53 protein-coding genes, 2 tRNA genes, 1 other RNA gene and 2 pseudogenes (1 of these 58 cut by a window edge) are annotated in these 56,116 nt (G+C 60.7%); 26 read left to right on the forward strand and 32 right to left on the reverse strand.

The window, feature by feature from the left end:
- From GRI58_RS13905 to GRI58_RS15955, 3 genes and pseudogenes are all read left to right on the forward strand, one after another.
- Positions 1-96 (forward strand): annotated as a pseudogene (locus tag GRI58_RS13905) (transposase); the annotation flags it as partial.
- A 473-nt stretch (positions 97-569) separates the two neighbouring features.
- The gene (locus tag GRI58_RS13910; RefSeq protein ID WP_160754215.1) at positions 570-818 is read left to right on the forward strand and encodes an antitoxin Xre/MbcA/ParS toxin-binding domain-containing protein; all 249 of its coding nucleotides are present in this window, start codon (positions 570-572) and stop codon (positions 816-818) included.
- 444 nt (positions 819-1,262) lie between these two features.
- Entirely contained in the window at positions 1,263-1,493 is a 231-nt protein-coding gene (locus GRI58_RS15955) for a transposase (RefSeq protein WP_419957053.1), read from the forward strand.
- 467 nt (positions 1,494-1,960) lie between these two features.
- Here the strand turns inward: GRI58_RS15955 and GRI58_RS13920 are convergent, their stop codons facing one another.
- On the reverse strand, positions 1,961-3,079 hold the full coding sequence (locus tag GRI58_RS13920; RefSeq protein ID WP_160754216.1) for a LysR family transcriptional regulator: 1,119 nt from the start codon (positions 3,077-3,079) through the stop codon (positions 1,961-1,963).
- A 371-nt stretch (positions 3,080-3,450) separates the two neighbouring features.
- On the opposite strand from GRI58_RS13920, the gene GRI58_RS13925 reads away from it, so the two are divergent.
- The gene (locus GRI58_RS13925) at positions 3,451-3,876 is read left to right on the forward strand and encodes a winged helix DNA-binding protein (protein WP_160754217.1); all 426 of its coding nucleotides are present in this window, start codon (positions 3,451-3,453) and stop codon (positions 3,874-3,876) included.
- Positions 3,877-3,937: 61 nt separating this feature from the next.
- On the opposite strand, the pseudogene GRI58_RS15720 reads toward GRI58_RS13925, so the two are convergent.
- Positions 3,938-4,342, reverse strand: a pseudogene (locus tag GRI58_RS15720) (site-specific integrase); the annotation flags it as partial.
- Between the two features lie 226 nt (positions 4,343-4,568).
- Here GRI58_RS15720 and GRI58_RS13930 point away from each other — a divergent pair.
- Complete coding sequence (locus GRI58_RS13930; protein ID WP_160754218.1) at positions 4,569-5,669, forward strand: NAD(P)H-dependent flavin oxidoreductase; 1,101 nt, start codon at positions 4,569-4,571, stop codon at positions 5,667-5,669.
- A 240-nt stretch (positions 5,670-5,909) separates the two neighbouring features.
- Here GRI58_RS13930 and GRI58_RS13935 read toward each other — a convergent pair whose 3' ends face one another.
- The 4 genes from GRI58_RS13935 to GRI58_RS13950 form a co-directional block, all read right to left on the reverse strand.
- On the reverse strand, positions 5,910-7,226 hold the full coding sequence (locus GRI58_RS13935; protein WP_160754219.1) for a DUF4139 domain-containing protein: 1,317 nt from the start codon (positions 7,224-7,226) through the stop codon (positions 5,910-5,912).
- Positions 7,227-7,525: 299 nt separating this feature from the next.
- Entirely contained in the window at positions 7,526-8,917 is a 1,392-nt protein-coding gene (locus GRI58_RS13940) for a DUF4139 domain-containing protein (protein ID WP_160754220.1), read from the reverse strand.
- 419 nt (positions 8,918-9,336) lie between these two features.
- Positions 9,337-9,564 carry a hypothetical protein gene (locus tag GRI58_RS13945; RefSeq protein ID WP_160754221.1) on the reverse strand — a complete coding sequence of 76 codons (228 nt, stop codon included), beginning with the start codon at positions 9,562-9,564 and terminating at the stop codon, positions 9,337-9,339.
- A gap of 383 nt (positions 9,565-9,947) precedes the next feature.
- Positions 9,948-10,024 (reverse strand) — tRNA-Arg (locus GRI58_RS13950).
- A gap of 58 nt (positions 10,025-10,082) precedes the next feature.
- Between GRI58_RS13950 and GRI58_RS13955 the strand changes: the two genes are divergently transcribed.
- Positions 10,083-10,841, forward strand: a complete 759-nt coding sequence (locus GRI58_RS13955) for a queuosine precursor transporter (RefSeq protein ID WP_337190990.1) — start codon at positions 10,083-10,085, stop codon at positions 10,839-10,841.
- Between the two features lie 64 nt (positions 10,842-10,905).
- On the opposite strand, the gene GRI58_RS13960 is transcribed toward GRI58_RS13955, so the two are convergent.
- The 10 genes from GRI58_RS13960 to GRI58_RS14005 all read right to left on the reverse strand — a co-directional run bounded on the left by GRI58_RS13960 (position 10,906) and on the right by GRI58_RS14005 (position 22,372).
- Positions 10,906-13,950 carry a TonB-dependent receptor gene (locus GRI58_RS13960; protein ID WP_237452328.1) on the reverse strand — a complete coding sequence of 1,015 codons (3,045 nt, stop codon included), beginning with the start codon at positions 13,948-13,950 and terminating at the stop codon, positions 10,906-10,908.
- A gap of 109 nt (positions 13,951-14,059) precedes the next feature.
- The gene (virB11, locus tag GRI58_RS13965) at positions 14,060-15,073 is read right to left on the reverse strand and encodes a P-type DNA transfer ATPase VirB11 (protein ID WP_237452333.1); all 1,014 of its coding nucleotides are present in this window, start codon (positions 15,071-15,073) and stop codon (positions 14,060-14,062) included.
- A 43-nt stretch (positions 15,074-15,116) separates the two neighbouring features.
- Positions 15,117-16,223 carry a TrbI/VirB10 family protein gene (locus GRI58_RS13970; protein ID WP_160754223.1) on the reverse strand — a complete coding sequence of 369 codons (1,107 nt, stop codon included), beginning with the start codon at positions 16,221-16,223 and terminating at the stop codon, positions 15,117-15,119.
- A gap of 11 nt (positions 16,224-16,234) precedes the next feature.
- Positions 16,235-17,035: a TrbG/VirB9 family P-type conjugative transfer protein gene (locus GRI58_RS13975; RefSeq protein WP_160754224.1), complete on the reverse strand. Its 801-nt coding sequence runs from the start codon at positions 17,033-17,035 to the stop codon at positions 16,235-16,237.
- Positions 17,032-18,207 carry a TrbL/VirB6 family protein gene (locus GRI58_RS13980; RefSeq protein WP_160754225.1) on the reverse strand — a complete coding sequence of 392 codons (1,176 nt, stop codon included), beginning with the start codon at positions 18,205-18,207 and terminating at the stop codon, positions 17,032-17,034. Before GRI58_RS13980 ends, GRI58_RS13975 begins: the two co-directional genes overlap by 4 nt.
- Positions 18,204-20,627 (reverse strand): VirB4 family type IV secretion/conjugal transfer ATPase, encoded by a 2,424-nt coding sequence (locus GRI58_RS13985; RefSeq protein WP_160754226.1) that lies wholly within the window; start codon positions 20,625-20,627, stop codon positions 18,204-18,206. The genes GRI58_RS13980 and GRI58_RS13985 overlap by 4 nt, the downstream gene beginning before the upstream one ends.
- A 25-nt stretch (positions 20,628-20,652) precedes the next feature.
- Positions 20,653-20,937: a VirB3 family type IV secretion system protein gene (locus GRI58_RS13990; RefSeq protein WP_160754227.1), complete on the reverse strand. Its 285-nt coding sequence runs from the start codon at positions 20,935-20,937 to the stop codon at positions 20,653-20,655.
- Between the two features lie 9 nt (positions 20,938-20,946).
- The gene (locus GRI58_RS13995) at positions 20,947-21,249 is read right to left on the reverse strand and encodes a TrbC/VirB2 family protein (RefSeq protein WP_160754228.1); all 303 of its coding nucleotides are present in this window, start codon (positions 21,247-21,249) and stop codon (positions 20,947-20,949) included.
- Between the two features lie 7 nt (positions 21,250-21,256).
- Complete coding sequence (locus GRI58_RS14000) at positions 21,257-21,874, reverse strand: lytic transglycosylase domain-containing protein (protein ID WP_237452329.1); 618 nt, start codon at positions 21,872-21,874, stop codon at positions 21,257-21,259.
- A 156-nt stretch (positions 21,875-22,030) separates the two neighbouring features.
- Entirely contained in the window at positions 22,031-22,372 is a 342-nt protein-coding gene (locus GRI58_RS14005) for a hypothetical protein (RefSeq protein WP_160754229.1), read from the reverse strand.
- 243 nt (positions 22,373-22,615) lie between these two features.
- Between GRI58_RS14005 and GRI58_RS14010 the strand changes: the two genes are divergently transcribed.
- Together GRI58_RS14010 and GRI58_RS14015 are read left to right on the forward strand one after the other, a co-directional pair.
- Positions 22,616-24,181: a hypothetical protein gene (locus GRI58_RS14010; RefSeq protein WP_160754230.1), complete on the forward strand. Its 1,566-nt coding sequence runs from the start codon at positions 22,616-22,618 to the stop codon at positions 24,179-24,181.
- A gap of 115 nt (positions 24,182-24,296) precedes the next feature.
- A complete protein-coding gene (locus GRI58_RS14015; RefSeq protein WP_160754231.1) occupies positions 24,297-27,008 on the forward strand; it encodes a TonB-dependent receptor domain-containing protein in 2,712 nt (903 codons plus the stop codon).
- A 58-nt stretch (positions 27,009-27,066) separates the two neighbouring features.
- On the opposite strand, the gene GRI58_RS14020 is transcribed toward GRI58_RS14015, so the two are convergent.
- Positions 27,067-27,738, reverse strand: a complete 672-nt coding sequence (locus tag GRI58_RS14020) for a response regulator transcription factor (RefSeq protein WP_160754232.1) — start codon at positions 27,736-27,738, stop codon at positions 27,067-27,069.
- Positions 27,739-27,813: 75 nt separating this feature from the next.
- Positions 27,814-28,842 (reverse strand): NAD(P)H-dependent flavin oxidoreductase, encoded by a 1,029-nt coding sequence (locus GRI58_RS14025; RefSeq protein ID WP_337190992.1) that lies wholly within the window; start codon positions 28,840-28,842, stop codon positions 27,814-27,816.
- A 38-nt stretch (positions 28,843-28,880) separates the two neighbouring features.
- Between GRI58_RS14025 and GRI58_RS14030 the strand changes: the two genes are divergently transcribed.
- On the forward strand, positions 28,881-30,401 hold the full coding sequence (locus GRI58_RS14030) for an acetyl-CoA acetyltransferase (protein WP_160754234.1): 1,521 nt from the start codon (positions 28,881-28,883) through the stop codon (positions 30,399-30,401).
- 57 nt (positions 30,402-30,458) lie between these two features.
- On the opposite strand, the gene rnpB is transcribed toward GRI58_RS14030, so the two are convergent.
- An RNA gene (rnpB, locus tag GRI58_RS14035) (RNase P RNA component class A) lies at positions 30,459-30,879 on the reverse strand.
- Between the two features lie 305 nt (positions 30,880-31,184).
- On the opposite strand from rnpB, the gene GRI58_RS14040 reads away from it, so the two are divergent.
- Positions 31,185-32,051: a helix-turn-helix transcriptional regulator gene (locus tag GRI58_RS14040; RefSeq protein WP_160754235.1), complete on the forward strand. Its 867-nt coding sequence runs from the start codon at positions 31,185-31,187 to the stop codon at positions 32,049-32,051.
- Positions 32,052-32,060: 9 nt separating this feature from the next.
- Here GRI58_RS14040 and GRI58_RS14045 read toward each other — a convergent pair whose 3' ends face one another.
- The 3 genes from GRI58_RS14045 to GRI58_RS14055 are packed head-to-tail and all read right to left on the reverse strand — an operon-like array spanning position 32,061 to position 33,921.
- A complete protein-coding gene (locus GRI58_RS14045) occupies positions 32,061-32,780 on the reverse strand; it encodes an N-acetylmuramoyl-L-alanine amidase (protein ID WP_160754236.1) in 720 nt (239 codons plus the stop codon).
- Positions 32,781-32,817: 37 nt separating this feature from the next.
- A complete protein-coding gene (locus GRI58_RS14050) occupies positions 32,818-33,474 on the reverse strand; it encodes a histidine phosphotransferase family protein (RefSeq protein ID WP_160754237.1) in 657 nt (218 codons plus the stop codon).
- Between the two features lie 51 nt (positions 33,475-33,525).
- A complete protein-coding gene (locus GRI58_RS14055) occupies positions 33,526-33,921 on the reverse strand; it encodes a M67 family metallopeptidase (RefSeq protein ID WP_160754238.1) in 396 nt (131 codons plus the stop codon).
- Positions 33,922-33,937: 16 nt separating this feature from the next.
- Between GRI58_RS14055 and GRI58_RS14060 the strand changes: the two genes are divergently transcribed.
- The 7 genes from GRI58_RS14060 to GRI58_RS14090 all read left to right on the forward strand — a co-directional run bounded on the left by GRI58_RS14060 (position 33,938) and on the right by GRI58_RS14090 (position 39,572).
- Entirely contained in the window at positions 33,938-34,894 is a 957-nt protein-coding gene (locus GRI58_RS14060; protein ID WP_160754239.1) for an RluA family pseudouridine synthase, read from the forward strand.
- A 123-nt stretch (positions 34,895-35,017) separates the two neighbouring features.
- On the forward strand, positions 35,018-35,923 hold the full coding sequence (rpoH, locus tag GRI58_RS14065; RefSeq protein ID WP_337190991.1) for an RNA polymerase sigma factor RpoH: 906 nt from the start codon (positions 35,018-35,020) through the stop codon (positions 35,921-35,923).
- A gap of 74 nt (positions 35,924-35,997) precedes the next feature.
- Positions 35,998-36,687, forward strand: coding sequence for a monofunctional biosynthetic peptidoglycan transglycosylase (gene mtgA / locus GRI58_RS14070; protein ID WP_160754241.1), 690 nt, complete (start codon positions 35,998-36,000; stop codon positions 36,685-36,687).
- The gene (locus GRI58_RS14075; protein ID WP_160754242.1) at positions 36,687-37,625 is read left to right on the forward strand and encodes a cation diffusion facilitator family transporter; all 939 of its coding nucleotides are present in this window, start codon (positions 36,687-36,689) and stop codon (positions 37,623-37,625) included. The genes mtgA and GRI58_RS14075 overlap by 1 nt, the downstream gene beginning before the upstream one ends.
- Positions 37,619-38,200, forward strand: coding sequence for a sigma-70 family RNA polymerase sigma factor (locus GRI58_RS14080; protein ID WP_160754243.1), 582 nt, complete (start codon positions 37,619-37,621; stop codon positions 38,198-38,200). The genes GRI58_RS14075 and GRI58_RS14080 overlap by 7 nt, the downstream gene beginning before the upstream one ends.
- Entirely contained in the window at positions 38,197-38,892 is a 696-nt protein-coding gene (locus GRI58_RS14085) for an anti-sigma factor (protein ID WP_160754244.1), read from the forward strand. Before GRI58_RS14080 ends, GRI58_RS14085 begins: the two co-directional genes overlap by 4 nt.
- Positions 38,893-38,984: 92 nt before the next feature.
- On the forward strand, positions 38,985-39,572 hold the full coding sequence (locus tag GRI58_RS14090; protein WP_160754245.1) for a fasciclin domain-containing protein: 588 nt from the start codon (positions 38,985-38,987) through the stop codon (positions 39,570-39,572).
- A gap of 166 nt (positions 39,573-39,738) precedes the next feature.
- Here GRI58_RS14090 and clpX read toward each other — a convergent pair whose 3' ends face one another.
- Both clpX and GRI58_RS14100 read right to left on the reverse strand, forming a co-directional pair.
- Complete coding sequence (clpX, locus tag GRI58_RS14095; RefSeq protein ID WP_160754246.1) at positions 39,739-41,007, reverse strand: ATP-dependent Clp protease ATP-binding subunit ClpX; 1,269 nt, start codon at positions 41,005-41,007, stop codon at positions 39,739-39,741.
- Between the two features lie 190 nt (positions 41,008-41,197).
- Positions 41,198-41,896 carry an ATP-dependent Clp protease proteolytic subunit gene (locus GRI58_RS14100; protein ID WP_160754247.1) on the reverse strand — a complete coding sequence of 233 codons (699 nt, stop codon included), beginning with the start codon at positions 41,894-41,896 and terminating at the stop codon, positions 41,198-41,200.
- Between the two features lie 186 nt (positions 41,897-42,082).
- On the opposite strand from GRI58_RS14100, the gene GRI58_RS14105 reads away from it, so the two are divergent.
- Together GRI58_RS14105 and GRI58_RS14110 are read left to right on the forward strand one after the other, a co-directional pair.
- Positions 42,083-44,179 carry a TonB-dependent receptor plug domain-containing protein gene (locus tag GRI58_RS14105; RefSeq protein WP_160754248.1) on the forward strand — a complete coding sequence of 699 codons (2,097 nt, stop codon included), beginning with the start codon at positions 42,083-42,085 and terminating at the stop codon, positions 44,177-44,179.
- A gap of 42 nt (positions 44,180-44,221) precedes the next feature.
- On the forward strand, positions 44,222-45,712 hold the full coding sequence (locus GRI58_RS14110) for an amidase (RefSeq protein WP_160754249.1): 1,491 nt from the start codon (positions 44,222-44,224) through the stop codon (positions 45,710-45,712).
- Here GRI58_RS14110 and GRI58_RS14115 read toward each other — a convergent pair.
- From GRI58_RS14115 to GRI58_RS14135, 5 genes are all read right to left on the reverse strand, one after another.
- Positions 45,640-45,915 (reverse strand): DUF1622 domain-containing protein, encoded by a 276-nt coding sequence (locus GRI58_RS14115; protein WP_160754275.1) that lies wholly within the window; start codon positions 45,913-45,915, stop codon positions 45,640-45,642. The two genes, GRI58_RS14110 and GRI58_RS14115, sit on opposite strands and share 73 nt — an antisense overlap.
- On the reverse strand, positions 45,916-46,083 hold the full coding sequence (locus GRI58_RS14120) for a hypothetical protein (protein ID WP_160754250.1): 168 nt from the start codon (positions 46,081-46,083) through the stop codon (positions 45,916-45,918). It abuts the gene before it with no gap.
- Positions 46,080-46,565 carry a DUF421 domain-containing protein gene (locus GRI58_RS14125; RefSeq protein ID WP_160754251.1) on the reverse strand — a complete coding sequence of 162 codons (486 nt, stop codon included), beginning with the start codon at positions 46,563-46,565 and terminating at the stop codon, positions 46,080-46,082. Before GRI58_RS14125 ends, GRI58_RS14120 begins: the two co-directional genes overlap by 4 nt.
- Before the next feature lie 78 nt (positions 46,566-46,643).
- On the reverse strand, positions 46,644-48,278 hold the full coding sequence (gene tig / locus GRI58_RS14130; RefSeq protein ID WP_160754252.1) for a trigger factor: 1,635 nt from the start codon (positions 48,276-48,278) through the stop codon (positions 46,644-46,646).
- 64 nt (positions 48,279-48,342) lie between these two features.
- A tRNA-Leu gene (locus GRI58_RS14135) sits at positions 48,343-48,427 on the reverse strand.
- 154 nt (positions 48,428-48,581) lie between these two features.
- On the opposite strand from GRI58_RS14135, the gene GRI58_RS15470 reads away from it, so the two are divergent.
- The 4 genes from GRI58_RS15470 to GRI58_RS14150 all read left to right on the forward strand — a co-directional run bounded on the left by GRI58_RS15470 (position 48,582) and on the right by GRI58_RS14150 (position 51,363).
- Positions 48,582-48,752, forward strand: coding sequence for a hypothetical protein (locus GRI58_RS15470; RefSeq protein ID WP_202386994.1), 171 nt, complete (start codon positions 48,582-48,584; stop codon positions 48,750-48,752).
- Positions 48,753-48,784: 32 nt separating this feature from the next.
- A complete protein-coding gene (locus GRI58_RS14140) occupies positions 48,785-49,099 on the forward strand; it encodes a DUF3297 family protein (protein WP_160754253.1) in 315 nt (104 codons plus the stop codon).
- A gap of 103 nt (positions 49,100-49,202) precedes the next feature.
- Positions 49,203-50,594, forward strand: coding sequence for a ribosome biogenesis GTPase Der (gene der / locus GRI58_RS14145; protein WP_160754254.1), 1,392 nt, complete (start codon positions 49,203-49,205; stop codon positions 50,592-50,594).
- Positions 50,595-50,850: 256 nt separating this feature from the next.
- Complete coding sequence (locus tag GRI58_RS14150) at positions 50,851-51,363, forward strand: SUKH-3 domain-containing protein (RefSeq protein WP_160754255.1); 513 nt, start codon at positions 50,851-50,853, stop codon at positions 51,361-51,363.
- A gap of 26 nt (positions 51,364-51,389) precedes the next feature.
- On the opposite strand, the gene bfr is transcribed toward GRI58_RS14150, so the two are convergent.
- The 3 genes from bfr to GRI58_RS14165 form a co-directional block, all read right to left on the reverse strand.
- Complete coding sequence (bfr, locus tag GRI58_RS14155; protein WP_160754256.1) at positions 51,390-51,881, reverse strand: bacterioferritin; 492 nt, start codon at positions 51,879-51,881, stop codon at positions 51,390-51,392.
- 83 nt (positions 51,882-51,964) lie between these two features.
- Entirely contained in the window at positions 51,965-52,156 is a 192-nt protein-coding gene (locus GRI58_RS14160; RefSeq protein WP_160754257.1) for a (2Fe-2S)-binding protein, read from the reverse strand.
- Positions 52,157-52,229: 73 nt separating this feature from the next.
- Positions 52,230-53,513, reverse strand: a complete 1,284-nt coding sequence (locus tag GRI58_RS14165) for a DUF418 domain-containing protein (RefSeq protein ID WP_160754258.1) — start codon at positions 53,511-53,513, stop codon at positions 52,230-52,232.
- Positions 53,514-53,722: 209 nt separating this feature from the next.
- On the opposite strand from GRI58_RS14165, the gene GRI58_RS14170 reads away from it, so the two are divergent.
- The 3 genes in view from GRI58_RS14170 to GRI58_RS14180 are tightly spaced (at most 42 nt apart) and all read left to right on the forward strand, a layout consistent with a single transcriptional unit that may run on beyond the window.
- Positions 53,723-54,439, forward strand: a complete 717-nt coding sequence (locus tag GRI58_RS14170; protein WP_160754259.1) for an AAA family ATPase — start codon at positions 53,723-53,725, stop codon at positions 54,437-54,439.
- A gap of 24 nt (positions 54,440-54,463) precedes the next feature.
- The gene (locus GRI58_RS14175) at positions 54,464-54,961 is read left to right on the forward strand and encodes a hypothetical protein (protein ID WP_160754260.1); all 498 of its coding nucleotides are present in this window, start codon (positions 54,464-54,466) and stop codon (positions 54,959-54,961) included.
- 42 nt (positions 54,962-55,003) lie between these two features.
- Positions 55,004-56,116, forward strand: the 5' portion of a protein-coding gene (locus tag GRI58_RS14180) for an SPOR domain-containing protein (RefSeq protein ID WP_160754261.1). Its footprint extends 273 nt past the window's final position; only the first 1,113 of its 1,386 coding nucleotides appear in the window; its start codon is at positions 55,004-55,006; the stop codon falls past the right edge of the window.

A 56,116-nucleotide genomic window follows, 5' to 3' on the forward strand; every position in this document is an offset into this window, starting at 1 on the left:
GTGCGCTTCGGCTGCGTGTTGGCCGATGCCGGCTATGGGCTGTCCGCTCCGTTCCGGCAGGCGCTGAGCGCACGCGGCCTTTGCTGGGCAGTGGGTACACGACCATGAAGGCGCCGCGGCCCGCGATCGAATACGACTTCGCCATCAATGCCTTTCGAAAAATCCCATCTCGCCAGTTCGGTCCACCGGTTGTTCCTCCATTCGGCAATCCACGGGTCTTCGAGCTTGCTGTTGAAGTGGCCTCGGCTCTCTTCCGAGGAAGCCAGGAAGACCCGATCGATCGCGAGTGGTTCCGGCAAGCTTGGCCCGGGTCGTCCGGCCACCACATCGTTCTCGAAGTCCGCGGCGCCCGTGACCAAGTCGAGTGTGACACGGATTCCGGCCCATTGCCGGCGATCGCCCCCCCTACGCAGCGTCGCGCGAGAAGTGTTGCCGTCCCGCTCGAGTTAAATCACCAACCCGTCAACCGTGACGCTCAGCGCGATTAACCGCGAGTGCAAGGTGAATGGACGCGTCTCCTATGAACGCGTCCTCGGAATTAGCGACACTCCTTCAAGCAGGACGGGGGCATGAAGCCAACGAATTGCTGCGAGGGTGTGCATCTTGTAGGCACCACTGGAGAGCCATCCAGGCGCGCTGCCTTGGATGCAGCAACGCGCATTTGCGCTGGCGACCATTTGACCACCATCTTCTTCATGAACAAGATCCATCCCTGGCTGGATGGCCACACGCCTCTCGAAAGTGCCGAGCAGTCAGAGCAAGGTCTTGAGTTCGTCATCGATATGATCGGTGCAATCGAAACCGGGGTTCACATCTGATGAGCAAGCCCACAGTTGAATCAGAAAGTACGAACAGAGATAGCGCTTGCCTTCGTGCTTTCGGCAATATTGCAGCGCATTGGGACATGACCGTTTCAGAGCAATGCCCACTCCTCGGAGTCGACGGCAAAGAGGTCCTGCAGGATTGGATGAAGCGTGCTCGAGCAGGCGATGACATTTCGCTCCCTGAGGACGTTTTGGAAGGCATCGGCTGTGTCCTCTCGATTTATGCCTCGTTGGTAATCCTGCTCAGTCATGAGCGATCGAAAGGTTGGGTGCGGGCGCCCAATCGAGCTCCGCTATTTCAAGTCAGGTGCGCAATGTCCCTGATGACGAGCGGAAATCGAAAGGACATGGAAGATGTCGCTCGGTACTTGCTGAGCGAACGCTGCAGATGAGTATACCGATGAACACCCCGTATTTAACGGTCTGAATGACGATTACATTCACCTTCGCGTCAACCACATCGCTGGCGAGTATGTCCGTCACTTCCTTATCCATACCAATGGCGTCGAAGGTGTATGGGCTCTGTTCAAGCGTCAGATCGTGGGAACGCACCACTACCTTTCGCCTAAGCATATCGGGCGCTATCTCTCCGAAATGACATGGCGCTTCAACGCTCGCGCGATGGAAGAAGGCGAACGGGTAGCCCATTGTCGTTCTCCTCGGCCTTGATTGGCCTTGAGGAGAACGGTCGCAACTTGGCGGCTAGTGGGCCTAAATCTGACCATCCGTTTTATGGCATCGGAACTGACGAAGCTGACATTGGTCGAACCAATTGCGGCCGGCCGGACCTTGCCCAGACGGGAGCGATGCACACTCCGCCCATCCCGCGGTCCTCACCAGCAACTCCGATGTATGGTGATTTTATTGTGTGATTCCAAAGCAACGAAATGCCCCATTTCACAAGCAATCACACCGGCGCGCCATCCGCGGTAAGCTGGTACATCTAGCCAGCCAGCCCGAGCGACCAGAGAGGTGCCAAATACCGATAAAGCGCATCTAGACTGGAGGCGTATGCCGCAAATGACGAGATCGGCCGGCTTGACGGGGCATGTTGTCCGGCATGCCGATCTTCATTGTCGAAGAAAGCCGTCATCAGGGTGTGCGTGGAGTCCAAAACTTGCGCGTGACAACCACGATCAAGGCTTGGCCAGCACATCTCCCAGGAGCGGCTCGAACAGCCGCACGACCTTGCCTTCGCGGCGTGCCGACGGACCGGCGAATTCTCGCGGGTGGACGAATTCGGAGCGGAAGAACGGGTATTGGCCGGGATCGAAGATTTCCTTGAGCCAGTCGATCGTCGTTCTGACGGGCAGGGAATCGGCCGCTTCGGGACGAAAATAATAGAACAGGTCGAACTTGAGCTGGAACGGCAGGTCGATCGGTACCAGCGAGCGGGTCACGGCAAGCGAATAGGTCGGCATCCAGGCGATCCCCGCGCCGGTCGCCACCGCCCAGAACAGCGCCAGGCTGGAATTGGTGCGTAAGGGCAGGAACCCTGGCGGCCGCTCGGTCCCGACCATCTGGTCGAGTAGCGATGATTTCACTCCCGGTGCAACCTGTTCGATATAGCGGTGCGCCAGCAAATCATCCATCGTCTCGGGCGCGCCATTTGCGGCGATATAGTCGCGCGAAGCGAACGCCATGAAGTGGACCGTGGCGAGGCGCGCGACGATAAGATCGGGATTGGTCGGCCGGTGCCACAAGATGCCGACATCGACCTGGTCGCTGCGCTCGCTCTGAACATCGTAGTCGCACAGTAGCGTCACGGTGAGATCAGGCATCTGCTCTTGTAATTCGAGCAGACGCGGTGTCAGCCAACCCGATCCGAGCGCTTCGCTGGCACCGATGCGGATCTCCCCGGGAGAAATCAGCCGGTGTCCGCGCACTTGGCCCAGGCCCTCCGAAGCCCGGCTATGCATCTTGAGCACCACCGGATGCAGGCCGGCTCCAGCTGGGGTCAGGATAATGCCATTAACCGAGCGCTCGAACAGGCTGGTCTCCAGCGCATTTTCGAGCCGTTCGATCCGGTTGCGCACCGTATTGACCGACAGTTTCTCGCTCTTCGCGGCGGCGCGGAAGCTCCCGGCCCGCGCCACCTCGACGAACAGCTTCAGGTCGTCCCAGCGCGCCCGATCGAGCGATCTCCCGAATTCCTCGGTGGGTGAATGCCGAACAGGTTGAACACCGTGTTCAGATTTACGGATCGCCGGTTCCTGCATGATCTTGCCTACACTCGCCAAATTAGGAAACGCCATCCCAAGGGGGGTCGCCCATGAAGTTAAATCACGACCTGCATTTCTCCGGCAAGGCCGATGCAATGGCCTTTGCGCCTGATTTCTATCGGCTGCTCGGCCCACGATGCTGTGCGCGCGAAACCATTGCGATCGCCCGCCGGGAAGGCGGTCGAACAAGCTGTAGGGCTTGTCAATCGTCTGTCTCTCGGAATTAAAGTTTCGCGAGGTGGTGCTCGATCTCGATTGCATGTCTCCGATGGCCTTAGGCGATGGTCCGTTCTGCCTGAATCGCCCCGAGCGATACTGGTTTGAGAACGGACCGCTCTACGATTCGGTGCTTCATGCTGAAGTGCTCCGCTCAATGACAAATGTACCTTCAGGAACTGTCTGACATGGCTTCGCAGGAGCACATAGCAGAGCGCCCGACCGCACCGTCCTATCACGACGACGCACATTCGGCATATCGCACGCACTTGCCGAGAGCGGGAGAACGTAGCCTGCGGGTCAAGAAAGCCCGCAGGCTTTATCGCCAACGCCGTAACCGCGAGGCGACTATGGGGTACGACCTGTTCGGCGAACCGGCCTGGGATATATTGCTTACGCTGTTTGTTGCCCATCATACAAACCAAGAGATGACTGCGAGCAGGGTCTGCATCAGCGCAGCGACATCGACGTCCACCGCTTTGAGGCACCTGAATATGCTCGAAGACCGCGGCCTCGTGAGCAGCACCCGGGATGCCAATGACGGTCGCAAACGATATGTGACCCTCACTGCTGTGGCCCTGGCGAATGTCGAAAACTTTCTCGACAGTATTTAGGCCCACCGCGACAGGCCTGCTTTATCGCTGTGACCCACTCATCTACCAGACGTGCGTACTAGCGCGTGCTCATGTGACCGGCATGATCGATCCTGCTTGGAAATAGATAGTCGGTGATCGACCCGCACCGACGCTCCAGCCACGAAAGCAGCGTTGCACGAACATCTGCGGTCAATTCAAACTGGACCGGGCGACTTGTCTTCTGCTGGATCACGATCGCTCGGGTGCGGACGTCTGCCCCGGCTACGACGTCGCCGATCTTGATCTTGACCAGGTCGCAGCCGCGCAGCTTGCTGTCGATTGCGAGATCGAAAAGCGCCTAGTCTCGCAGCCGTCCCTCTCGATCGAGATGAAAGCGTATTGCCCAGATCTGCTTCTGCGTCAGTGGTCGCTTTGTGCCAACGGTCTTGCCGGCATTCCATGCCGCGCGCGCCTGCATGGCGGGGTCAAATCTCGAATAGCCCATTGTCGTTCTCCGAGGCCTTGATTGGCCATGAGGAGAACGGTCGCAGCTTGGCGGCTTGTGGGCCGTGTCCTGCCTGTCCAGTTTCAGGCAAAACGAGTAGTGAAGCTGCCGTTCGCATGAACCAGTGCATGAGTCGGCTGGCGCCGACGAGGCTGCCATTCACACGGCACCCATTCCAGTGCATAAGCGGACTATCATTCAGATCAAATCTGTTCGCTGCATGCCTATGTCCTTTATCGATCAGCTCAACCTCACAGTGCCATTGGTTCAGGCCCCAATGGCGGGTGTCTCGACGCCCTCGCTGGCAGCTGCAGTGTCTGAAGCGGGTGGACTTGGCTCGATTGGCGTAGGCGCTACTGACGCCGCCGGCGCGCGGGCAATGATTCAAGAATTACGCGGTCGCACGAAGCGGGCCTTTAATGTGAACCTGTTCGTCCACGGTAATGCTAAGGCGGATTCCGATCGGGAGGCCTCGTGGCTCGAATGGCTTGCGCCACGATTTGCGGAATTCGGAGCGGAGCCTCCACCATCACTCCGCACTATCTACAAAAGCTTTGCCGAGGATCCCGAGATGCTGTCGGCAGTCTTGGAACTGGCGCCACCGGTCGTCAGCTTTCACTTCGGATTGCCCTCGGCTGACACGTTGTCTCTATTGCGTAGGCACGGCGTCTACTTGATGGCGACCGCGACCAGCCTTGAGGAGGCTCGTGCGATCAAGGCCGCCGGTATCGACGCGATCGTCGCGCAGGGCATCGAGGCGGGCGGTCATCGAGGCGTATTCGATCCCACCGCGCCAGATGATGCGTTGAGCACCCTTGCACTGACCCGATTGCTAGTTCGAGAGCTTGACTTGCCGGTCGTCGCCGCCGGTGGAATTATGGATGGTGCCGGCATCGCTGCAGCGCTTGATCTCGGCGCAGTTGCGGCGCAACTCGGCACTGCGTTCATAGCGTGCCCGGAGTCAGCTGCGGATCATGCCTATCGGGCGGCGCTGCGTGGTCCGGGCGCATATCACACTATGCTCACATCGCTCATTTCAGGTCGTCCAGCGCGAGCGCTCGCCAACCGCTTCACGGCCCTGGCCGATGAATTGGGAGGACGCGTGCCGCCGGATTATCCGATTGCTTACGATGCCGGCAAAGCTCTCCACGCTGCAGCAAAGGCAAAAGGCGAGCATGGCTTTGGTGCGCAATGGGCCGGACAAGGCGCACCGCTCACCCGCGCCATGCCGGCCGCCAGATTGGTCCAGGCATTGCGCGACGAACTCCAGTACTGCGGATCCGATTTTGCGGCAGGAGAAGTGACGCGAACTGGTTCCGGCAAGTGATGCTCACGCCGAGGGTTGTCTTCAGCCGCTGACAAAGCCGCCATTCGCGACGCCGTGCTTCATCATCAAAACCGGCCACTCGTTCAGACGGGGAATTACCGCGCCTCATGGGCAGTGTGCGGTATCTCAAACGGATGATTTGAGGGCTGTGAGTCGATCATTTCTGAGCGATAGAAGTGCCCAGTTCAACAGAAGGTATTCAGATTGCGATGGCACAAGCGCGTCCTTCGCGTTCCGTGCTCAGGAGTCCGATCCCGAAACTCGCGGTTGTGTAACATATCTGATCACCCGGCTTCCATGCGGCAAGAGCCTGAGCCGAAAGACCGGGAAACCATCTTCGTTTGATACAGGATGATCAGCCCGCACAATCTGGTCAGACGGTTCGACCATAGTCTTCAATTCGAGCGTCACAGCAGTTGCGCCGGCGTTACTGACTTCGACACGGTGGATCAGGCTTGGACTGACCCGACGCAACCAAATGGCGCCGGGAACCAACGGCAATGTCGTGACAGAACGCTCGGTGATTTCACGGCTTTCAAGCGTGTGCCGGATTTCGACATCCGGAGCATCACCAAGCTGCAATTCGATTTTCTCTTGGACTGCTGTGTCTCGGATTCCTGCGTTTCCAAGCAGCAATGGCCGAACACTGCCGCCTTGCAATACAGCAACCCGTCCCGATGGCAGCGGCAAACCAAGATGGTGCGCGGCATCGTTCTTCGTGCGCAGCACAACCTGCGCAGGTTGGAATTCACCGGAGCGATCCTCGTCAATTACCGCACGGTAGATCCGCTCGACGGGTATCTTGGTGCGGTCAAGCAAACGCACCTGCTTGCTCTGCCGAGAGTTGATGTCCGTACGTTCCGGTACATGGTAGAGTTTCAGATCACCGAGTTGCTCTTGCATGACCCTTGAACCCGTTACGACGATCGCGGAATCCATCGATGCAGGCGGGGCAATCGACATCGCGCGACTTTGGACAATGGCGTATTCGCCTTCAGGCGGCGGTAAATCGCTTGTCGATTGGCTGGGCCAACATCTAGCGATGATAGGCTGTGCAAGGTCAATCGGCTGAACCGCTCCGGTGTCCCTCTTTATGCGCCCGGCAACGACATTCGCGTTCGCAGAGACAAATCCCGTGCCATTGCCGTTGGCCAGAGTAATCCAACTGCCAAGATCGATAGTCTTTCCGTCGCGTGCAAGCGTGGCAACATAGTCAGCTGACCAGTCGAAACCGCGCGCGAGATATGAGAGCGTCACAGTGACATCGAGAGCCTGCCTGGCATTTGTCAGGACCGATAGCGTTGGCTTCGCACTCAGACCTTGAGGTGCCAACGAAAACGAAAAGGTTTCGGGCAATCCCGAGCAACGCAGGGCTTCGATACCCTCAGCAGACTGAAAAACTACTCCCCCGTCGGCACCCGACAAGATTCTACCCGGCGTATATTCCGGCCTCCCCGTGGCCGGATTGGTGCGGCGCAACTCGATCGTTTGACCAAGCGAGGCCGCTATCAATGCCGAAGGGCTGAGCAACCTCGCATCGCGGTTCTTCTCGATCACGCCCGAAGGCAGTCCTGTTACTATAACGGTTGCGGTATCGATCCCATCAGCTACGCCTTCGAAGCGAAGTCGGTTGATGCCTCGCGAAAGATGTACCCTGCGGGTTTCGGTTATTAGCGCGAATCCGCCCAGTCGGTTCAGATCGAAGCCGCCCTGCTGGCGATCTGGCGAGCGATAAACCGTAACTGAGACCGATTGGGGGGCGGATGCTACGACATCTTCGGCACTCGCTGCCCCCGTCTCCACGAATGCGGCGGTGAGCAGGAGAAAGAGGGTCATCGCTCGCATAGTCAGTTCCCTCAGAACCGCGAGTCGAACACCGCGTCGACTTCGGCAGTGCCATTGGCAGGCACCTTGACGTGCCATGTCGCGACATCGGCGCTGGTTCGCTCACTCTTCTGGCTTTCTGAAACAATCCGCACATCGCCCCACAAACCATCCTGCATCAGATCGACTGTCACCGCTCGGGGTAGCGCGTTGGTCAGCGTGTACTTCATCGTCGTTTGCCAATGGAACGGGCCGGTTGAGATCCGTTTTACGACCACGGGCTTCACTTTGACGTCGAAGGCATAGCCGGTGGACAATGACAACATGGATCCCATCGGCGTGTGGCTGACCTCACTTTCACCAACGAATTGTGGCTCCCCGCGCTTGTCGCGCATGTAAAAGCGCAGTGTTCCGGCAGGAAGCTGGTCACCAAGCCCCTGATGCCCGCTGGTCGAGAAGCGATAAACGGTTTGCGCACTTTCCGGCTCGTTTGCGCTGCCAAGCCACCTGTTGCTGTATTCATAGCCATGCTGTGCAGGAATTCCGTGAACATCGAGAAAGCTGACCTGCTTGGTCTGTTTCTCGGCGATGGTCGTGCGCTCACCGAGAGGATAGAGATAATAGTCGCCCAAACGTTCACGTGTTCCGCTCTCCGTCCCAGCCTGGACGATCGTTCCACGCGTCTGTCGACGTTGATACTGATTGTATCTGGAGGGCGCATCCACGCCCAAGTTTGGGGAACCCGCAACGAGTATGGTGTCAGCGTTGTCGTACGTCGTTCCGCTGGTGTTGGTCAGCGTTACCCAGCCTTGGACATCAATTGCACCTTCTGCTTCATCGTAAAGCGCGACATAATCGGCATGCCAGCCAAGGCCGGTCGTCAAATAACTTAGGCGAGCGGATCGTTTGCTCGCCTGCCCGGAATCGACAGTCACTGATAATGTCGGTCGAGCGCGCAAATTGTCTGGCACACGGTCGAAGATGACCCGCGTCGGCAATCCATCATCTCGCAAAACTTCGATGTGATTGCCGATCTGCAAAACGACCCCGCCGTTGGTCGCCAATACCTTTGCCTGCTCGCGAGTCTCGGCACCGGTCGCCGGGTTGGTGCGAACAATCGTCACGGTATGGCCCACCGCCTTTTCCATCAGCTTGCCTGGGGTGAGCAGATCGAAATCGAAATTCTGTTCAACGATGCCAATATTCGAAGCCGTCAGTTGAACTGTGGCGGGTTGAATCCGGGCAGAGACATCCGGAAATTCGAGAACCTGCCGTCCCTTCGCAATGTCGAGATGTCGCGCATCCTGAACCAGGGCGATGTCGTTCGAATAGATGGTCACCGATAGATCGCGGTCTTGCGCAGCTGCGGAACTCGCCGCGCAAGCACATGCAAGCGCGAAATATCGTGCATTCCCGAATTTCATGGTTGTCCCCCTCAGTGCTCTCCTTTGACATTCTCTATTGAAAATTTTGCCAAATTGTTAGCGAAAGAAAGGAAGCACCAAATCAGAATAGGGTTTAGCGCTAGAAGCCCAGCATGAGAAGGCGAAGCCATAGGTGATTACGATCTTACCGAGATTAGCTGCTAACGGCTCATTCAACAAACCGGGATCAGTGTCGCGGCCGACCCTCGTCCGTCTAGCGCCTGCCCGGTGATGAGGACACGAATGTGAAAGACTACCATCCGGGCAGATGAGCGCTCGGTCAGTCGCCGCCGACATTGCCGTCGTTCGTTCAGGATCGCACGGTCGTCAAAACCCGCCAGTCGTTCATCTAGCCCTGTTGCCTAAGCCAGAAAGCAGACATCCACCTGAGCTAGCATACGTGATAACGGCTCGCAGCATCACACTTGCGCCAAGTGCATGAAGGTCCAGTCCGGCGGATCAAGCTTTCGCCAGGTCTTGTAAGTGCCGGCGGCGGGAAGGCGTGCATTTGCCTCGCGCAGGTCACCGGTGCCGAGGTCGAAGAAATCGGCGCGGACCGTGGGATTGCTGTAATGGGTCGTAAAGCCGGTGAGCTGCCCGATCGACGTGACGCGCGCAGCTGCCCTCAAGACCGTCCGCTGCCCCATTTTCCCGGTTGTGAAGCTGCCGTTCCGGATCGTCCAAAACTGCAGTCGTTTCCGGTCTCGCATCAGGCGACGTGAACGAACGTCGGCTTCAGCCTAATCCTATCCGATAAGAGACTAACCGGATCGTCGAACGTCACAGCCATTCAGTCGGCTTCGATGTGCCGTCCGCTTTTGGGATCGGGGATGAAGTCACGGAACGACTGATATTAGGGCGCTTAGCCGCCCTCCCGATCATCCTGAAAGAACGGCAGCTTTCGGGTCGCAGCGCGCAGACCTCGAATGGCCGAAATGAAGGCGCAATTCGGACAGGAGCAAAACCTCACGGTCAAGTTTAGCTTGCCTCACGGTCACGGTCAGCTTGTCCGAGGGGCATCGAACGGAAATGGCGCGCCCGGCAGGATTCGAACCTGCGACCACACGCTTAGAAGGCGCGTGCTCTATCCAACTGAGCTACGGGCGCGCTGCCAGCGCCCCATAGCGCGCTTTGCGCCGGTGCCAAATAGCGATAGGCAGCGACTGTGGAACACTCACCCGATAATCGTCCGCTAGACGCCGTCTCCGCCAGTTCGGTCGAGCAGCGACATTTCCGCTATTACGATCTGGTGATGGCGGCATTCGTCGCCATCCTCCTGCTCTCGAACATCATCGGAGCGTCCAAGCCGTCTTACATTACCCTTCCCGGTGGCGAGCAATGGTCGTTCGGCGCCGGGGTGCTGTTTTTTCCGGTCAGCTATATCATCGGTGACGTGCTGACCGAGGTCTATGGTTATGCCAGAGCGCGACGGGTGATCTGGGCGGGTTTCGCCGCATTGATTTTCATGGCTTTCATGAGCTGGGTCGTGGTCAGTCTGCCGCCCGCCGCCGGCTGGGACGGCCAAGCCGCTTACGAGAAAGTTTTCGGCAACACCTGGCGGATTGTCGCTGCATCCATGACCGCATTCTGGGCGGGCGAGTTCGCCAACAGCTTCGTGCTTGCGAAAATGAAGCTCTGGACCAAGGGGAAACATCTCTGGACCCGCACGATCGGTTCTACCGTTGTCGGACAGGGATTGGACAGCGTGATCTTCTATCCTTTGGCCTTCTATGGCCTGGCCGGTTGGCCACCCGAACTGCTCTGGCAGGTTGTCCTGTCGCAATGGGCGATAAAGACGGGTTGGGAAGCGCTGCTGACGCCCGTGACCTATATTGTGGTGGGCTGGCTGAAACGGCGAGAGGGTGTCGAGATATTCGACAGCGACACCGACTTTTCTCCCTTCGGTCGCGCGCAAAAATCATAGCGCCGATGAAAAAGGGCCGGGCAATCGTGCCCGGCCCTCCCCCCTCTTGTTAGGTTCCCGGTTTCTAGAACTTGAAACCGGCGGCGATGCCGTAACGGCGCGGATCGAGGGTGAAGATATTGGTGTAATTGCCCGAGGACTGGTCGGTCACATATTCACCCGTGATCGCATTGCTGTTGGCAATGTTCTGGATGTAACCGCGAATGAACCAGCGATCGTCCGGCCCATCGAGCTGCACCTGAGCGTTGAACTGCGTGTAGCTGGGAATGCGGTTAGCAATCCCGTTGAACACGCTGCCATAAGTCGCGCTCGTCAGAATGGCATCGAAGCGCGGGGTCAGTGTCAGACTACCCAACCCGAAAACATACTGAACACCGGCCGAGGCCTTGAAATCAGGAGCGCCGGGAAGCTTGTTGCCCTTGATATTTACCGGAATGCCAGAAGAATAGACGGTAATCCCGGCTGGATCGAACAGGTTTCCGACAGCTGCGGCCTGCTGCGCCAAAGCGCTACAAACGCTGAATGCTCCGGTGGAAGCGATTCCACCATTGGCAGGGAACGGGACCGTACCCTGCAACTGCGCACCAGTCGATGCTGCAATCCCCGCATTGATCGTGTTGACGAACGCGTTCGCTCCGGCGGCGTTACCTGCCGTATTCGGCGCCACTGCACAGTTCGCGCCGTTGCTGATATCCTTGATGATAACGGCATCGGCCCGCCCTCCGCCGAAATCGCGTGGATTTGACAGATAGGTGTCGCCAGCAACCGCCGTATGCAGATAGCTGAAGTTGGCATTGACCGTCATCGCGGGTGCCGGCTTGATAACTGCCTCCAGCTCGGCACCGTAAATATTGGCATTCACGTTGTCGTTGACCGAGGTACGGGCAACGATGCGCGACAGCTGCAAATCCTTGTATTTGTAGTAAAAAGCCGTCGCATTGATTTCAAGTGGGCCAAACCGGTTCTTCGAACCCAGTTCAAAGGCATCGATCGATTCCGGTCGGAATGAGACCGGCACATCGAACACCGGCGAGAGTGGCGGATTGATGCCACCCGATTTGTAACCTCGCGAGTACGAGAAATAGAGCAGGTTGTTCGGCGTGATCTGATAATCGATCACCGCTCGGCCAGTCACTCGCGAGAAGCTCACCTGATTGGATTGCACAGCCTCGCAGCCAGCAGCCGATCCGATTGCACCGGGCACAGCCGTGCCGGGCGTCGAACAGGTTGTGGCAGGGTCGGCATCGAATCCAGCCGCATACGGCGAAGCGAACGCATTATCGAGGCCATAAGGCACGAGGAAATTAAACACCGTAGTGCGCGCAGACACATCCTTGGCATCGTGGTTGAACCGCAGGCCAAGCGTAAGCTTCAGCTTGTCGCTCGCCTGATAGTAGGCTTCTCCGAAAATGCCGTAAGAGTTCAACGTATAGTCGAGAGTATGGTTCTGGTACATCGGCGGACCGAGGTAAACCGGTCCGGTTTGGGCGGTGGTATTCAACGCGCCAATCAGCCCAGAGAAATAATCCAGACCGAAAGAGTCGACGTAGTAGCTGTTTTCTGTGTTCTTGAAGTGCGCGTAGATGCCGCCCAACAGGAAATTGAACTTTCCATCCCAGTCTGACGACAGAATGCCCTCCACATCATAGCTGTAGTCAGTGTTGACCGAGCGATCGAAGGACAACGGCGTTTGCGAGCAGGCGGAATGACCGCCAAAAATGCCGGTACCGTCAATAGTGGGAAGCGAAGTACAAACCGGTCCGTTCGCACCTTGCGGCAGAAACGCATTGTAGAATGGAGTGATTACCGCTGCCAGACCAGGACCGAATTGTCCGCCTGCCGCTGCTGCCAGATTGTTAAAAGTTGGTTGGTACACCGCCCGGTTCTGCAGGGCATTGTTATAGTCCTGCAACGAATCCACAGCGACATCTTGGTACGTACCGGAAAGCTTGAAATTGAGCCCTCCGCCCAGTTCCTGCTTGATCGACGCCTGCAGTATCGTCTCACGTGTGTAATACTGCGGCGTGAATGCGGTATAAATCTTGCGCGGATCAGCCGGGTTGAGCGCGTTTGCAAACGCGTTCGAAGATGGCGACAGATCGCCCAACGCCAAAAGGCTGTTGAGCGGGGCCGGGACGCCGTTGAGGGCTAGCAATTGCTGCGACGTCAGAACGCCCGCAAGGGTCGAATTGCTGTTGGTCACGCCATTGGTCAGCACGCCGTTAAGGCAGCCCAGGACGCCGGTCGGATCAGGCTGGCAATATTGCTTCTGGATCCGCATGCGATCGTCCTTCTCGCGGAAGAACTGTCCCATCAGGTCGATCTGGGTGGTCGACGTCGGCTCCCACCGCAACGATCCGCGGAAGCCATACATATCACGCCCGTCGATGCGCGTATTGTTGTAGAGATTTTCCGTGAACCCGTCGCGCTTGAGGTAATATCCCGCCGCGCGAACTGCCAGCGTATCGGTGATGGGCAGGTTGATCATGCCCTTCACCTTCTTGGAATTATAATTGCCGTAATCGCCTTCGAGCGAGGCGTGAATGCCGGTCATGTCGGGCTTGGCGGTGATGAAATCGACCACGCCCGAAGTAGCGTTGCGCCCGAACAGTGTCCCTTGCGGACCGCGCAGTACCTGTACCTGGGCGAGGTCGTAGAACTCGCTTTCGAAGATACGGGTCGCGAACAAGGGCTGATCGTTCATCGCGATAGCGGTCGCCGCATCGCAGGTCACACCGGTACAAAGATCGCCGATGCCGCGGATGGTAAAGCTGGCGGAAGTGAAGTTGGTCTTGGTGAAGGTGACATTCGGCAGTGTCAGCTGAAGATCGCTGGTGGTCTTGATCTGCTGCTTTTCGAGTGCCTGCGCGTCGAATGCACTGACAGCGATCGGAACGTTCTGCAGCGCCTCGTTACGGCGCTGTGCGGTCACGATAATGACCGGAGGTTCGCTTGATGGAGAGGGTGTTGCGGCCGTTCTCGTCGTGGAGGTCTGGCCGTTGTCATTATTGTCTTGAGCTTGTGCCGGAATGGCAATCGCAGCCGCGCACGCGCCTGCCATTAGGGTGGCTAATACCCGCATGTAATCCTCTCCTAACTTTTCCGCCATTGCCTTTTCGTGGCAATTTGCAACGCGAAGCTAACACAGATTACGTGCAGGACAAGTTGCAGCGCAGCATTATTGCGCAAATCGCAATGCTGTTGCGATTTGGCCGCAATCAGCGGCTTGGCGCGGCCTTGAGCAGCGTGCGGCTTTCGGAGATCTGGGTGATACCGCGCTTGCCGTTTCCGTCACGTCCGAGTTGGACGATCACATCGATCACGCTCGCCGCATAGGCGATGGTGTCGGAACGCGTGAGCCCGATCCCGGTCTGCATCACCATAAGAGATAGCTGTTCTAGCGCCCCGCGCAGCGAGTTGGCGTGGATGGTGGAGAAGCTACCCGGATGGCCGGTATTGATCGCACGCAGGAAGGATACACTTTCCGCTCCGCGCAGCTCGCCCAGTACGATCCGGTCAGGCCGTAGACGCAGCGCCGCCTGCAGCAATTCGTTGGCGGTAACCTTGGCTTCGCCAAGTTCGCCCTTCACGGCAACCAGACCGACACCGTTTTCGCCGGGCAATTTCAGCTCTGGCGTATCCTCTACCAATACGACGCGCTCGTGCCCGGGAATCTCGCCCAGCATGGCGTTGAGAAAAGTGGTCTTACCGGTACTGGTACCGCCGGAAATCAGGATCGTCCGCTTCTGCCGGATCGCTTCGCGCAGGAAGGCGATCGGGTGCTCTTGCGGATTAGGCATCGGAGAAGGCTTCGCCGAAGTCAGTGGTCCGGTATCATAGGCATCGAGCGGCAAATCGAGCCGGCGATGGCGACGGATCGCCATTGCCCAGTGCTTGCGCGCGGCGGGAGGACCGCAGAACTGGACGCGCGCGCCATCGGGCAAGGTCGCCCCTAGCAGCGGGTGTTCGCGATTGATCCCCTGATGGCTGACGCGGGCGACCTGCTCTGCAAGCCGCTGGATAAGGCGGTCGTCAATTTCGCGGCGGATGATCTTGCGCATCCCGGGATCGTTGGCATCCTCAACCCAGACCTCACCTGGCCGATTGACGATGATCTCCGTAACGCTGTCTCGGTCGAGCCATTCGCGGAACGGCGCCAGATAGGCATCGAGATAGACACTGCGTTCGCCATGCAGATCAACCGGCGGAACATCGTCCACCGGCTCGTCCATTGCGATTGCTCTGATCTCGGCAGTCATATCCAGCGCCCGCCGATTAGCCGACCTGTGAGAAATCGAGGTCGCGGGCGGTGAATATACGGATCGGTTCCCCTTGACGCACACGCACAGTCGGTCCGATCTGCCCATCCTGCTGGAGCGCAGTCGAGGCCGCCGACTGCCCGCCGCCCAGGACAATCGACGATCCTCCGGAGACGAGATTGCCGAGGCCTCCGACGACCGACAGCAACAGCGCGGAACCAAACCGCTTGAAGAAATGCGAATTGACCTTGCCCGTCAGGCCCGTCGTGCCGTCAAAGGCGATCGCTGGCGACGCAAGATTGACCGAAGCGCCATCGGGTCGGATCAGCCGCGTCCAGATGACATAGGCACGCTTCTGGCCGTTTTGGAGGCCCGACTGATATTCACCGATCAACCTGCTCGACCGCGGGATTAACACCTTGCTACCATCGAAGCTGCGCACGTCCTGGCTTACGACGGCACGAACGTATCCAGGCACATTCGTATCAATCGCAGTTTCCAGCACCGCCGGGATCAGCGTACCTTGCGTCACCGTAGTGGTCGGATTGGTCATCGGCTTGGCCACCGCTGGCGCTCCGCCGACACCGCCTACACGGCTTGCAAATGCACTTGCGGACGATACATCGCCACCAGACTTGGTCGCGACCGCTTCGCCCGGCGCCGGTGCAGCAGATACGGTGGACGGAGACACGCCCGCATCGAACACGACTGTCGGGCTGCTGTTGGGATTGGCGCTGACTGCCGAATTCACTGGTGGCTTTGACAGCACGGGAGCGGGTGCTGGCGGAGCGATCGGAGCCGGAGCGGCGGCGGGTTGCACAGGCGGCAGCATCACGGCAGGCGAAGGCGCCGTCGCTGGCGCGGGCTGTTGAACCGCAGGGCTGGCAGTCGGCGCCGGTGGATCGAGCCGCGCGGAATTCATGCTCCACAGCGTCACCAGTCCAAGCCCGGCAACGATCGCAATGCCCGCGACCATGCCCAGCCCGTCCGAGCCGCGCTTGCTCTGCGCAACCATAGGATAGGAATTGCGGCTCGCCAGATCGATGACATCGCCGGGAGCCTCATCACGCGGGTCGACATCATTGGCAACGCCGGTAAAGTCGTCCTTGGGCGGGAGTTTCATTGCCACACGCATTATTTGTCCTCCGCACGCGAGGCCAGCGCGGTCGGCCCGCGTTCCTCTTTTTCAGGCCTCAGCGGCCCCGCTTCGATCAGCACCGCCCGGTCCTTGCCAGACCTCAGAACAATTTGCTTGGGCACGCCATTCACGACGATCGTATTACCCCGCACAGTGTAATTGACAGGACCTTCCATGCCCTTGTCATTGGTGACGAGGATTGCAGGAACCGGCTGGTCAGATGGCCAGGTCAGAAAAGTCGATTCGCCATCATCGAACACATTCTTGGGCAGCAGCGACTTGTCCCCACTTTTGGTCCAGGCGAAGTTGAGCTTGGCCGGGTCCAGTACGGCCAGATCATCCTGTGCGGCGGCCCGCTCGGTCGGCGTCGTCTGGTTTGCCATCTGCGGGTCCCCGTTGGGCCGCTTCGGCAGGTCCGTGTAGGAGAAGCTCATCACATAAACCGGCGTTGCGCGTGGGCTGGCGACCAGATCGAACAGATAGGTCCGCTTGTTGGTGACGACCGTCATATTGGTTGCAGCATGCGCCTGAAGCGGTTTTACGAAGAGCAGGTTGGCACCCTTGTTCGGCGTCACTTGCCAAGCCGAGGAGTCGCCGATCGCGACATTCTCTATCGATTCATCGGGCGCGAAACGGATCGTCGCCTGAACCTTGGTTCGTCCGTCGAGGCGATACACCTGATTGGCATTGTATGGTAGCTTGATGAGCCGCGCATCTGCGGCCCCAGCGGTGCCAGGCAGGACGAGTTGCGCGGTCGCAAAGGCAAGAGCCAGCGCAGTGGCGCCAGAGCGGATCATTTCAATTTCTCCGTGGATCGGGTGGCAACGGGACGAAAGCGGCTGCCGACGCCATTAACGCGCGATGGCGCGGTCATGGCAGGCTCCGCATGGCCCGAGAAGGAAGAGCTGGGCGAAACGGCTGCGCGGCGCCCCGGTGCAGAATTTCCGCCCGACAGATCGTTGGCCGCCATGGCCACCGGCTGGGCGGAAATATCGATGCGCCGCGCCGCGGCCAGGCTTTCGCTGGTCGATTGGGCCTGCGCGATGGGAGCCGGAGGCGGCAAGAGCGCCGCCACAGGAGCCGCTGCACGTCCGCCGGAATCTCGATCGCGCGCATTCCCGGTGAGACCGAACACAGTCCAGCCGCCGACCATTGTTCCGGCAACTTTCATCACCAGCACCATCAGCGCGAGATCGACTGCGCCGATCATGAAAAATCCCATGGCGGCCTGCGGATCGAGATTACCTCCGCCAGCGCCGACCAATGCCGCAAGGATCGGGACGGCCAGCTCGAGCATGACGCTGCCGCCCAGTACGGCGAACAGCGGAGCCAAGGCCAGCATGGTGACGCCCTTGACCCACCCCGCGAACAGCCCGCGCGTGCTCGAGAACAGCGCCAGCACCACGAAGACCGGCCCCAGCGCGATCAGCACGGCCATGGCGATGCGCGTCGTTACCAGAATGCCGACAGTCCCGAGCAGGAAGAGCATCGCCCCAAGCCACATCATCCCTTCAGGCGAAAATGCGGTAACGTTCTTAGTGTTCTTGGTCGCTTCCTGGATGGCTTGAAAAACGATATCGATCTTCTGCGCGAAAGTGATCGTGGCCGATCCCTTGTCCCCGGTCAGCACGCTGGCCAGCCAATCCGGTGCACCGATCGCAAGGTTCCAGACGACACTCTGATACGCGACCCAGCTTGTGGCAAAGGTCAGCACCAGCCCCACGGTTATCATCCGCGGGGTGAGCGAGCGCACGCCCAGCGAAGAACGCCCGGTCAGCAACTGGATCGCAAAAAACGCTACATACAGCGTCAGCAGGATCGTAAGGACCGTCGCCATCGATCCGCCCGGCGCGAACAAGCGGCCGAAAGCCTCGCCGGTCACATTGCCCGCAACGCAGTCGACCGCCTGCAGGGCAGAAGCGATCCCCATCCCTGCACCATCAGTCATCTGTTGGCAGGTCGCGCTCATTCGGCCGCCAGCCTTTCGTTGTAATCCATCAGGATTTCGTTTGAGCCACCCGGCCAAGGGCACCCGGTGAGTGAGGGATACCAGTCGGCCGGATCTTCACCAACCGCCTCGCGCAGAAGATCCAGCCGCCTCACCGCACTTTCGCGACCCGAGAGGATCGTCAGAACTTCGGGCGCACCCGACAGATCGAGCCGTACCACCACGCTCGCATCGTGCTGGCGCACAAGGAAGCAACGACTGTGTGCAGGCAGGGTACGGATCAGCGCCAGTTCGTGACTGGTGAGGCCAAATCCATCGCAATAATCCTCTGCCCGGGCACGGCTGTTGGGCATGAAGATCATCGTTGCGGTCTGTTCGACCAGCGCAGTCGAAATGCGGCTTTCGAGCGCATCGCGCGCCGATTGCGTGGCAAAACCGACCAGCGCGTTGCGCTTTCTCAGCGTCTTGAGCCAGTCGCGAATACGCGCGGCGAATACTTCGTCGTCGAGCGCTTTCCAGCCCTCGTCGATCAGGATCATCGCGGGCTTGCCATCGAGCCGTTCGTCGACACGATGGAACAGATACATCATCACCGGCGTGCGCAGGCGCGGGTTCTCGAGCAGCGCGGTCATGTCGAAACCCAGGACGCGGGTGCTCATATCGAGCCGGTCGGCCTCGTTGTCGAACAGCCAGGCGTGCTCACCAATCCCGATCCATGCCGACAGACGATCGGCAAGGTCACCCGGTTGCGGCCGGCGGCTGCCGGAAAGCAACTCGCGGAAATTGCCCAACCGCCTCAGCGTCGGATCGTTGCCGTAAGCTGCATCGACCGCATGGGCGATGGTCGCCAGTTCTTCCGGCCCTTCGGCCTTGAGCAAGACACCGAGCCAGTCGCGCAGAAACGCTCGATTTATGGGGGTGTCGGGCAAGGCCAGCGGGTTGAAACCAGTCGGCTCGCCCGCGGAGATGCGGTCATACCGGCCACCGATCCCGCGAATGAACAGTTCGGCCCCGCGATCCTTGTCAAACAGCACCGTGCGCGGGGCGAATTTCTGGGCCTGCGCGGCAAGAAAGTTCATCACCACGGTCTTGCCCGAGCCCGATGGGCCGATGACCGAGAAATTGCCAAGGTCGCCATTGTGGAAGTTGAAGAAGAACGGGGTCGCGCTGGTGGTTTCCAGCAGTGTCACCGCATCGCCCCAATGGTTGTTCTCCGCCGTTCCCAGCGCAAAACCATGCAGACTCCCGAAACTCGCCATATTGGCGCTGGAGATCAGGGCGCGACGAACGATATAGTTCTCGTTGCCGGGGAATTGGCCCCAGAAGGCGGGTTCGAGATTGATATCCTCGCGCACCGCGATCGCGCCCGTATCCGCAAGCGCCGCAGCACAAGCGGCGGTCGCGTCGTCGAGCCGCCCGAGATCGCGCGCGCGAACGGTAACGGTCAGATGGTGATCGCCGAATCCGACCGCGCCATTGCCCAGCGCATCGCGCGCCGACAGCATATCCGCACGCTCGGCAGCGGCTTCCTCATCAGCCGATTTCAGGCGTCGCAACGCCAGATCCATTCGCTCGCGCGCGGTCTGGCGCTCGGTCGGTGCATAGCTTTCGCTCACCACCATCTCGCACGGCAGGCGCAGCAGCGGATCGAGCAGGCCGGGGCTGGTCGCCTCGGGATAATCCTTGAGGCCAAGGATCGAACAGAAATCGGGCGCGCCTGAGCCCCGCTGCTCGATCGCATCGAGACCGAAGGAAACCCGGCGATAGGGCAGCATCATGCCGATATCGACATCGCTGGTCGGCTTGCGCACCGGGCGCATCTCGCCATTGTAGAGTGCGCTCAGAAGTTCGAGCATCTCGTTGTTGGTGTGCCCTTGCGGGCTGACATAGTCGCCCAGCATCTGCGCGCCATAGGCCGACAGCGAGGCCAAAAGGCCCGTTGCCGCAGCCTTCAATGAGCGCAAGTCCTTGGGATCGGCGACCATTGTGCTCTCGCGACGACCGCGCGCTTTCTTCTGGAAACGCTCGACCAATCCCGCCTTGCCGCGGGCGGGACGGCGGATGAGGGTGATGAACTGGTCGTTGATGAACAGCGCACCCGAACCCAGTCGCTCGCGCCAGCGCGCATCGATGTGGCGGCTCAGGGGATCGGGGAACTGTGCATCCAGATCGACCTCGACCCGGCGACGAATGACGTGATGATAGAGCACGAAGCGCGCATCCAACGTCGAGCGCAGCATGATCTCGCGCGTAGCCGCATGAGAGTTCAGCGCTTCGCTGTCCTCAGTTTCGAACAGCAGGCCGGGCACCTGCAAGGCCGTCATCACGCTGCCATCGCGCAGCATGACTGTGCTCTCATCGATCAATCGGGCGTAGGGCAGCCGGTCACCGGCGCGCGATTCCTTCGCGCCCCAGGCCGCTGCTCCGATCCACTTGCCCATAGCTAATCCGTCCTTTGCCTGACCGTCAGGCCGTGTAACTGTTGCAGCCCCAGCGCTTGTAATTCTTCACGCGCGGGCATTTGGAGACCTTGGTAATCCACAGGTCGAAAATACGCGGCTCCCGCAGGCAGGCGAAATAGCCGATGCCATGGATCACGAGCGCCGTCGGCAGAGCCCAGAAACTTCCCGTAATCAGAAACAGCTCGGTCGTGACCATGCCGTTGATGATGAAGAAATTGTACGTGACCCCGGCGAACATCTGCGGCCGGGTGAGAGCGCGGTGGACACGGTGACGGGCGAGCGGCGTCATCGTCAGCCCTCAGACTCCGCCTGCGGCCTGCTGGATACCAGCAACGATCGAGGCGGCACCGAACAGGATGAAAACGCCGATGATGACGGTCGCGCCGAAACGCCAGTTGAGCCGCCCGGTCAACATCATGAAGCCCACCGCAGCCACCGCCATCACCGCGACAGCCGTCGCCACATTGCCGAGCAATGTGCCCTGCAGCCAGCCCAGAGCCGCCACGATAGGGCCCGAACCAGCTGGATCGGCACCTTGCGCATAGGCAGCGGAAGAGAGGCTGAGCGCGATCGTGGCAATCGCTGGGCGGATAAAACGCATGTGTATTCTACTCCCGGGAATGATCGGCAAGACGACCCATGATGGCCGCCACGTAAATCTGTGTTTCTCTTATCGCGGGAACACCTCCCGCGCGCTCGACCCGGCCCGGCCCGGCGTTATAGGCCGCCAGCGCCTTTTCCAGGTCGCCGCCGAAACGATCGAGCTGCATCCTCAGATAGCGCGCCCCGCCCTCGAGGTTAGCATCGGGATCGTCCGGATTGACTCCCATCTGCTGCGCCGTACCCGGCATGAGTTGCGCAAGGCCACGCGCCCCGGCAGATGAAACCGCAGTCGGTCGCCAGCGGCTTTCCTGCCAGACCAGCGCCTCGATCAACGACGGGCTGAGGTCATAGCGTGCCGCCAGCTGCGCAACCCTCGCGCGATATGCCTCGGGCACTTGCGCGGCATTGTCGGCGGGTGCGACGGCGGCGTCCGGCGTTTCGATATCGCCGGGAACCGAATGCGCATCGCTGCCGTTACCCAATGCAGCCACCGAAGATGGAGCGGCAGGCGTTACCCAATGAGCGCCCTGCCCGTCGATCTGCAGCACGTCCGCATGCGCAGGCATCGCGAGAAGCGCCAGTCCCGCAGCGGCAATAGCCCGCATACCATACGTCAGAATCATTCATGCCCTCCAGCCGCGGCAATGACCCTTATAAATGACAGAGGGGTGACAATATGGTTAACATTGCCCTGCTATTTATCACAAGCGCCAAACGGCCCGTCGCTTGTTTTAAAGCGACGGGCCGTTGAAATTGCCACATGGCTGGCGCCGGAGTGGTCAGCGCAAGGCTATTTGTCCGCGTGGACCGAAATCACCGTGCTTGAGCATGACCAAGGCGCGTCGGGCCAGGCTGCGGGAATCGACCCAGTGGCCGGACGGGATCTGCAAATCGATCCATTCCCGATTGTCGCGCGCTGCGATGAACAGCTCGCGTGCGGCATTCATATCGCCGAGCCGCGCAAGAGCAATTCCCCGATTGATCTGCTGAGCAGGGTCCCCCGCACGGACAACCAGCTCCTCCGAAAGCTGAGCTGTCGAAGCAGCATTATTATTAGCGGCCTGCACTTCGTCAGTCGGCGAACTCGCGATCAGCGCGGCGGATACAAGAATTGCAAACATGGTTCGATCCTCCCCGATCAAATTCTGCCTCAAATTCTATACCTGTTCGCCTCAACTGCAACAAAAGTGCAACATTGTCATAAAAGTGTAATTTCACTTGGGCGGCGAGCCTTTCTGACCGCGTTGTCAAAGAACGGTAACACTCCGACAAAAACTGTAACGCAGCACTCGTAGCGAGCGATTCGCAGTGGCGCTGGCGGCGTCTCTGCCATCTTTCATCGGTTTATGAGGGGACCGTCGCTCGTGAAACATATCTACCGCTCGCTCGTCATTGGCTCCAGCGCACTAGTTCTCGCCAGCTGTGGAGGCGACCAGATCGTCTCGCCCGGCACCACCGGGGACATCATCATCAACAATCCTGCGCCTACGCCCACCCCCACCCCGACATCCAGTGGCGGAACGGGTGTCACGCCTGCTTCGGAGTGCCCGAATATCGCAGCGACATCGCAGCTTTCCAACCTGGGGACGATCACCGGCCCGACCGGCACCTATCTCATCTGCAATTTGCCCGACGTGATCGATGCCAGCACCACACTGCCCTATATCAAGGGCGTGCTTTATTCGATGACGGGCCGTGTCGATGTCGGCACTGACCAGGGGCCGACCAGCACCGGCTACAACGTCGTGTTGACGATCAGCCCGGGTGCGATCCTGTATGGTGCCACCGGTCGCTCGTTCCTGGTGATCAATCGTGGCAACCAGATCATGGCCAATGGCACAGCTGATCGCCCGATCATCTTCACCAGCCTGCAGAACATCCAAGGCACGGCGACGGACGCAGATATCGGGCAGTGGGGCGGCGTTGTGCTGCTCGGCCGGGCACCGGTCGCAGACTGTTCTTCGGGCAACTACAATGTCGGCGGCAACGTCGACCAGAACGGCAACCCGTTCAATCAAGCGGACTGCCAGAAGAACCTCGAAGGAACGAACGTAGCGACTCCTTTCGGTGGCACCGACTATGACGATGACTCGGGCGAGATGAGCTACTTCCAGATCCGTTATTCCGGTTTCAGCCTCGCTCCGGGCAATGAACTTCAATCGCTTTCGGGCGGCGGCATCGGTCGCAACACCAAGATCAACCACTGGCAGAGCTTCAACAGTTCGGACGACGGCATGGAGTTCTGGGGCGGCGAAGTTCACATGGATCACGTTGCAGTGGTCGGCGCGGACGATGACAGCTTCGATTTCGACAGCGGTGTGCAAGCCTATATCCAGTATGCGCTCGGCGTGCAGCGGACCGCTGGCGGCGACAATATGATCGAGCTCGACTCGCCATCGTCCGAATATGCGGTGGAAGCACTGCCGCGCAGCAACTTCTACATGACCAATTTCACCTTCATCAACCAGAGCACCGCCAGCGGCCAAGCCGTCCGCGCACGCGGCAACGCCAAGCTCTCACTCTCCAACGGGGAGATCGTCAGTGCCAATCCCTGCATCCGCATCGATGGCGCGGGTACCCTGGCCGCCGATCCCGAGTTCAACTCGGTCGTCGGAAGTTGCAACGCGACCACGCCTTTCTCGGGCAGCGACGGCGTAACCGCCGCAGACGTGCAGAACGCGTGGAATGCCGGTAGCAATAACCAGACCGGCTTCACTTTCACCCTGACGATGACCTATGTGAATGGCAGCAACGAAGACGGCGTGCCGGTCTATGATCCGACCGCGATTTCGAGCTTCTTCGAGCTTCCGGCTCACATTGGTTCGGCTTGGACGGGCAACACCAGCTGGACCGATGGATGGACTTGCTCGTCGAGCACGCTCACTTTCGCCAACGCCAATTCGGCGTGTTCGACCCTGCCGGTATACTAATCGGCTGACCCGGCCGGAACGTCGCGTCCCAATGGATGCGCACGCTCCGGCCGGTCGTTCATCGGGGCGCGTAGCCCCAGCACTTCATGGGACTTATTTGAGGGGGTCTCGAACAATGTCGACCGGCTCGCGGCTCGCGGCAATATTGCTGATTTCGACCGCGCTCACCTTTCCAGGTTTGGCGCAAGCGCAAGATACATCGACCGGTTCCACCGTCGCGGAACCCGGCACAGCGCCAGATGCTGCCACGCAGCAAACCGACCCCAACCAAGCCAATGGCACCTCTACCGACAATCAACCTGAAATTTCCGTTCCAGGTGGCGAGATCGTTGTGGTCGGACGTCGCAATCGCGATGTGACCCGATCTTCAACCCAAGTGGTTTCCGTGCTTGATTCCGAAGCCATCGCACGTACTGGCGAAGGCGACATTGCAGGCGCGCTCAGCCGCGTCACCGGTCTGTCGGTCGTCGGCAATGGCCGCGTCTATGTACGCGGCCTTGGCGATCGTTATTCGCTCGCACTGCTCAACGGCTTGCCGCTTCCGAGCCCCGAGCCGCTCAGCCGCGTGGTCCCGCTGGACATCTTCCCAACCGACGTGATCGCATCCTCACTGGTCCAGAAAAGCTACTCGGCCAATTTCCCCGGCGAATTCGGCGGCGGCGTTATCAACCTCACAACCGTATCCGTACCAACCGAAACCTTCCTCAAGATCAGTGGCGGAATCAGCGGCGACACCATCACCTCGCTCGGCAAGGGGCTGACATATTTCGGCTCCAAGCTCGACTGGCTGGGTTATGACAACGGCAACCGGGACATCCCTTCGAATATCGTCGCCTATATGGCCAGTGGCGAGCGCATTCAGGACACGTCGAACGAAATACAGGAAGGCATCGCCGCACAGCTGATGCCGACCAATCTCGTGACCTTGCAGAAGGACAACGAGATCCCGGTCAATTTCTCAGCCGATATTACCGGCGGCACCGCGATCGATCTGGGTGCCGACACCACGCTGGGCATTATCGCCACGGCGGGCATCAAGAACAACTGGCGCAATCGCTACGTTCATTCACAGACCGGCAACACCGATCTCACCGGCATCAATTCCGACTTCAACACCTTCATCACCGATAACACCGTACTGGTGAACGGACTGGTCGGCGTGGCGCTCGATTTCGGGCGGAACAAGATTCGCTGGACCAATCTTTACATCCACGACACGCTCAAGACAGCGCGGCTTGGTATCGGAACCGACTTCACGCTCGGCACGCAAGGCTTCGACTTCGCCAACCAGAATACCGCTTTCTATGAAAGGCAGCTGATCGACAGCCAGCTGGTGGGCGAATTCCACTTCGGCGACCTCGGCCTCGATCTGCGAGGCGGTTACGCCCAGACTGATCGCAAGGCACCGTACAACGCCAATATCTCCTACACCAAGACCCACATTGGCCCGTATGGCGAGCAGTATGTCGCCTATCTCAACCAGGCATCCGATGTCGGCCAGTCGGATGTCGCTTTCGACGACCTGACCGAAAAACAGTGGTATGGCGGCGCCGACCTTTCGTACAACATCCTCAGCAATATGCGCGCGACGGTCGGCTACGCCTATACCGACACCAGCCGCTATTCGATGCGGCGCGACTTCTTCGTGATCGCTTCGGGCGATGTGCTGGACGGCACACTGGTCCCAGCGATCGGCCTGCGTCCACCGGGCGATATCATCAACGGCGCTTCGCTTGCCGGTTTCCAGTTCAATGTCTTCGAAGCATCGGACTTCCCCGCCTTTGCCGCCTCGCTGCGGATCCACGCCGGTTACGGCATGATCCGTTACAATCCCGTCGATCCGGTAACGATCGATCTGGGTTTACGTTACGAACACTCCAAACAGCGAGTCGACCTCGATCAGTCGATCTTCAACAATCCGGTATCGGGTGCGATTCCCACGCGCATCAACAGCGATTACTGGCTGCCCAGTGCGACCGTGACCTGGGAAGTGACGGACAAGCTACAATTGCGCGCATCGGGTTCAAAGACGCTCGCCCGTCCGCAATTCCGTGAGCTGGTCGAGCAGATCTACTTCGACCCAGAATCCAACCGCCCCTATCGCGGTAATCCGCTGCTACTCAACAGCCAGCTCTATAATGCAGAGCTGAGAGCGGAGTACTACTTCACCAATCGCAACCGGGTGAGCCTGGCGGGCTTCTTGAAGAAGATCGACAATCCGATCGAATCCTTCATTACCAATGAATCGCGGACCTTGGTGACCAGCTACGCCAATGCTCCTGAAGCAATCCTTTATGGAAGCGAGTTCGAACTCCAGCACACTTTCGACCTGAGCTCATGGGGAGGCTTCTTCGGGACCAAGGAACTGCTGGCCATCGCGAATTACACATACTCGCACTCAAGCCTGAAGGTGAACAGCACCGACACCACATTAATCCCGCGGATCGGCGAAACTCCGGCGAACCTCTATTTCAAGGACGGCGATCCGCTCACCGGTCAATCCGATCACGTCGGTAATTTTCAGCTCAGCTTGCAGGACGTGGACAAGCTACAGCAGTTCACGATCCTCGTGAAATACGCCAGCGAGCGGTCGGTCAGCCGCGGTTTCCAGCGGCCCGATATCATCGAGAACCCGGGTATTACGATCGATCTGGTCGCGCGACAGGGCTTTACAGTTGCGGGCAAGGAGTTCGAGATCAAGGGCGAGGTCCGCAATCTCCTCGGGCGCGGTCATCAGGAATATCAGGAACTCAACGGCAACCGGATCGACTTCAATGCCTATGCCAAAGGCACGATCATCGCCGGTACGCTGTCGGTTAAACTCTGATGAACGGGAGGCGGCTCAACACGGGCCGCCTCCGGCTAATCCCAAGCAGCTTAGCGCATCACCCGTCGTAGACGTAACCTTTTGACCGGACCGTCCGCAGCGGATTGCCAGCTCCTGCATTTCTCAGTGCCCTGCGCAAGCGCCCGATCCACACATCGACGGTGCGTTCATCGATCGGCGGTTCTACCTTGCCTAGTCCGGCGATCAGCTCGCGGCGCGACAGCACGCGGTGGGGATTCTCCGCAAAGAAACGCAGCAGGCGAAATTCGTTCGGTCCGACGACCAGCGGGACCTTCACCCAACTGGCCTGCAGCGCGACCAAATTGATCGTCAGCTTGCCTAGCACAATGATCTGGCTCGGAGACTTGGCCTCCTGCGGAGAGCGCAACGCCAGGATCCGGTCGAGCACACCATTGCGGTCGACAGGTCCCACCAAGTAATCGTCGGCGCCTGCCTTCAGAGCGCGCCGCCGGTCATCATCGTCATCCTGTTCGAGAACCATCGTGATATGGGCGTGTTCGATCCGCGGATCGGCGCGCAAGCGACGGCAAAGCGAAAGTCCCGCACACTCGTCCAGCACCCAGTCGATGAACACCCACACCTGCCCCTCGGCCAGCCGAGCGGGCCCATTGCAGCCGATCCGCTCGAAGACATATCTGGTACCGTCATGGATGAATTCCTCGGCAGTTGCGCCAAGCGTATTCGTCATGAAGATCGTCGCAAGATTCATGCAATCGCCCCTCCGCGCGATTCGTTTGGAATGGCGCAATTGCGTGACTGCATGGTGACGATCGTGACGGCATTGTTACATAGAAATCTTTCCCGCACTAAATCGCGCAAGCCGTTGGTTTATAATCGTATCGGCTTCGTTCATAATCCGGTCGATCAGTTCCTTGCAGGTAGGGATGTCATGAATCAGCCCGGCGACCATCCCGCATGACCAGGCGCCTGCGTCCATATCGCCTTCGCTCATAATCCGCGGATAGACGCCCGCGACCTCGCCGATGATGTCGTCGAACGTCAGCTTGTCGCCCAGCTCGCGTTCTTTCACGAGCAGGCGCTCGACCGCATCGTTGGTCATCACCCGCTCGGTATTGCGCAAGGGGCGCATCACCAGCCGCGTGTCGAGTTCGCTCGCCGCGACGATCGCCTGCTTCACATTTTCATGCACCGGCGCTTCCTTGGTCGCGATGAAGCGCGTGCCCATGTTGATCCCGTCGGCGCCCATCGCGAGACTGGCGACAAGGCTGCGGCCATCGACCTGCCCGCCGCTGGCAACGAAGGGTATATCGAGCTCGTCCGCCGCGCGTGGCAGCAGGATCATGTTCGGCACATCGTCCTCGCCCGGATGGCCGCCGCACTCGAACCCATCGACGCTGACCGCATCGCAGCCGATCGATTGCGCCTTCAGGCTGTGGCGGACGCTGGTGCATTTGTGGATCACCTTGACCCCGGCGTCCTTGAAGAAGGGGAGGACTTGCGCGGGATTGTTGCCCGCCGTTTCCACCACCTTCACCCCGCCCTCAATGATGGCGCGCACCAGACCCGGATAGTCGGGCGCATTTAGGCTGGGCAGGAAGGTCAGGTTCACACCGAAAGGCTTGTCGGTCATGTCCTTGCAGCGGGCGATTTCGTTGGCGAGCTTTTCCGGCGTGCCCTGGGTCAGCCCGGTGATGATCCCCAGCCCCCCGGCGTTGGAGACTGCCGCCGCCATCTCGGCAAAGCCGACATAGTGCATACCGCCCTGAATGATCGGATGTTCGATCCCGAACATTTCGGTGATGCGGGTTTTCATTGTGGCCTCTCCCTTTGCGTTGCTTTGAGCAACGGGTATCGCCGTGCAGGAATACAGGCAAGGGAGAGTGTCGCGCGATGGCTGGCGAGGAGGAACGGATACCAGTGATCGTAGGCGTGGGACAGATCAACGATCGCCCCGCAACGCCGCAGGACGGGCTCGACCCGGTCGGGCTGATGGCGCAAGCATTGCGCCGCGCGGACAGTGATGCCGGTGGTGGATGGCTCAACCGCTGCGACAGCCTCGCCGTCGTCAGCCAGCTCGCCTGGCCGCAGCTCAATCCGCTCGACGGCACGCTGGCACAGGTGCTCGGGATGTCCCCTGCCCACCGCGAGCAGACCGACAAGCCAAATGGAGACAGCCCCATCCGCCTGCTTCACGAAGCCGCCAACCGCATCGGCGCGGGCGAGGCGAGCGTGTGCGTGGTGGTCGGGGGCGAGGCGCTGCGCACCGCAGGCCAGTTCGCCGCGCTCCAGCCGCGCGAGGACGGCGCCAAGCCCAACGCGCTGCGCGATGCCACGCACAGGGTGCGCAGGGGCTATGCCCAGAGCCACGGGCTGGTAGTCCCGGTCGATGTCTATCCGCTCTACGAGAATGCCGGACGTGCGGCCCGCGGCGAGACTCTGGCCGAAGGACAGGCGGAGAGCGGAAAAATGTGGACTGGCATGTCGCGCATTGCAGAGCGGTGCGAAAAAGCCTGGCTACGCAAAGCGGCGACGCCGGAAGAGATCGTGACACCGACGAAGAGCAACCGCCCGATTGCCTTTCCCTACACCAAGCTTCAGGTCGCCAATGCGAGCGTTAATCAAGGTGCCGGTTTCCTTGTTACCAGCCTTGCAGAGGCAAGACGGCGCGGGGTGGCTGAGGAGCAGCTGGTTTTCATCGGTCACGGCGCGGCGGCGCATGAGAGCGAGAATTTCCTCGAACGCGACGGCTTTACCGGCTCGCCCAGCCTCGCGGTGTCGATCGAACGGACGCTGGCGCTCAATGGCGTGGGCGCGGGCGACCTCGATCTGGTCGAACTCTACAGCTGCTTTCCCTGCGTTCCGAAAATGGCGCGCCGCGTTCTGGGCTGGCCGCTGGACAAACCCATCACCGTGTTCGGCGGCCTCACCTTCGGCGGCGGGCCGATCGGCAATTACATGAGCCATGCGGTGTGTTGCATGGTCGAACGGCTGCGCGAGAAGCGAGGCCCGAAACAAGCGATGCGCGGCCTGCTGTTCGCCAACGGCGGCTATGCCACGCACAACCACACGATCCTGCTGTCGAACCAGCCGACCGGCGCGTCCTTTCCCCAGGATTTCGACCATCAGGCCGAGGCGGATGCGCAGCGCGGCCCGATCCCCGAACTCGACCGCGTCTATGCCGGTCCGGCTACAATCGAGACCTACACAGTCCACTACGCCCGCGACGGTTCACCCAAGCTCGGAACGATTGTCGCGCGCACACCGCAGGGTGGCCGCACGCTCGCGGTCGTTGCGGGCGACGATGCGCCGCTGATCGAATGGCTTACATCGGGCGAGTATGAACCGGTTGGAAGCGCTGGCCGCATAGCCCGCCACGATCCCGACGCTCCGGGGATCTGGTCGCTGGAGTAGGCCTTTCTGGTATTCAGACCACCGGCGCACGGGTTCATACGCGAACCCGAAAGGCCTAATGTCAGGGGGCCTGTAAGCCGGGTTCTGTTCCGCACGCGGTATCCCGTTGCCGGGACCGGCCGCGCGGTGGCAGCCATTCATCTGGGCGATCCGTTGCCGGATGCGCTCTTGCAGCCAACCCGGATCCTCTGGGGCGAAGCGCCCTGCCCCCTTGCGGGAGCGCGGGATCCCTATTCGGCCTTGCTCCGGGTGGGGTTTGCCATGCGGGCCGCGTTGCCGAAGCCCCGGTGCGCTCTTGCCGCACCCTTTCACCCTTGCCTGTGCCCGTGTCCGGGCCATCGGCGGTTTGCTCTCTGTGGCACTTTCCCTTGGCCTTGGCCCGAAGGCCGCCGCCCGGCGGGCGTTACCCGCCACCCTTGCTTCGTGGAGCCCGGACTTTCCTCGCGCCGTAAAGACACGCGGCTGCCCGGCCCCCTGACGGCAGGCGAGATAGGCGCATCGCACCATTTCGCCAAGCAAAAGCGCTGTTGGACGAAAGTTGGAAACGCCAGGCAATACTCCGACGATATGGAACACATGGAACACGGTCCTGAAGAGAAAAACTCGCGTCGCCGTTTGGAGGCAGCCAAAGACTGTATTTGCAGCATGTGAGGGCACCCGGGGCATTGCGGGCGTATCGCAGGACGAAGACGAGTAGGAAATCAAACGAAGCGGCTCACCAGTCGCATTGCGCACATTACTTTCCATTTCGCGTGTCCCAAAATTTTTGGGACGGACAGGGACTTGCCCGAACGCGACAAGCCCGCAAAAGTCACCACGGTGAAGATCGTGCCTTCAGGTCAGCCATCGCAAACCGACCGGTTCGCCGAACTGAGCGAGCCGGAGCGGGTACCACTACGCCTCCTCGCCGAAGGGCATACGGTGAAGAGTGCGGCCACCTTGCTCGACACCACCCCGTCGGCGATCAACGAGCGATTGCGCGAAGCCCGGAAGAAAACCGGTATCGGCAGCAGCCGAGAGATCGCGCGCCAGCTTAAAGCACAAGAAAATCGTGACACGAAAATTGGGATTGAGCCCAATGGAAACCGTCCTGCATCTCGTTCGCAGATGAACACACATCCATGGCGTTCACGAATAGGGATTTTTATCATGCTGATCTTTGCCGCGAGCCTTGCACTGGGTGCGTATGCCCTGCTTTCACAGCAGGCAGCCGACCGGATTTCCGCGCCATCATCGCAAACGAGCTTTACCGACCCACTCGTGGGAGACATCGCTCAATTCGATATGGCAGCGGCTCATGCAAAGCTGCGATCTGAACCAGAAGATGCGCAATGGGGACCAAAAACCGAAAACCTTCTTCGGTCACAGTTCGAAAAAATTCCTCATGTCGGAGGCCGCGATAGCCCACTCCACATCAAATGTGCGTCCACTCTGTGTGAGGTAGCAGGCGTCATCGATGCTCCGCTCCCTGACAAAAATGATCGGCACCCAGAAGATGGACCGGTGAACCAATCCATGCAGCAAATTCAGAGCAAGCTACTGGTGGATTACTTTAAAGCACATGGCTTGAATACGCTTGGCGGCACCTTCGGCATCACGAAGGACAAGCGAGAGTTTTTCTTTTTCTACTATGAGCGCATCAGAGGCTGACTCTATACTCTACCGCGTCGTGCCCCGGTCACGGTCGAGTAGCAGCTGGAACAGGATCGCGCGGATTTCTCCGTCGATCTCACCATCGATCTTGCGCGGGCGCCAGCGGCGCTGGAAGGCCTCGACAACCTTGTGCCCGTCCGTGATGTCGTAACCGTAACGTTCCAGCGCGAGATAAAACGCCGGATCGTTGTCGAACGGATCGCCCAGCTCGATTCCGGGCGTCGGCAGGCACAGATTGTATTCCGCCAGCCGCTCCCACGGGAACAGCTCACCCGGATCGATCTTGCGCTGCGGCGCGACGTCCGAATGGCCGACCACATTGGCGCGCGGGATATCGTATTCCTTCACGATCCGCGCGAGCAGCGGCACCAGCGCCTCGAACTGCACATCGGGGAACGGACCGTATCCGTATTTGTGGCCCGGATGGTCCAGTTCGATCCCAACACTGGCCGAATTCACGTCCCGAATGCCGCGCCAGTAGGAAACGCCCGCATGCCAGGCGCGCTTGCCCTCCGGCACCAGCCGGGTCACCACGCCATCGCGCGAAATCAGGTAATGGGCGGACACCTTGGCTTCCGGATCGCACAACCGCTCGATCGCGGCATCCGCGGTTTCCATTTCGGTGTAATGGATCACCGCCATCGAGATCGGCAAGGCGCGCTCGTCGAAATTGGGCGAGAGCTGCTCGCGATGAACGAGCTCGTCCTTGCCTCCCGAAGTCGTCATCCATTCCTCCCCCGGCGATCCGTCTCGCCCGCCAACCTCAACCGATCAGACCTTCCGGCTCCGGCAGAACCGCGCCCAAGACCAGCGCATCGTCGTGCAGCGCATATTGCAAACCGCCGCCGGCATCTTCTGCCAGTAGATTGATCATATAGGCGGCGGCGGTCCGGCTGGACAATTCGCCTTCGTGCAGCGACCCCTCGATCGCGCGACCGATAGTTTCGTCGAAAGCGATCTTCGGCCCCGTCGCCCGGATGACGATTTCGCTCGCCCCGTCGCGCAGCTCCGCCCCGACATCCAGCGTCCCACCACGCACCAGCGAATCCACCGCAATCTGCGCGAAATTGAGTAAAACCTTGACCGTCGGCTTGGACAGATTGGCCGTGGCCAGCGCCCAGCGAATCTCGATCCGCCCCTTGTCGCGTACCAGCGATTCGATCAGTGCCTTGGGCTCTTCCACCGGCACACGATCTCCGAAACCACCTGCAGCTCCGAACGCCAGACGAAAGAACTTGAGCTTGTTGGTGGAGATCGTCGCGCTCTGTTCGAGCAGTTCGATGCAGTTCTGGCGCATGTCGGGATCGGTCTCGGTCGCCAGCAGCTCCAGCCCGTTGGAAAAGGCACCTACCGGGGAAAGCAGATCATGGCACAGGCGAGAACACAAAAGGGCGGCAAGATCGGTCGAAGCGTCAGTCATGGAAGTCCGGTTGGTCTTTCGAGTGTGGCGTGAAACGGCGCAGAGCAAGTCCTACGCGCCGATGGGCCGATAGGGAAGCGCCGTCATGCCGTCATCCCCCGAGCGCCAGAAGGTTATCCGCGCGCGCCCGATGATCGCCCAGACCATACCGTCGGCAGCGGCCAGCGCGATATCTGTTGCAGAAGGCGCAGGATCTCCAGTCGGGTGAGAGTGGTAATAGCCCACCAGTCGCGGCCCGCCTTCCCGCATGGCGCGATGCGCGTCGATCAGCGCCTGCGGATCGATCTCGAAATTGGTTTCAGGCGTCGGATGGACATTGGCGGTGGCTTGCAATGCCCCGATCTCTGCCTCTGTCCCGAACAGCAATCCGCAAGCCTCGCGTGGATGCGCAGCGCGCGCTTCTATCAGCATCGCTTCCAGTACCGCGCTTGTCACCTCGATCGTCATCGCGCATGGCACTAGCATGGCTGACGGCGAAATCATCACCGGCAAAACCGACGGCGTCGGTCGCCTCGACAAGGCTTTGGCCGAAGCCACCGGGCTGTCGCGCGAGCGGGTGAAGGCTTTGCTCGCCCAAGGCCGAGTCAAGGTCGCGGGCGAGGATGCAAGTAGCGCCTCGGCCAAACTCGCGCATGACACCGAATTCACAATCGACCTGCCGCCGCCGGTCCCGCTCGATGTCGAACCGCAGGATATTCCGCTCGTTATCGCCTATGAGGACGAGCATCTCGTGGTCGTCGACAAGCCCGCGGGCATGGTGGTCCATCCGGCTGCCGGAAATCGTGACGGGACACTGGTCAACGCGCTGTTGTTTCATTGCCGGAAGGACGAAGTTCCGCGCCTTTCGGGGATCAATGGGGTCGAGCGCCCAGGCATCGTCCATCGCATCGACAAGGACACTAGCGGCTTGCTGGTCGTCGCGAAGACCGATGCCGCGCATGAAGGGCTCGCAAAGCAATTCGCCGATCACACCATCGAGCGGCGCTATCTGGCGATCTGCGCGGGCCGCCCTGCTCCGCGCGAGGGGACGATCGAGGGCCACATCGGACGGTCCAGTCATGACCGCAAGAAAATGGCGGTGCTGGGAAAGGATTCCTCGCGTGGAAAGCACGCCGTAACGCATTACAGAACGATAAGGACACTCGACTCGGCGGCGCTGATAGAATGCCGCTTAGAAACCGGCCGAACACATCAGGTGCGCGTTCACTGTGCATCAATCGGCCATCCGCTATTAGGAGATCCAGTCTATGGACGCGATCCCAAATCATTGCGCAGACTTATCGGGGAGCTCGGCTTCCGCCGTCAGGCACTTCATGCCGCCGAATTGGGGTTTATCCATCCGGTCACGGGCGAAAAGCTCCATTTTCGGGCTGAATTGCCCCATGACATGCGGGAACTCATCGACGAAACCGCTCGTTGAAATCGATGAAAGTCACTTAGAAAACGGCTTCCCATCGCCTATATATGGATCGGCGGCCCAAACGCTTGGATGCCCATTAGGGGTCCGGGCAACAGAGGTCGGCTGAAGAAAGGTCAGGGTATTGTGAGCAAATCAAAGGCATTGAGCGTTCCGGCGCTCGGCGGTGAGCAGAGCCTCAACCGCTATCTCTCCGAAATCAAGAAATTCCCGGTACTGACCGCTGAGCAGGAATACATGCTCGCCAAGCGCTATCAGGAACATGAGGATGGCGAAGCTGCAGCCCAGCTCGTCACCTCGCACCTGCGTCTCGTCGCCAAGATCGCGATGGGATACCGCGGCTATGGCCTGCCGGTGTCCGATCTGATCTCCGAAGGCAATGTCGGTCTGATGCAGGGCGTCAAGAAGTTCGAGCCCGATCGCGGCTTCCGCCTCGCCACCTATGCGATGTGGTGGATCAAGGCGTCGATCCAGGAATTCATCCTGCGCAGCTGGAGCCTCGTCAAGATGGGGACCACCGCGGCGCAGAAGAAGCTGTTCTTCAACCTTCGCCGGATGAAGAAACAGCTCGACGCCTATGACGATACCGACCTGCATCCGGACGATGTGACCAAGATCGCCACCGATCTCGGCGTGCCGGAGCAGGAAGTAATCAACATGAACCGGCGGATGCTGATGGGCGGCGACGGCTCGCTCAATTCGCCGATGCGTGGCGGCGAGGAAGGCGCCGGCGAATGGCAGGACTGGCTGACCGACGATGGTCCATTGCAGGACGAGATGGTCGCCGATGCGCAGGAATCGACCATGCGCCACGATATGCTGGTTGAAGCGATGGACAGCCTCAACGATCGCGAGAAGCATATTCTCACCGAACGGCGGCTGACCGACAATCCGCAGACGCTGGAGGAACTCTCCCAGGTCTACGACGTCAGCCGTGAACGCATCCGCCAGATCGAGGTGCGCGCCTTTGAAAAGCTGCAGAAGGCGATGCAGCGTATCGCAGCCGAGAAACTGCTGCCGTCGGCTGCTTGAGCACTTCGTTTCGACGAACAAAAAAGGGCGTGAGGGGAAGACCTTCGCGCCCTTTTTCCGTAAAGGGCGGTGCGATGCGCTTCGTTACCCACCTCATCGTCAAGATCATCCTCGCTTTCGTGGGGATCAGCGTCGCATTGGTGGTGCTTTTCAAATTCGTACCGGTCCCGTTCACCGCAACGATGCTGATGGACCCGCATGGTTTTACCAAGACCTGGGAGCCGCTTTCGAACATCGATCGCAATCTGGTGCGTGCGGCGATCGCGGGCGAAGACAGCCAGTTTTGCGAACATAGCGGCTTTGACAAGGCCGCGATCGAGAAGGCCATCAAGCACAATGCGGCGGTGCGGGAGAGCGACCGTGGCCATATCCGTGGCGGCTCCACCATCAGCCAGCAGACCGCCAAGAACGTCTTCCTATGGCAGAACGGCGGCTATGTGCGCAAAGGGCTCGAAGCCTGGTTCACCTTCCTGATAGAGCATATCTGGGGCAAGCGGCGCATCATGGAGGTTTACCTCAACGTCGCGGAAACGGGGATTGGAACCTATGGCGCCGAAGCCGGTGCCGAGCGCTACTTCAATCATTCGGCGGCGCATCTGACACCAATCGAGGCCGCCCGCATGGCGGCCGCCCTGCCCTTGCCCAAGGAACGCCGGGTAGTGTCGCCAACCGGTTGGCTGCTCCGGCACGGAAACACTATTTCCGCACGGATCGGCGTGGTCAGGCGTGACGCACTCGATCATTGCGTCTATCCTGGCAATTGATGCACGGCGGTCATATCCACGAACCCTCCGGTAACGGACATGGCCACGACCATTCGCATGGCCATGGGCACAGCCATGCCCCTGCAAATTTCGGGTCGGCGTTTCTGATCGGCGTGGTGCTCAACACCGCGTTTGTGGTGGTGGAAGCGGCGTATGGGGTGCTGTCGGGATCGATGGCGCTGATCGCCGACGCCGGACACAATCTGTCCGATGTGCTCGCCCTGCTGCTCGCATGGGGGGCCAGCGTAGCTGCGCGGCGCCCCCCTTCGGGACGTTTTACATACGGCTACAAGAGTTCGACCATCCTCGCAGCCCTCGCCAACGCGATGCTGCTGCTGGTGGCGATCGGCGGGATAGGGTTCGAGACCATCCATCGGCTCGCCAACCCCAGCCCGATACAGGGCGGCACGATGGCAGTGGTCGCGGGGGTCGGGATTGCGGTCAATGCGGGCACCGCGATGCTGTTTGTGCGCGGGCGGCACGACGACATCAATATTCGCGGCGCATTCCTGCACATGGCCGCCGATGCGCTGGTCAGCCTCGGCGTGGTTGTGGCGGGACTGGCGATCCTGGCGACCGGCGCTTTGTGGATCGATCCGCTCACCAGCCTCGCGATTATCGTGGTGATCGCATGGGGCACCTGGGGACTGCTCAAGGACAGCGTGAAGATGGGGCTGCAGGCGGTCCCTCCGGGTATTTCGGAAGACAAGGTTCGGGGCTATCTCTCAAGCCTCACCGGCGTTGTTACCGTGCACGACCTTCATATATGGCCGATGTCGACCACCGAGACCGCATTGACCGCGCATCTCGTTATGCCGGGTGGACATCCGGGTGACGATTTTCTGCGCGAGGTCGCGCAGGAATTGAGCCATCATTACAGCATCGGGCATGCCACCCTCCAGATCGAACGCGATTCCGACTGCGTCGCCGGATGCTGAATCGTCCGCCGGCCACTGATAGCGGAAGCGAGCCACAAAGTGCGCTCGATGCGGCGATGGCGCGGCTTGCGCAGGGCGACCGGACGGCGCTGCGCACAGTCTATGACGCCAGCGCGGCGAAGCTTTTTGCGATTTGCTTGCGTATCCTGAGAGACAGGTCTGAAGCAGAGGACGCATTGCAGGACGTTTATGTCAATTTATGGCGCAGGGCCGACCGCTTCGACGCGAGCCGGGCAAGCGCAATTGCGTGGCTGAGCAGCTTCGCCCGTAACCGCGCGATCGACCGCCTGCGTTCGGGGCGCGTATTGCGGCAATCTGGATCGATCGACGAAGCCGCCAGCGTTGCCGACCTCCAGCCTCTGCCCGACCGGCAAGCGGAGGATGCACAGGAAAGCGCACGCATCCACCACTGCCTTGACGAGCTCGAAGACCAGCAGCGCGAACCGATCCGCCGCGCGTTCTTCGAAGGGCTGACCTATGCCGAACTGGCCACCAAGAGCGGCACCCCTCTCGGAACGATGAAAAGCCGTATCCGCCGTGGTCTCACCCGACTGAAAGCGTGTCTCGAATCATGAGCCCACGCGAAACCATGGCCGCCGAATATGCGCTGGGCCTGCTCGAAGGGGTCGAATTGCTCGAGGCGCGTGGGCTGATGGCGAATGATTCCGACTTCTCGCAGCAGGTCGGATGGTGGGAAGACCGCTTTGCCCCGCTGTTCGTCGAGCTCGGCGAAGATGTGCCGCCTGCCGATCTGTGGAAGCGTATCCAGGCGGCGATCGACGCCCCCGCACCGCCTTCCGAGGCGATAATACTGCGCCAGCGGCTGAGGATCTGGCAGGGCGCAGCGACGCTCGCCGCGCTTGCCGCCGTGGTGCTGGCGTTCTTCACCTTCATCACCCCCCACAGTGAAGTTGGTCCCATATCGCAAACTGCACCGCTGGTGGCCTCGCTTGACATGGGCAAGAACAAGCCGCGCATTGGCGTGACGGTGATGCCAGATGCCAAGGAAATGCTGGTCTCCACCGCTGGCATCGTTTCGGACGGGAAGCACCAGCACCAGCTGTGGCTGGTCCCGGCCACCGGAGATCCGCGCTCGCTGGGCGTGCTGACCGCAGATCGCGAGAACCGCATGGCAATCCCGCCAATGCTGTCCTCAAGGCTGGATCAGGGAGCGACGCTGGCGGTTTCGGTCGAACCGATGGGCGGGTCTCCCACCGGCCTTCCCACAGGTCCCGTAGTGGCAACGGCCAAGCTCGAAAAAATCTGAAAAATTTCAGCGTCGGGTGCATCCTTATTACAGGTGCCTCCGTAACTCCTCAGGCAAGCATGGACGGGGCTTGCTGCACAGAGGAGAATTTCATGTCTATCAAAGCCAAGCATTTCACCCTGACTCTCGCTTCCGCTGCGGGCCTCGCTCTCGCTTCACTAGGCGGTGTCGGCCTCAGCGGCGCGGCAATTGCCGGTGCCAACGTGCCGATGGTCGGCGGCGCGCCGATGTATCCCAGCAAAAACATTGTCCAGAACGCCGTCAATTCAAAGGAACACACCACGCTGGTCGCGGCGGTCAAGGCAGCTGGGCTCGTACAGACGCTCGAAAGCCCCGGCCCTTTCACCGTGTTCGCACCGACCAATGCCGCCTTTGACAAGCTTCCTGCCGGCACGGTCCAGGCCCTGCTCAAGCCTGAAAACAAGGCCAAGCTGGTCAAGATCCTGACCTACCATGTGGTGCCGGGCCGCCTGACGGCTGCCGATATCATGGCCAAGATCAAGGCCGGTCACGGCAAGGCGATGCTCAAAACCGTAGAAGGTGAAGACCTCACCGCCGAGATGAAGGGCGGCAAGCTCGTGCTCATCGACGCCAAGGGCGGGATGGCAACTGTCACCCAGGCCAATGTGATGCAGTCGAACGGCGTGATTCACGTGACCAACGCAGTCTCACTCCCCTGATAATCACATAGTTTCCTCAGGGCCTGTTATTCGAAGCTAGCAGGTTCTGGGGGGAGCCGCCCGGCACTCCATTGCGCCGGGCGGCTTCTTCTTTGTCCATATAAAACGGGCGCGATCCGAACCTCCGGATCGCGCCCGTTTGGCGTTAGGGAAAAAGTGAAGCGCCCTAAGCGGCAGCTTCCTTCTTGCCTTTCTTTCCGTCCATCACCTGTACGGGATCCTTGCGGCCATCGACCACGTCCTTGTCGACCACGATTTCGGTGACGCCGTCCATGTCGGGCAGTTCGAACATCGTGTCGAGCAGGATGCCCTCGACAATCGAACGCAGGCCACGCGCGCCGGTCTTACGGGCGAGCGCCTTCTCAGCGACGGTTTGCAGGGCTTCGGGCGTGAAGGTCAACGCCACATCCTCCAGCTCGAACAGCTTCTGATACTGCTTGATCAGCGCGTTCCTGGGCTGGGTGAGGATCGTCACCAGCGCCTCGACATCGAGATCGCGCAGCGTCGCGATGACCGGAAGACGGCCGACGAATTCCGGGATCAGCCCGAACTTGAGCAGATCTTCTGGCTCGCTCTTTTCAAGCAATTCACCCACGCGGCGCTTGTCCGGATCGGCGACATGCGCGCCGAAGCCGATCGAACGCTTCTGCAAACGGTCCGCGATGATCTTTTCCAGACCCGCGAAAGCACCGCCGCAAATGAACAGGATGTTCGTGGTATCGACCTGCAGGAATTCCTGCTGCGGATGCTTGCGACCGCCCTGCGGCGGCACGGAGGCGGTGGTGCCTTCCATCAGCTTCAAGAGCGCCTGCTGCACGCCCTCGCCCGACACGTCGCGCGTGATCGAGGGATTTTCGGCCTTGCGGGTGATCTTGTCGATCTCGTCAATATAGACGATCCCGTGCTGCGCCTTGTCGACATTGTAGTCGGACGCCTGCAGCAGCTTGAGGATGATGTTTTCCACGTCCTCACCCACGTAACCCGCTTCGGTCAGCGTGGTTGCATCCGCCATGGTGAAAGGCACGTCGAAGGTGCGCGCCAGCGTCTGCGCGAGCAGGGTCTTGCCCGAACCGGTCGGGCCGACCAGCAGGATATTAGACTTCGCCAGCTCGACATCGCCCGCCTTGCCGGCGTGCTTCAAGCGCTTGTAGTGGTTGTGCACCGCGACCGAGAGCACGCGCTTGGCGCGGTCCTGTCCGATCACGTAATCGTTCAAGGTGGCGAAGATTTCCGAAGGCGTGGGGACATCCCCGTCCTTCTTGCCGGCGATCCCGGCCTTGGTTTCTTCGCGAATGATGTCGTTGCACAGTTCCACGCATTCATCGCAGATGAACACCGTCGGACCGGCAATGAGCTTGCGCACCTCATGCTGCGACTTGCCGCAAAAGCTGCAATAGAGTGTCGACTTGCTGTCAGTTCCGCTCAATTTGGTCATTTCCTACTGCTACCCTACCTGCTCGATCAGGGTGACTCGCCTATATAGACTATGCCTTGACGACAGGTTTCCTTCAATTTGCACCATAGCGCAACCGTCTTGCCGCAAGCTGAAGCGTCAAGGTTGCTGAAAACCTACAGCGTTATAGCGTCCACCCCCGGAAGTGGGGGTGAAGCCTTTCGACGATGACCTATTCCGGAGCGCCGCCGCTGCCGTCCGGATCGGCATCGGCTTCATGCTCGGGCCGAGTCTCGAACACCTTGTCAACAATGCCGAATTTCATCGCTTCGTCGGCTTCGAGGAAGGTATCGCGGTCCATCGCCTTTTCGATCTCGTCGAGCTTTTTGCCGGTATACTTCGCGTAAAGATCGTTCATGCGCTTGCGCATCCGCAGGATCTCGCGCGCCTGAATTTCGATGTCAGACGCCATGCCGCGCGCACCGCCCGAAGGCTGGTGCACCATGATCCGCGCATTGGGGAGAGCGATGCGCATCCCCGGCTCGCCCGCGGCGAGCAGGAAACTGCCCATGCTGGCTGCCTGGCCCACGCACACGGTCGAAACGCGCGGCTTGATGTACTGCATCGTATCGTGAATCGCGAGACCAGCCGTGACCACGCCGCCGGGCGAATTGATATACATGCTGATCGGCTTGGAGGGGTTTTCGCTCTCCAGGAACAGCAACTGGGCAACGATCAGCGAGGCCATATTGTCCTCGATCTGGTCGGTCACGAACACGATGCGTTCGCGCAGCAGGCGGCTGAAAATGTCGAAGCTGCGTTCGCCCCGGCTGGTTTGTTCGACCACCACCGGCACCAGCGCCCCCATAACAGGGTCGCGGGCGAACTTGCCCTGGCTTGCATAGGCGTCGGTGCCAAACAGATCGATCATGGAAAGTCCTCTTGTGTCAGATTGTGATCCTATGTCGCGTCTGCCCACGGTAATTCAAGGGGATTAACCCATTCTCCCCAGACGAAGCCCGATGCGGGACGATTACACTTGTCGTTGATCGACCGATGAATGCCATTTGTCGAGGCAATCTGGCCATAGAGTGTTGCTGTCATAATACACCACGCCATGAAACAGGGACGCATGAGAAAAGCCGGTCTTACGGCTACACACATAATACCATTGCTACTTTGCGCCACGGCCATGCCGCTCGCCGCGCAGGAGACAGGGAGCGCCAAATCGACCGGCTCCACAGCCATACAGCAAAGCTATCCAGCCGATTTTTTCACGCGATTCAGCCCGAGAAACGCGATGGATATGCTCAACAACCTGCCGGGCTTCCAGCTTCGCGGAGATGACGATTCCGATGTGCGTGGACTGGGGCAGGCGACGGCCAACGTGCTGGTGAATGACGAGCGCATCACGACAAAATCGGACAGCCTCTACGAACAGTTGAGCCGGATCCCGGCCAACAGCGTCGTGCGGATCGACATCGTCGATGGCGCAAAACTCTCGATCCCCGGCCTGTCCGGCCAGGTCGCCAATATCATCACCCGGCCCGACAAATTCTCCGGGCAATATTACTGGCGCGTCCAGGGTCGCCCGCATTTTTCCCACCCCGGATATCTCGATGGCAATATGTCGGCGAAAGGCACGCTGGGCAAAGTGCAATATACGATCGGCCTGTCCAACGACAGCGAACGTGGAGCAACGGGCGGCCCCTACCGCCTGCTGAACGGCGACGGAACCCTCCAGGAAAGCCGCGACGGCCACCTCTGGTCCGATTATGATTCACCCAAGCTGAGCGCCGGGATCACCATCGGCAAGGCGAGCACATCGCAGCTCAACCTCAATGGTTCCTACCGCGACATCTATTCCACGAATTTCGAGGGTGAAACGCGCTATCGAGTGGGCGATGTTACGCGCGACTGGCAATATTACTCACGGCAACGCGGCCACGAGTATCAGCTGAACGGGGATTACAGTTTCGGCCTGCTCGGCGGACGGCTCAAGCTGATCGGGCTCAACCGCTATCGCCACGACGACTACGACGATCAGGCCATCACCAGCTATCCCGACGGACGCGCTTCACAAGGCGATCGCTACATGCAGTCGGTGGCGACCGGCGAGACGATCGGGCGCGCCGAATACAGCTGGAAATGGGGCAAAGCGGATTGGCAGATTGCGGGCGAAGCGGCCTACAACCGGCTCGACAAGACGTCTGGCCTGTTCGACCTCGATCCCGATGGCACTTTCGTCCAGATCCCCTTCCCCGGCGGGAACGGCGGCGTGCGCGAGGACCGCTACGATGCCAGCATCAGTTATGGCCGCCCGCTCACCGACCGCCTGACATTGCAGGTCATTGCGGCAGCCGAAACCTCAACCATCCGTCAGACCGGCGCCAACGCACTGTCGCGCACATTCTTCCGGCCAAAGGGCAGCGCCAGCCTCGCCTGGACACCTGAAAAGGGGCTCGACATCTCGCTGAAAGTGGAGCGGCAGATCGGCCAGCTCGACTTCAATGATTTCCTCGCCCGGATCTATCTCGATCAGGGCAATGCCAATGGCGACAATGCCCAGTTGGTGCCGTCGCAAATCTGGAACATCGATTTCGAGACCAAGAAGAACCTGGGAAAATGGGGCACAACCGATTTACGCCTCTACGGAAGGTTCTATCAGGATTACATCGGCGTCATCCCCCTGCCCGGCGGCGGCGAGGGGCGCGGCAACATCCCCCACGCACGGCGATATGGCTTCGAATGGACCAGTACGTTCCAGCTCGACCCGCTCGGCTTCAAGGGCGCGAAGATCGACAGCGACATCATCGTGCAGACCTCGGCGCTGATCGATCCGCTGACCGGCACAAAGCGCCAGATCAGCGACATGACCGATCGCTACATCAATATTTCCCTGCGCCACGATATTCCGCACAGTAACTGGGCGTGGGGCGGCGGGATAGAAGCCCCGCATGTGACCGACTATTACCGCGTCGGCGAATTCGGCTATCAGAACGAAGGCCCGGTGTTCGATTTCTACTTCATCGAGAACAAGGACGTGCTGGGCATGACGGTCAAGTTCCAGGTGGTGAACCTCGCCAATGCCCGCCACAAGATCTACCGTACGGTCTATACCGGCCCGCGCGACAGCTCGCCGATTGCCTTCATCGAAGACCGTTCGCAGCTGATCGGGCCGATTTTCCGACTGAGCGTAAAGGGCAATTTCTGAATCCGGCTTGCGACACACGCGTTCGCGCCGCATGAAGCGGCAATGAGCAATCTTCTCGCGCGCGTCGCCCCGCTGGCCGTTTTCGGCCTCGCCCTCCCCGCCTCAGCCTCACCGGGGGACGATGCAGCCGCCTATCTGGAGCGGATCAAGGCGCTCGACGATACGGGGCCGCAGCTCAACGCCGTAATCGTGCAGGCTGACGAGCAAACCGCGCGCAAGGAGGCGGACGATGCTGCCAACCTCCCGCTTGGTGGACGTACGGTGCTGGTGAAGGACAATATCGAGACGCGCGAATGGCCGACCACTGCCGGATCTCTGGCCCTGGCAGGCAATCGCACCGGGCGCGATGCGCCGCTCATCGCCCGGCTGCGTGCGGCAGGTGGTGTCGTGCTGGGCAAGACCAATCTCAGCGAATGGGCCAATATCCGTGACGGCAATTCGACCAGCGGATGGAGCGCGGTCGGCGGGCTGACCAAAAACCCCCATGCCATCGACCGCAATACCTGCGGCTCATCCTCGGGCAGCGGCGCTGCGGTGGCCGCCGGTTTCGCCTGGGCGGCGCTCGGCACGGAGACCGACGGATCGATCACCTGCCCGGCCAGCATCAATGGCGTGGTCGGGTTCAAGCCGACCGTCGGCCTCGTCAGCCGCACGCATATCGTACCGATCAGCCATTCGCAGGACACCGCCGGGCCGATGGCACAGAACGTCCACGATGCCGCGATGCTGCTTACCGCGATCGCGGGTAGCGATCCGGCCGATCCCGCGACCGAGGATGCGAACGAGCACAAGATCGACTTTGCCGCTGCGCTCAAGGGGGCATCGCTCAAGGGCGTGCGCATCGGAGTGATGGAAAAACAAATCGGTACACGCAAGGACGTAAAGGCACTGTTCGACAGAGCGCTGGACGATCTCAAGCGGGCGGGCGCGGTGCTGGTACCCATCGATTACGACATGCCCGACAAGATGGGCGAGGCCGAATTTACCGTTCTGCTGTACGAATTGCGCACCGACATGCAGAGCTATCTAGGCTCGCTACCCGAACCGGGAATGCCCAAAACACTCGCCGATCTCGTCGCTTTCAACAAGGCCCACGCTGATCAGGAGTTGCGCTGGTTCGGTCAGCGAACGTTCGAACAGGCGCTGAAGGCGACCGACAAGCCCGCCTATGAAAAGGCCCGCCAGACCTCGTTCGATCTTGCCGGGCCGCAGGGCATCGACAAGCTTATGGCGGACAACAAGGTCGCCTTCCTCATCGCACCGACGATGGGGCCGGCCTGGACCAGCGATCTCGTCAACGGCGATCATTTCAGCGGCAATATCGGGGCCGGCGCCCTGGCCGCCATTGCCGGCTATCCGCACCTCACCGTGCCGATGGGCGACGTGGACGGCCTGCCCATCGGCCTCAGCATCATGAGCGGAAAATGGCGTGACGCCGACGTCCTGAAGGCGGGCGCCGCCTATGAAGCGGTGCGCTCGGCCAAGCTGTCACCGCCGTCATTCGAGCCATGGGCACCGCCGCCGCTCGACTGACTGCGCTGCGTAGCGGCAACTTCCCGCGCCGCGGCACCGTCGATTTCGCGTTGGAGAAAGAAATTGAGCGCCGTTCGCACCGCGGCGATGGCGGCCAGCTTGCCGATGTCCGACCAACTTGGCGCGACCGCGGTGCGCATGATGTCGGCACCCAGCAGCAGCTCCAGCGCAAGCGCCAGCCAGCGCCCGAGACGCAGGCGGATCTACTCTTTCCCGGCATGGGAGATCGCGATCGGAGTTTGTCTGAAACGCGCGTCCAACAGCAATCGCACGATGGCTTCGGCCACGGCAAACGTAACGATCAGCGCGGCGATCCCTTCGACCACCAGCGAAACCGTCAGCGTGTAATCACGGATATTGGCTTCGATCATCGGCGCGGGGGAGTGGTAATGCCCAGCTTGCCGGACGTTTCGAGTGCGATGCCGTCGGTTTCCGAAATTTGCTCCATCCCCTTTTCGTGGAGCGCCTCCTTGATGTCGAGCCGCGATACGCCATGCTGCTTGCGCGCAGCCTCATCGATTTTGCCACCCCGCCCAAGGATGATCTCCGGCCCTTCGACCAGGCGGGCAAACCACGCGCTGCGGGCAGCCGCCTGCGCAAGCATGTAATGCAAGGCGATCAGCAACAGCGATTCTGCGATCGTCGGGATCATCGCCGCATTGCCGGTGGCCGCGCGACTGAGGTTGGAGCCCAACATGATGGCGACAGTAATGTCGAGCGCAGCCCAGCGCCCGAAGATGCGCCTTCCGGCGAGCCGCACGAGCAATAGCCCGAATACGAAGATCACCGCCATCCGGGCACATGCCTGAGCAGTGTCGATATGCGCGGTAGGATCGCCGAAAATCGCCTGCATCGTCATATGCAGGCAAACAAATGAAACCGCTCACGGGTTCCGGTGCCGCTTGAGCGCCGGAACCCGGATAGGTGCGGATTACTTCTTGGCCGGAGCCTTCTTCGCCGCGGACTTCTTGGCAGGAGCCTTCTTGGCGGCGGGCTTTTCTTCAGCGTCAGCCTTTTTGGCCGGAGCTTTCTTCGCCGGGGCCTTCTTGGCCGGAGCCTTTTCAGCAGCGGGATTGTCCTCTGCCTTCTCAGCAGCAGCCTTCTTCGCCGGTGCCTTCTTGGCGGCAGACTTGGCGTCTGCCTCGTCCTTGGCTTCGGCTTTCTTGGCCGGGGCCTTTTTCGCAGCAGCCTTCTTGGCCGGAGCCTTCTTCTTTGCAGCCGGCTTGGCTTCGGCGGTATCTTCCGCCTCGATCGCCGCCTCAAGCTCCTCACGGGTCACTTCGCGGTCGGTAATCTCGGCCTTGTCGAACAGATAGTCGACGACCTTGTCCTCATACAGAGGGGCGCGCAGCTGTGCAGCGGCCATCGGCTCCTGCTGGACGAACTGCATGAACCGCTCGCGGTCTTCGGGGCGATACTGCTGGGCAGCCTGCTGCATCAGCATCGACATTTCCTGCTGGCTCACCTGCACACCGGCGTCCTGGCCGATTTCGGAGAGGAGCAGGCCGAGACGGACGCGGCGCACGGCGATCGCGCGGTAATCGTCCTTCTCGTCCTCGATTTCCTTCATCGCGGCAGCCGCATCGTCCGACTGCGCCGCTTCCTGCTGGAGCTGCTGCCAGATCTGGTCGAATTCGGCATCGACCATCTGCTCGGGCACGTCGAAATCGTGACCGGCGGCAAGCTGGTCGAGCAGCGCGCGCTTCATCTGCGTGCGGGTCAGCCCGGCGGTTTCCTGCTCCAGCTGGCCGCGGATTAGGCCCTGAAGCTGCTCGAGGCTTTCGAGGCCGAGGTTCTTGGCGAAATCCTCATCGATCTTGGTGTCGGTTTCGGTCTTCACCGCCTGAACGGTAATGTCGAATTCCGCTTCCTTGCCGGCAAGATCCTTGGCCTGGTAATCGGCCGGGAAGGTCACGGTGATGGTCTTGGTATCGCCGGTCTTCACGCCGGTGAGCTGTTCCTCGAAACCGGGGATGAATGCGCCCGATCCGATCACCAGCGGCGTGCCTTCAGCCTTGCCACCTTCGAATTCGACGCCGTCGACACGCCCCACGAAATCGATGATCAGCTGGTCGCCCTCAGCGGCCTTCCTGGTCTTGGCGGCGTCCTTGTAGCTCTTGTTCTGGCCCGCAATCCGCTCCAGCGCCTCGTCGACCTGCTCGTCGGTGACGGGCACGGTCAACCGCTCCAGCTTCAAGCCGTCGGTCGAAGGTACGGTGACCTGGGGCAGCACTTCCAGCGCGACGCTGACTTCGGCGTCCTTGCCTTCCTCATACCCTTCGCCCAGCTCGATCTGCGGCTGCATCGCAGGGCGCAGTTCCTTGTCCTTCATCAGCGAATCGACCGATTCGCGAATTGTATCGTTGAGCACCTGCGCGTGGACCTGTTCGCCATGCATCTTGCGCAGCAGATTGGTCGGCACCTTGCCGGGGCGGAAGCCGGGCATCCGTACCTGCGGGGCGATCTTCTTGATCTCCGCAGCGACCTTGGAATCGATTTCCTTGGCCGTGATGGTCAGGGTGTATGCCCGCTTGAGGCCCTTATTGGTGGTTTCGGTAACTTGCATGGACTGGCGAACTTTCGAACTTTCGAACCTTTAGGAACCTGGCTTGCGCCGGGCATGATTGAACTGGTGCGGGCGAAGGGACTCGAACCCCCACATCTTGCGATACTGGTACCTAAAACCAGCGCGTCTACCAGTTCCGCCACGCCCGCGAGCCCAAACGGAGTTGCACGGCGGCCCGAAGCCGTCGCGCGTAGGCGGGTGCCTCTAGTCGTGTGCGGCGAAAAGGGCAAGCGTCGGGACGATTTGGTGGAACAGCCATGCGACGGACGGCGTTTTCACTCCAACCAGAGAGGACCGATTGCCATGAATGCCCAGCCCGCCCCCGACACGATCGACCCCACCACGCCGCAGGAAGTGCCGCCGAAACCCAGCCCGGTCGAATCGCCTGCGAACGAGCCTCCCGAAGTCGCGCCACCCGCACCCGACATCGACACGCCCAATCCCGGCCCCATCGAAACGCCGCCTCCCGATTGACGCAAAGCTGGGCGACGACTATCCGCCGCGCGATGAGCGACACCGACCAGACCGCAGACACCGCCGCCGCCAGCAACGCCGCGGACACCCCGCCCGAGCGCCTCTCGGTCCATGCCGGCAGCCCGCATTTCGACGTCGAGGCGTTGAAGCGCGGCGTCGGCATTCGTTTCAAGGGCCGCCAGCGCACCGATATCGAGGAATATTCGATTCCTGAAGGCTGGGTTCGCGTGCAGGCGGGCAAGACCGTCGACCGGCGCGGCAAGCCGCTGACGCTCAAGCTTACCGGTCCGGTCGAGGCATGGTTCGAAGATCTGGGCGAAGACGCCCCGGTCGCGAAAAAAGCCTGAAGGCCGAAAAGGGCCGGAAATCCCAAACGGGCCTGAGGCCCGAAACGGGCCGGAAAACTCAAACGGGATTGACGCGCAGCCCCTACGTCCTACCGCGGCGGACATGAAACCGCAGGTCATCATCATCGGTCGCCCCAATGTGGGCAAATCCACGCTGTTCAACCGGCTGGTGGGCAAAAAGCTCGCGCTGGTCGATGACCAGCCCGGCGTAACGCGAGACCGCCGGATGGGCGATGCCGTGGTCGCTGGCCTCGAATTTACCGCTGTCGACACTGCCGGATGGGAGGACGAGGATCCCGATACTCTTCCCGGGAGGATGCGCGCGCAAACCGAAGTCAGCATCGAAGGGGCGGATGCCGCGCTGTTCGTGATCGACGCACGCGCAGGCCTTACCCCGCTCGACGAGGAAATCGCCCGCTGGCTCCGCACCCAGAGCGTGCCGGTGGTGCTGGTGGCCAACAAGGCCGAGGGCGCGGCGGGCGAAAGCGGTGTGCTCGAATGCTACAATCTCAGCCTTGGCGAACCGGTCGCGCTGTCGGCCGAGCATGGCGAAGGTGTGGCCGATCTGTTCGGCGCGCTGTGGCCGGTGATCGGCGAAAAGGCCGAAGGTTCAGAGCGCGCTGGCGAGATCGAGGGGGAAGAGGAAGAGGATGGCGAGCGTCCCCTGGGACCGCTCAAGCTCGCGATCGTCGGACGGCCCAATGCCGGCAAGTCGACGCTTATCAACCGGCTGCTGGGTGAGGATCGCCTGCTGACCGGGCCGGAAGCGGGAATTACGCGCGATTCGATTGCAGTGGACTGGAACTGGCTCGACTCGCGCACCGGGGAACGCCGCGACATCCGCCTGATCGACACGGCCGGTATGCGCAAGAAGGCGCAGGTCGTCGAAAAGCTGGAGAAGCTCTCGGTAGCGGATGCGCGCCGTGCGGTCGATTTCGCAGAGGTTGTGGTGTTGTTGCTCGATGCGACGCGCGGACTTGAGCATCAGGACCTCAAGATCGCCTCCATGGTGCTGGAAGAAGGCCGCGCGCTGATGGTGGCGATCAACAAATGGGACATCGCCGACAACGCCAGCAGCCTGTTCAACGGGATCAAGGGCGCGCTCGACGAAGGGCTTTCGCAGGTGCGCGGGCTGCCGGTGTTCGCGGTCTCCGCCAAGACCGGCAAGGGGCTCGACACCATGCTCCACGCCGCCTTCGAACTGCGCGATGCGTGGTCAAAACGTGTCTCGACCGCTGCGCTCAATCGCTGGTTTGACGATGCGCTGGAAGCCAATCCCCCGCCCGCGCCCGGCGGCAAGCGGATCAAGCTGCGCTACATCACCCAGGCCGGCACCCGCCCCCCGCGCTTCGTGGTGTTCGGGACGCGACTGGATGCATTGCCCAAGAGCTACGAACGCTATCTGGTGAACGGTATCCGCAGGGAACTGGGCTTCGACGCCGTGCCGGTGCGGGTGGTGCTGAAGAGTCCGAAGAACCCTTATGCGAAGGGGTGAGGTTGAGGGCAGTTAACGACGACATTGCCGTCATTCCGACGCAGGCCGGAAACAAGCGAGACCAAAAAATTCATTTAAGTCGAACTCGGCCCCAGTCCTCTCCCGGTAGACGCGAGAACGTGCTTAAGCTTCCCACACAACTTTGAGACACCGCCTCCCAGCCGCGTTCGATGTATGGATTGATTGGTGGTCTAAATTCGGAACTTCCGATACAAATTGATTGATCGACATGGGTGTTGTTTTGTAGGCATTCTTGATGGAAGTCTTATCCTCCGCCATCGAACCCGAATTCCGCAGAGCAGGGTGGGTGCCTGAGCGCCGAGTTCAAGTCAGCACGAATGTGCCAAGAGATCACCGGGCTTTCGATGTTCTGCAATCGTTTGGTGGCCTTAAAGTCGGCGAGACGGGTCGGGGCGAAGAATGCGCCAAGAGCGATGTAGAATTTTATGAGACAGACATGCCCGATCAGCTCGTTGAAGCATGGCAAACGATCTTGAAATGTCGGTTTGTCGGCATTGGGGAATGCCATCATGGTCATGGTCAACTGTGGCTGGATGAAACTGGGCGACTATTTAATAGTGGGCTGGCGGGGATGCCAAAGGTGTCACTAGAAGGTACAACATTTGCGGAAGGCATGGAGCGACTGCTGCGAGGTTTCCGATCCAAACCAATGCTACTTCCTTGGCAAACGCAGGTGACGGTCTGGGGAGAAGTATTCCGCGCAGGTGATGTGGGAGTTTTGTCAGCGGAATCCTTCGTCGTCAGCTAACCCAAACATATCAGACTCAACGAGCCTTACCCCTCGCCATCTTCTCCAGCCGGGCGGCTCTGTAGCTGCACGTAATTCTCCAGCCCCATGCGCTTGATCATGTCGAATTGCGTTTCGAGGAAATCGACGTGCTCTTCCTCGTTGGCGAGGATATCCTCGAAGATCTGGCCCGAGGTGAAGTCCTTGCATTGCTGGCAGTATTCGGCGGCTTCTCGCAACAGCGGGATCGCCTCCATTTCCAGCGCCAGATCGGCCTTGAGGATCTCCTCGACCGTCTCGCCCACCTTGAGCTTGTGCAGCGCCTGGAAATTGGGCAGCGCCTCGAGAAACAGGATACGCTCGGCAAGCTTGTCGGCGTGTTCCATCTCCTCGATCGATTCCTTGCGCTCGTAAGCTGCAAGCTTGGCCACACCCCAATCGGCGAGCACGCGGTAATGCAGCCAGTACTGGTTGATCGCGGTGAGTTCGTTGGTCAGCGCCTTGTTGAGGTATTCGATAACCTTGTCGTCGCCCTTCACGCTCGTTTCTCCATTGTGACTGCGAGCGGGACTATGCGAGCGCGGGACCGGGGGATCAAGCCCGCCAGCTACGGAAGATTACGCTAGGCCGCGTGGACGGCACGGAAGCCGAGTTCGCGCTCTTCCTCGATAATCTCCTGCGCGTCTTCGAGGCAGGTTCCGCAATCGGGCCGCTTGCCAAGCGCGGCATAGCATGCCTCCGCCCCGCCAACGCAGTGGCGCGCGGCGCGACGCAGGTCGCTTTCGCGAATGGCATTGCAGATGCAGACATACATCCTTGGACAGCTCCCGAATCTTTCGCTGGAATGGATGCTAGTGCGAACCATTCTCATTAGCAAGCCGGAATCTTTATTGCCTGCGCATCGGCACCAATTGTCCATAGGTGAGGCAGCGCCACAGCCATTCGAGCGGGCCGTAACGGAAGCGGGCGAGCCATGGGCCGGGCCAAGCGAGCATCACCACCCATGCGATCAGCACCACGCCATAGAGCTGGATGCGGGTCAGTTCGCCGAACAGGCCGAGACCCCAGCCGGGAAACACCAGCATCATCACCACCGAAGTGCCGAGGTAGTTGCTGAAAGCAGTACGGCCCGCCAGCGCGAAGTGGCGCGCAAGCCAGCCATGCGCGCGCTGGCCATAGAGTGCGAGCAGAGTCAGATAGCCGAGCGACCCGGCAAGCCGCGGCATCGCGCTCCAGCCGTCGAATGCAGCGATGGTGGCGTAGTAGCTCAGCCCCTTACCGAGTGCCCACAAGGCGATCGGGATCGTCGTCGCGATGCTCAGCGCCACCGCCGCCCCACCCCACAACCATTGCTCGCGCGCCGCGAACCCGCCGGAAAACAGCCCGAGACGATAGAGCCCCATCCCTATCAGCATCAGCGGCAGCGTCTCGAACGCGAAATAAAACGTCTGGAACGGCAGGCTGGGCAGGTGGCGAGCCATCGTATGCGCGACGAAGGCGGGATAATCGCCACGCGTGAGAATTGCCGCTTCGTCGCTGCCGTCCGACAAATCCCCCGCCTCTGCCTCAAGCAGCCTGCCCTGAGTCGCGGCCATCTCGGTATGCGCAGCGAAATGCCCGTCGGCCGCCTGTTCCATCGGGACGGTCGAGGTGAAGCTCAACACAGCTCCGGCGACATAGGCCAGCACGCCCAGCAACACCTGTCGGCCCGGTGAAAGATCAAGGAAGAACAGCGCCCCAAAACCCGCAACCGCATAGAAAAACAGAATGTCGCCGCGCCACAGCAAGATGAAATGGGCCAGGCCGAACGCGCAGAGCCACGCCAGCCTTCGCATCTGTCGCCCGGCGCCCTCACCACGCGCCCATGCGCGTTCCATGAACAGATATATCCCGGCACCGAAAAGCAGGGTGAACACGCCGCGAAACTTGCCATCGACCAGCACCAGCTGCGCCGCCCACAACCAGTGGTCGAGCGGGCCGACCGGCGCGAGGAATGCGCCGGGATAGCTATAGGCGTCGAAAGGCTGGCCGAAGGCGATGATATTGGCGATCAATATGCCGAGCACCGCCACACCGCGCGTTACATCGAGACTGGCGATGCGATCGCGCCCGCGCGCCAGCGGCTGGTCGGGAGTCGCGCCGTTCTCGTCCAGAGCTTCGTAAAATTCCATTCGCTCTCCCCTGCCCGATCCCGGTGGAACCGAACCGCCGCAAATCCGGCTTTATCAGCAAGTCGCGGCAACGAAAGGGACTGCGCGAGGCAATCAAACGATCCCCGTCATTAACGCAAAATTAGGGGTAGTCTGCGAAGCCATGGTTGAGCCGCCCGAACAGGGGCGATTGTAACGTAGTCCTAAGGCGCATCTCAGGGGGACCAGGCGTGCGAGTACTCGCTTTGGCATCGCAAAAAGGCGGATCGGGCAAGACGACCCTATCCGGACACATGGCCGTCCAGGCTCAGCGCGCAGGTGCTGGCCCGGTCGTCCTGATCGATATCGACCCGCAAGGCTCGCTCGCCGACTGGTGGAACGAGCGCGAGGCGGAATATCCCGCCTTTGCGCAGACCACGGTTGCCCGGCTTGCCAGCGATCTTCAGGTGCTGCGCCAGCAGGGCTTCAAGCTGGCCGTCATCGACACCCCGCCCGCTATCACCATGGCGATCCAGTCCGTCATTTCGGTCGCCGAACTGATCGTCGTCCCGACTCGCCCCAGCCCGCACGATCTGCGCGCCGTGGGTGCCACGGTCGATCTGTGCGAGCGCGCCGGAAAGCCGCTAGTATTCGTGGTCAATGCCGCGACGCCCAAGGCCAAGATCACGTCCGAGGCCGCCGTCGCGCTGTCGCAGCACGGCACCGTCGCCCCGATAACCCTCCACCACCGCACCGATTTCGCCGCTTCGATGATCGATGGCCGCACGGTGATGGAAGTGGACCCCGATGGCCGCAGCGCCGCCGAGGTTACCGCGCTGTGGAAATACATTTCCGACCGCCTGGAAAAGAATTTCCGCCGGACGGTCTTCGCCGCACCCAATTCGCAATCGGCACTACCGGGAGCGTATCGCCCCGCTGGCGGCTTCGGCCGCCGGGTCGCACAGTAACGCACAGGAGTCGAGGGCACACGCATGAGCGACGCCAGTTTCGCCTCCCTGTCCCCCAGCCTGCTCGCTCGCAAGGGAGGCGCCAAGCCGGCAATGCGCCCGCAGAACACCGCGGGTCCGGTCGATGGCAAGCAGGTCGCGGCCAGCCTTGAGGATCTGGGCTGGAACGACATGGGCGACGAAGACCAGAAGGAAACGTCTGGCCAGGTCGTCATGCTCAATGCCGCCAGCGCGCAGGACAAGCCCTCCAGCAGCCCGGTGCGCGATTCGATCGAGAAGATCGCGCAGAAGCTCGAATCGAACTCCGCCATGGCCGACGCCAAGGTAGCGAGCAGCAACAAGCGCAACAGCCGCCGCGCCGCCTTTACCTTGCGGCTGGATCACGAACGCCACTTGAAGCTGCGCCTCGCCTGCACGGTGCGTGGCCGCAGTGCCCAGCAACTGGTGACCGATGCGCTTGATGCGCTGCTCGGCCAGATGCCCGAAATCGACATCATCGCAGCACAAGTGCTGCGGGACTGACATGCCCGACCAACCGTCCGCAAACGGACCGGAGGAATTGAGATGAGCACGACCACCACCGCCAATCGGACCCGGATCTGGGCCTTTGCGATCACCACTGCACTTGCCAGCACGACGCTGGCGGGTTGCGCTGGCAAGGTTGCGCCCAGTTCAGCCATGTCGGCGGAACAGGCTCGCGTGGCTCTGGCCAAGGGCAAGGATCCGCGCGCGGTCGAAAGCGCGCAGGCGGCGGTGCTCGCCAGCCCGCGCGACGCGCAGAACCGCGCGCTCCTCGGGGCCGCCTATATCCAGTCGGGCCGCTTCGGATCGGCGGAGACTGCCTTGGGCGATGCGGTAAAGCTGGGAGACACTTCGGCGCGCACGGTACTCGCCTATGCCCTCACCCAGATTGCCGCAGGTCACAATGAATCCGCCCTGCAAACCATCGATCAATACAAGGCTTCGCTCGACCCGGCGAACTATGGCCTCGCAATGGTGCTTGCCGGTCGCCCCAAGGAAGGCATCGACGTGCTCGGACGTGCGCTCCGGAGCGGCGAAAACACCGCCAAGATTCGCCAGAACCTGGCCTATTCTTTCGCATTGACCGGCGACTGGCGTACTGCACGCCTGATCGCAGCACAGGACCTGCCAGCCAACCAGCTCGGCCAGCGGCTTGGTGAATGGGCCGTTCTCACGAACCCCCAGATGGCTCAGCAAAGGATCGCCAGCCTGCTGGGTGTGAAGCTTGCCAACGATCCGGGCCAGCCCGCCGAATTGGCGCTTGCCAACTTCCCCAGCACGCAAATGCTGGCCGACGAGGCGGCGACCCAGAACGCCGCCCCGGCGTCGGCATCCAGGCCAGTCGAACTGGCAAGCGCGAGCACCGCCGAACTGCCGCCGGAAGCGCCCGCGCCAAGCGCGTCGAATACTTCGTCCGCACCGACGGTCGCGCTGACGCTGCCCCCTGTCGAGCCTCGGCCCGCGAGCGCGGCGCCCATCGCAACCGGCGGCAAGTTTGCAGTAAACGAAGTGGTCGAACCGGTCCCGCAGGCGATCGCGAAACCCGCCGCGAAAATCGCGATTACGCATCCGAATAGAACCAAGTCGGCCGCGAATGCCAAAGCCAAGAAATTCCTCGCCGCGTTCGAACGCAAAGAAGGCAATTTCAACATTCAG

This window comes from Qipengyuania algicida (assembly GCF_009828025.1).
Taxonomy (GTDB): Bacteria; Pseudomonadota; Alphaproteobacteria; order Sphingomonadales; family Sphingomonadaceae; genus Qipengyuania; species Qipengyuania algicida.

What these genes read in the sequence shown, in the direction of transcription:
- GRI58_RS13910 (WP_160754215.1), top strand. Translation starts at nt 570, where the DNA reads ATGAAGCCAACGAATTGCTGCGAGGGTGTGCATCTTGTAGGCACCACT.
- GRI58_RS13920 (WP_160754216.1), bottom strand. Translation starts at nt 3,079, where the DNA reads ATGGCGTTTCCTAATTTGGCGAGTGTAGGCAAGATCATGCAGGAACCG.
- GRI58_RS13925 (WP_160754217.1), top strand. Translation starts at nt 3,451, where the DNA reads ATGGCTTCGCAGGAGCACATAGCAGAGCGCCCGACCGCACCGTCCTAT.
- GRI58_RS13930 (WP_160754218.1), top strand. Translation starts at nt 4,569, where the DNA reads ATGTCCTTTATCGATCAGCTCAACCTCACAGTGCCATTGGTTCAGGCC.
- GRI58_RS13940 (WP_160754220.1), bottom strand. Translation starts at nt 8,917, where the DNA reads ATGAAATTCGGGAATGCACGATATTTCGCGCTTGCATGTGCTTGCGCG.
- GRI58_RS13945 (WP_160754221.1), bottom strand. Translation starts at nt 9,564, where the DNA reads ATGGGGCAGCGGACGGTCTTGAGGGCAGCTGCGCGCGTCACGTCGATC.
- GRI58_RS13960 (WP_237452328.1), bottom strand. Translation starts at nt 13,950, where the DNA reads ATGGCGGAAAAGTTAGGAGAGGATTACATGCGGGTATTAGCCACCCTA.
- virB11 (WP_237452333.1), bottom strand. Translation starts at nt 15,073, where the DNA reads ATGGACGAGCCGGTGGACGATGTTCCGCCGGTTGATCTGCATGGCGAA.
- GRI58_RS13970 (WP_160754223.1), bottom strand. Translation starts at nt 16,223, where the DNA reads ATGAAACTCCCGCCCAAGGACGACTTTACCGGCGTTGCCAATGATGTC.
- GRI58_RS13975 (WP_160754224.1), bottom strand. Translation starts at nt 17,035, where the DNA reads ATGATCCGCTCTGGCGCCACTGCGCTGGCTCTTGCCTTTGCGACCGCG.
- GRI58_RS13980 (WP_160754225.1), bottom strand. Translation starts at nt 18,207, where the DNA reads ATGAGCGCGACCTGCCAACAGATGACTGATGGTGCAGGGATGGGGATC.
- GRI58_RS13985 (WP_160754226.1), bottom strand. Translation starts at nt 20,627, where the DNA reads ATGGGCAAGTGGATCGGAGCAGCGGCCTGGGGCGCGAAGGAATCGCGC.
- GRI58_RS13990 (WP_160754227.1), bottom strand. Translation starts at nt 20,937, where the DNA reads ATGACGCCGCTCGCCCGTCACCGTGTCCACCGCGCTCTCACCCGGCCG.
- GRI58_RS13995 (WP_160754228.1), bottom strand. Translation starts at nt 21,249, where the DNA reads ATGCGTTTTATCCGCCCAGCGATTGCCACGATCGCGCTCAGCCTCTCT.
- GRI58_RS14000 (WP_237452329.1), bottom strand. Translation starts at nt 21,874, where the DNA reads ATGATTCTGACGTATGGTATGCGGGCTATTGCCGCTGCGGGACTGGCG.
- GRI58_RS14005 (WP_160754229.1), bottom strand. Translation starts at nt 22,372, where the DNA reads ATGTTTGCAATTCTTGTATCCGCCGCGCTGATCGCGAGTTCGCCGACT.
- GRI58_RS14015 (WP_160754231.1), top strand. Translation starts at nt 24,297, where the DNA reads ATGTCGACCGGCTCGCGGCTCGCGGCAATATTGCTGATTTCGACCGCG.
- GRI58_RS14020 (WP_160754232.1), bottom strand. Translation starts at nt 27,738, where the DNA reads ATGAATCTTGCGACGATCTTCATGACGAATACGCTTGGCGCAACTGCC.
- GRI58_RS14030 (WP_160754234.1), top strand. Translation starts at nt 28,881, where the DNA reads ATGGCTGGCGAGGAGGAACGGATACCAGTGATCGTAGGCGTGGGACAG.
- GRI58_RS14045 (WP_160754236.1), bottom strand. Translation starts at nt 32,780, where the DNA reads ATGACGACTTCGGGAGGCAAGGACGAGCTCGTTCATCGCGAGCAGCTC.
- GRI58_RS14050 (WP_160754237.1), bottom strand. Translation starts at nt 33,474, where the DNA reads ATGACTGACGCTTCGACCGATCTTGCCGCCCTTTTGTGTTCTCGCCTG.
- GRI58_RS14055 (WP_160754238.1), bottom strand. Translation starts at nt 33,921, where the DNA reads ATGACGATCGAGGTGACAAGCGCGGTACTGGAAGCGATGCTGATAGAA.
- GRI58_RS14060 (WP_160754239.1), top strand. Translation starts at nt 33,938, where the DNA reads ATGGCTGACGGCGAAATCATCACCGGCAAAACCGACGGCGTCGGTCGC.
- mtgA (WP_160754241.1), top strand. Translation starts at nt 35,998, where the DNA reads ATGCGCTTCGTTACCCACCTCATCGTCAAGATCATCCTCGCTTTCGTG.
- GRI58_RS14075 (WP_160754242.1), top strand. Translation starts at nt 36,687, where the DNA reads ATGCACGGCGGTCATATCCACGAACCCTCCGGTAACGGACATGGCCAC.
- GRI58_RS14080 (WP_160754243.1), top strand. Translation starts at nt 37,619, where the DNA reads ATGCTGAATCGTCCGCCGGCCACTGATAGCGGAAGCGAGCCACAAAGT.
- GRI58_RS14085 (WP_160754244.1), top strand. Translation starts at nt 38,197, where the DNA reads ATGAGCCCACGCGAAACCATGGCCGCCGAATATGCGCTGGGCCTGCTC.
- GRI58_RS14090 (WP_160754245.1), top strand. Translation starts at nt 38,985, where the DNA reads ATGTCTATCAAAGCCAAGCATTTCACCCTGACTCTCGCTTCCGCTGCG.
- clpX (WP_160754246.1), bottom strand. Translation starts at nt 41,007, where the DNA reads ATGACCAAATTGAGCGGAACTGACAGCAAGTCGACACTCTATTGCAGC.
- GRI58_RS14100 (WP_160754247.1), bottom strand. Translation starts at nt 41,896, where the DNA reads ATGATCGATCTGTTTGGCACCGACGCCTATGCAAGCCAGGGCAAGTTC.
- GRI58_RS14105 (WP_160754248.1), top strand. Translation starts at nt 42,083, where the DNA reads ATGAAACAGGGACGCATGAGAAAAGCCGGTCTTACGGCTACACACATA.
- GRI58_RS14110 (WP_160754249.1), top strand. Translation starts at nt 44,222, where the DNA reads ATGAGCAATCTTCTCGCGCGCGTCGCCCCGCTGGCCGTTTTCGGCCTC.
- GRI58_RS14120 (WP_160754250.1), bottom strand. Translation starts at nt 46,083, where the DNA reads ATGATCGAAGCCAATATCCGTGATTACACGCTGACGGTTTCGCTGGTG.
- GRI58_RS14125 (WP_160754251.1), bottom strand. Translation starts at nt 46,565, where the DNA reads ATGCAGGCGATTTTCGGCGATCCTACCGCGCATATCGACACTGCTCAG.
- tig (WP_160754252.1), bottom strand. Translation starts at nt 48,278, where the DNA reads ATGCAAGTTACCGAAACCACCAATAAGGGCCTCAAGCGGGCATACACC.
- GRI58_RS15470 (WP_202386994.1), top strand. Translation starts at nt 48,582, where the DNA reads ATGAATGCCCAGCCCGCCCCCGACACGATCGACCCCACCACGCCGCAG.
- GRI58_RS14140 (WP_160754253.1), top strand. Translation starts at nt 48,785, where the DNA reads ATGAGCGACACCGACCAGACCGCAGACACCGCCGCCGCCAGCAACGCC.
- der (WP_160754254.1), top strand. Translation starts at nt 49,203, where the DNA reads ATGAAACCGCAGGTCATCATCATCGGTCGCCCCAATGTGGGCAAATCC.
- GRI58_RS14150 (WP_160754255.1), top strand. Translation starts at nt 50,851, where the DNA reads ATGGAAGTCTTATCCTCCGCCATCGAACCCGAATTCCGCAGAGCAGGG.
- GRI58_RS14160 (WP_160754257.1), bottom strand. Translation starts at nt 52,156, where the DNA reads ATGTATGTCTGCATCTGCAATGCCATTCGCGAAAGCGACCTGCGTCGC.
- GRI58_RS14165 (WP_160754258.1), bottom strand. Translation starts at nt 53,513, where the DNA reads ATGGAATTTTACGAAGCTCTGGACGAGAACGGCGCGACTCCCGACCAG.
- GRI58_RS14175 (WP_160754260.1), top strand. Translation starts at nt 54,464, where the DNA reads ATGAGCGACGCCAGTTTCGCCTCCCTGTCCCCCAGCCTGCTCGCTCGC.